45 protein-coding genes are annotated in these 49,407 nt (G+C 67.5%); 35 read left to right on the top strand and 10 right to left on the bottom strand.

Annotated features, from left to right (window positions below):
* Positions 1-82: 82 nt before the first annotated feature.
* The 5 genes from ACMUOY_RS08295 (at position 83) to ACMUOY_RS08315 (ending at position 5,638) form a co-directional block, all read left to right on the top strand.
* A complete protein-coding gene (locus tag ACMUOY_RS08295; protein ID WP_413892294.1) occupies positions 83-436 on the top strand; it encodes an AzlD domain-containing protein in 354 nt (117 codons plus the stop codon).
* Positions 437-532: 96 nt separating this feature from the next.
* Positions 533-1,810, top strand: a complete 1,278-nt coding sequence (locus tag ACMUOY_RS08300) for a phosphoglycerate kinase (RefSeq protein WP_413892235.1) — start codon at positions 533-535, stop codon at positions 1,808-1,810.
* Positions 1,811-2,007: 197 nt separating this feature from the next.
* Positions 2,008-3,450 (top strand): pyruvate kinase, encoded by a 1,443-nt coding sequence (gene pyk / locus ACMUOY_RS08305; protein ID WP_413892236.1) that lies wholly within the window; start codon positions 2,008-2,010, stop codon positions 3,448-3,450.
* A gap of 130 nt (positions 3,451-3,580) precedes the next feature.
* The gene (gene fba / locus ACMUOY_RS08310; RefSeq protein WP_413892237.1) at positions 3,581-4,645 is read left to right on the top strand and encodes a class II fructose-bisphosphate aldolase; all 1,065 of its coding nucleotides are present in this window, start codon (positions 3,581-3,583) and stop codon (positions 4,643-4,645) included.
* An 84-nt stretch (positions 4,646-4,729) separates the two neighbouring features.
* Positions 4,730-5,638, top strand: coding sequence for a phosphoribosylaminoimidazolesuccinocarboxamide synthase (locus ACMUOY_RS08315; RefSeq protein ID WP_413892238.1), 909 nt, complete (start codon positions 4,730-4,732; stop codon positions 5,636-5,638).
* A gap of 122 nt (positions 5,639-5,760) precedes the next feature.
* Here ACMUOY_RS08315 and trxA read toward each other — a convergent pair whose 3' ends face one another.
* Positions 5,761-6,717, bottom strand: a complete 957-nt coding sequence (gene trxA / locus ACMUOY_RS08320) for a thioredoxin (protein WP_413892239.1) — start codon at positions 6,715-6,717, stop codon at positions 5,761-5,763.
* A 58-nt stretch (positions 6,718-6,775) separates the two neighbouring features.
* On the opposite strand from trxA, the gene purE reads away from it, so the two are divergent.
* The 4 genes from purE to ACMUOY_RS08340 all read left to right on the top strand — a co-directional run bounded on the left by purE (position 6,776) and on the right by ACMUOY_RS08340 (position 10,616).
* Positions 6,776-7,264, top strand: coding sequence for a 5-(carboxyamino)imidazole ribonucleotide mutase (gene purE / locus ACMUOY_RS08325; protein WP_413892240.1), 489 nt, complete (start codon positions 6,776-6,778; stop codon positions 7,262-7,264).
* A gap of 61 nt (positions 7,265-7,325) precedes the next feature.
* Positions 7,326-8,669 carry a 5-(carboxyamino)imidazole ribonucleotide synthase gene (locus tag ACMUOY_RS08330; protein ID WP_413892241.1) on the top strand — a complete coding sequence of 448 codons (1,344 nt, stop codon included), beginning with the start codon at positions 7,326-7,328 and terminating at the stop codon, positions 8,667-8,669.
* Between the two features lie 19 nt (positions 8,670-8,688).
* A complete protein-coding gene (locus tag ACMUOY_RS08335; protein ID WP_413892242.1) occupies positions 8,689-9,678 on the top strand; it encodes an L-threonylcarbamoyladenylate synthase in 990 nt (329 codons plus the stop codon).
* Between the two features lie 53 nt (positions 9,679-9,731).
* On the top strand, positions 9,732-10,616 hold the full coding sequence (locus tag ACMUOY_RS08340) for an SGNH/GDSL hydrolase family protein (RefSeq protein WP_413892243.1): 885 nt from the start codon (positions 9,732-9,734) through the stop codon (positions 10,614-10,616).
* A 103-nt stretch (positions 10,617-10,719) separates the two neighbouring features.
* Here ACMUOY_RS08340 and ACMUOY_RS08345 read toward each other — a convergent pair whose 3' ends face one another.
* The 3 genes from ACMUOY_RS08345 to ACMUOY_RS08355 all read right to left on the bottom strand — a co-directional run bounded on the left by ACMUOY_RS08345 (position 10,720) and on the right by ACMUOY_RS08355 (position 12,893).
* Complete coding sequence (locus ACMUOY_RS08345; RefSeq protein ID WP_413892244.1) at positions 10,720-11,391, bottom strand: OmpW/AlkL family protein; 672 nt, start codon at positions 11,389-11,391, stop codon at positions 10,720-10,722.
* 21 nt (positions 11,392-11,412) lie between these two features.
* Positions 11,413-12,513, bottom strand: coding sequence for an SGNH/GDSL hydrolase family protein (locus ACMUOY_RS08350; RefSeq protein WP_413892245.1), 1,101 nt, complete (start codon positions 12,511-12,513; stop codon positions 11,413-11,415).
* Between the two features lie 125 nt (positions 12,514-12,638).
* A complete protein-coding gene (locus ACMUOY_RS08355; protein WP_413892246.1) occupies positions 12,639-12,893 on the bottom strand; it encodes a SemiSWEET transporter in 255 nt (84 codons plus the stop codon).
* 163 nt (positions 12,894-13,056) lie between these two features.
* On the opposite strand from ACMUOY_RS08355, the gene ACMUOY_RS08360 reads away from it, so the two are divergent.
* Positions 13,057-14,019, top strand: coding sequence for an IS1595 family transposase (locus tag ACMUOY_RS08360; protein ID WP_413892247.1), 963 nt, complete (start codon positions 13,057-13,059; stop codon positions 14,017-14,019).
* A 16-nt stretch (positions 14,020-14,035) separates the two neighbouring features.
* On the opposite strand, the gene dacB is transcribed toward ACMUOY_RS08360, so the two are convergent.
* Entirely contained in the window at positions 14,036-15,535 is a 1,500-nt protein-coding gene (gene dacB, locus ACMUOY_RS08365; RefSeq protein ID WP_413892248.1) for a D-alanyl-D-alanine carboxypeptidase/D-alanyl-D-alanine-endopeptidase, read from the bottom strand.
* A gap of 56 nt (positions 15,536-15,591) precedes the next feature.
* On the opposite strand from dacB, the gene ACMUOY_RS08370 reads away from it, so the two are divergent.
* The 6 genes from ACMUOY_RS08370 (at position 15,592) to glk (ending at position 20,563) form a co-directional block, all read left to right on the top strand.
* Positions 15,592-16,596 (top strand): DMT family transporter, encoded by a 1,005-nt coding sequence (locus tag ACMUOY_RS08370; RefSeq protein ID WP_413892249.1) that lies wholly within the window; start codon positions 15,592-15,594, stop codon positions 16,594-16,596.
* A 7-nt stretch (positions 16,597-16,603) separates the two neighbouring features.
* Entirely contained in the window at positions 16,604-17,362 is a 759-nt protein-coding gene (tsaB, locus tag ACMUOY_RS08375; RefSeq protein WP_413892250.1) for a tRNA (adenosine(37)-N6)-threonylcarbamoyltransferase complex dimerization subunit type 1 TsaB, read from the top strand.
* Positions 17,359-17,826 carry a ribosomal protein S18-alanine N-acetyltransferase gene (gene rimI / locus ACMUOY_RS08380; RefSeq protein WP_413892251.1) on the top strand — a complete coding sequence of 156 codons (468 nt, stop codon included), beginning with the start codon at positions 17,359-17,361 and terminating at the stop codon, positions 17,824-17,826. Before tsaB ends, rimI begins: the two co-directional genes overlap by 4 nt.
* A 25-nt stretch (positions 17,827-17,851) precedes the next feature.
* The gene (locus ACMUOY_RS08385) at positions 17,852-18,715 is read left to right on the top strand and encodes a uracil-DNA glycosylase (RefSeq protein ID WP_413892295.1); all 864 of its coding nucleotides are present in this window, start codon (positions 17,852-17,854) and stop codon (positions 18,713-18,715) included.
* 86 nt (positions 18,716-18,801) lie between these two features.
* Positions 18,802-19,569 carry an alpha/beta fold hydrolase gene (locus tag ACMUOY_RS08390; protein ID WP_413892252.1) on the top strand — a complete coding sequence of 256 codons (768 nt, stop codon included), beginning with the start codon at positions 18,802-18,804 and terminating at the stop codon, positions 19,567-19,569.
* Positions 19,570-19,597: 28 nt separating this feature from the next.
* Positions 19,598-20,563 carry a glucokinase gene (gene glk / locus ACMUOY_RS08395; RefSeq protein WP_413892253.1) on the top strand — a complete coding sequence of 322 codons (966 nt, stop codon included), beginning with the start codon at positions 19,598-19,600 and terminating at the stop codon, positions 20,561-20,563.
* 92 nt (positions 20,564-20,655) lie between these two features.
* Here the strand turns inward: glk and ACMUOY_RS08400 are convergent, their stop codons facing one another.
* Positions 20,656-21,558, bottom strand: coding sequence for a DMT family transporter (locus tag ACMUOY_RS08400; RefSeq protein WP_413892254.1), 903 nt, complete (start codon positions 21,556-21,558; stop codon positions 20,656-20,658).
* Between the two features lie 36 nt (positions 21,559-21,594).
* On the opposite strand from ACMUOY_RS08400, the gene pyrF reads away from it, so the two are divergent.
* The 4 genes from pyrF (at position 21,595) to ACMUOY_RS08420 (ending at position 26,658) form a co-directional block, all read left to right on the top strand.
* Positions 21,595-22,419: an orotidine-5'-phosphate decarboxylase gene (gene pyrF / locus ACMUOY_RS08405; protein WP_413892255.1), complete on the top strand. Its 825-nt coding sequence runs from the start codon at positions 21,595-21,597 to the stop codon at positions 22,417-22,419.
* 148 nt (positions 22,420-22,567) lie between these two features.
* Entirely contained in the window at positions 22,568-24,445 is a 1,878-nt protein-coding gene (locus tag ACMUOY_RS08410; RefSeq protein WP_413892256.1) for a DUF1800 domain-containing protein, read from the top strand.
* 10 nt (positions 24,446-24,455) lie between these two features.
* Positions 24,456-25,925, top strand: a complete 1,470-nt coding sequence (locus ACMUOY_RS08415; RefSeq protein WP_413892257.1) for a DUF1501 domain-containing protein — start codon at positions 24,456-24,458, stop codon at positions 25,923-25,925.
* A 112-nt stretch (positions 25,926-26,037) separates the two neighbouring features.
* Entirely contained in the window at positions 26,038-26,658 is a 621-nt protein-coding gene (locus ACMUOY_RS08420) for a glutathione S-transferase family protein (protein WP_413892258.1), read from the top strand.
* A 168-nt stretch (positions 26,659-26,826) separates the two neighbouring features.
* On the opposite strand, the gene ACMUOY_RS08425 is transcribed toward ACMUOY_RS08420, so the two are convergent.
* The 3 genes from ACMUOY_RS08425 to uvrA all read right to left on the bottom strand — a co-directional run bounded on the left by ACMUOY_RS08425 (position 26,827) and on the right by uvrA (position 32,657).
* Positions 26,827-27,708 (bottom strand): response regulator, encoded by an 882-nt coding sequence (locus tag ACMUOY_RS08425; protein ID WP_413892259.1) that lies wholly within the window; start codon positions 27,706-27,708, stop codon positions 26,827-26,829.
* Positions 27,709-28,013: 305 nt separating this feature from the next.
* Positions 28,014-29,504 (bottom strand): CHAD domain-containing protein, encoded by a 1,491-nt coding sequence (locus tag ACMUOY_RS08430; protein WP_413892260.1) that lies wholly within the window; start codon positions 29,502-29,504, stop codon positions 28,014-28,016.
* Positions 29,505-29,666: 162 nt separating this feature from the next.
* Positions 29,667-32,657: an excinuclease ABC subunit UvrA gene (gene uvrA / locus ACMUOY_RS08435; protein ID WP_413892296.1), complete on the bottom strand. Its 2,991-nt coding sequence runs from the start codon at positions 32,655-32,657 to the stop codon at positions 29,667-29,669.
* Positions 32,658-32,914: 257 nt separating this feature from the next.
* Between uvrA and ACMUOY_RS08440 the strand changes: the two genes are divergently transcribed.
* From ACMUOY_RS08440 to ACMUOY_RS08500, 13 genes are all read left to right on the top strand, one after another.
* Positions 32,915-34,111 (top strand): MFS transporter, encoded by a 1,197-nt coding sequence (locus ACMUOY_RS08440; RefSeq protein WP_413892297.1) that lies wholly within the window; start codon positions 32,915-32,917, stop codon positions 34,109-34,111.
* Positions 34,112-34,141: 30 nt separating this feature from the next.
* Positions 34,142-34,645, top strand: a complete 504-nt coding sequence (gene ssb, locus ACMUOY_RS08445) for a single-stranded DNA-binding protein (RefSeq protein WP_413892261.1) — start codon at positions 34,142-34,144, stop codon at positions 34,643-34,645.
* A 127-nt stretch (positions 34,646-34,772) separates the two neighbouring features.
* Complete coding sequence (locus ACMUOY_RS08450; RefSeq protein WP_413892262.1) at positions 34,773-35,885, top strand: efflux RND transporter periplasmic adaptor subunit; 1,113 nt, start codon at positions 34,773-34,775, stop codon at positions 35,883-35,885.
* A gap of 9 nt (positions 35,886-35,894) precedes the next feature.
* A complete protein-coding gene (locus ACMUOY_RS08455; protein WP_413892263.1) occupies positions 35,895-39,218 on the top strand; it encodes an efflux RND transporter permease subunit in 3,324 nt (1,107 codons plus the stop codon).
* Positions 39,219-39,250: 32 nt separating this feature from the next.
* Positions 39,251-40,537: an NAD(P)/FAD-dependent oxidoreductase gene (locus ACMUOY_RS08460; RefSeq protein ID WP_413892264.1), complete on the top strand. Its 1,287-nt coding sequence runs from the start codon at positions 39,251-39,253 to the stop codon at positions 40,535-40,537.
* A 45-nt stretch (positions 40,538-40,582) separates the two neighbouring features.
* Positions 40,583-40,807, top strand: a complete 225-nt coding sequence (locus ACMUOY_RS08465; RefSeq protein ID WP_413892265.1) for a DUF2892 domain-containing protein — start codon at positions 40,583-40,585, stop codon at positions 40,805-40,807.
* A gap of 39 nt (positions 40,808-40,846) precedes the next feature.
* Complete coding sequence (locus tag ACMUOY_RS08470) at positions 40,847-41,626, top strand: hypothetical protein (protein ID WP_413892266.1); 780 nt, start codon at positions 40,847-40,849, stop codon at positions 41,624-41,626.
* A gap of 39 nt (positions 41,627-41,665) precedes the next feature.
* Positions 41,666-42,112, top strand: coding sequence for an OsmC family protein (locus ACMUOY_RS08475; protein ID WP_413892267.1), 447 nt, complete (start codon positions 41,666-41,668; stop codon positions 42,110-42,112).
* 47 nt (positions 42,113-42,159) lie between these two features.
* A complete protein-coding gene (locus ACMUOY_RS08480; RefSeq protein ID WP_413892268.1) occupies positions 42,160-43,191 on the top strand; it encodes an SLAC1 anion channel family protein in 1,032 nt (343 codons plus the stop codon).
* On the top strand, positions 43,191-43,571 hold the full coding sequence (locus ACMUOY_RS08485) for a metal-sensing transcriptional repressor (RefSeq protein WP_413892269.1): 381 nt from the start codon (positions 43,191-43,193) through the stop codon (positions 43,569-43,571). The genes ACMUOY_RS08480 and ACMUOY_RS08485 overlap by 1 nt, the downstream gene beginning before the upstream one ends.
* A 142-nt stretch (positions 43,572-43,713) precedes the next feature.
* The gene (locus ACMUOY_RS08490; protein ID WP_413892270.1) at positions 43,714-45,069 is read left to right on the top strand and encodes a DUF3422 family protein; all 1,356 of its coding nucleotides are present in this window, start codon (positions 43,714-43,716) and stop codon (positions 45,067-45,069) included.
* The gene (locus ACMUOY_RS08495) at positions 45,066-45,689 is read left to right on the top strand and encodes a class I SAM-dependent methyltransferase (RefSeq protein WP_413892271.1); all 624 of its coding nucleotides are present in this window, start codon (positions 45,066-45,068) and stop codon (positions 45,687-45,689) included. The genes ACMUOY_RS08490 and ACMUOY_RS08495 overlap by 4 nt, the downstream gene beginning before the upstream one ends.
* 59 nt (positions 45,690-45,748) lie before the next feature.
* Complete coding sequence (locus ACMUOY_RS08500; protein WP_413892272.1) at positions 45,749-46,129, top strand: rhodanese-like domain-containing protein; 381 nt, start codon at positions 45,749-45,751, stop codon at positions 46,127-46,129.
* 186 nt (positions 46,130-46,315) lie between these two features.
* On the opposite strand, the gene ACMUOY_RS08505 is transcribed toward ACMUOY_RS08500, so the two are convergent.
* The gene (locus ACMUOY_RS08505) at positions 46,316-47,689 is read right to left on the bottom strand and encodes a sigma-54 interaction domain-containing protein (RefSeq protein ID WP_413892273.1); all 1,374 of its coding nucleotides are present in this window, start codon (positions 47,687-47,689) and stop codon (positions 46,316-46,318) included.
* Between the two features lie 298 nt (positions 47,690-47,987).
* Here ACMUOY_RS08505 and ACMUOY_RS08510 point away from each other — a divergent pair, with 298 nt between their 5' ends.
* On the top strand, positions 47,988-48,707 hold the full coding sequence (locus ACMUOY_RS08510) for a hypothetical protein (RefSeq protein WP_413892274.1): 720 nt from the start codon (positions 47,988-47,990) through the stop codon (positions 48,705-48,707).
* Positions 48,708-48,731: 24 nt separating this feature from the next.
* A partial coding sequence (locus tag ACMUOY_RS08515) for a 4Fe-4S binding protein (RefSeq protein WP_413892275.1) occupies positions 48,732-49,407 on the top strand: 676 nt, incomplete at its 3' end.

Below are 49,407 nucleotides of genomic sequence, written 5' to 3' on the forward strand. Positions count from 1 at the left end.
TGAGCGCCGCACGGCCGCCCGAAGGCGCGAGGGCCCCCTTGGGGGGCAGCGCAGTACGCGCAGCGACAAGCGTGGGGGCCAAATGAGCCAGCCCGGCACCGACCTGTGGACGCTGGGCGTCATCGTCGGCCTGACGGTGGTCACCGTGGTCACGCGCAGCTTTTTCTTTCTTTCGAGCCGTGAATGGCAACTGCCGCACTGGGCCCAGCGCGGCTTGCAGTACGCGCCCATCGCCGCGCTGTCGGCGGTGATCGTGCCCGAGGTGGTGATGACCCAGGGACAGTTCATCAGCACCTGGCAGGATGCGCGGCTGTTCGGTGCCGCCGCCGGCGCGGCGTTCTACTTCTGGCGCCGCGGCCAGGGGCAGGCGGTTCTGGGCACCATCGTCGTCGGCATGGCGGTCTACCTGCCCTTGCATCTCGGGCTGGGTTGGTAGCCGGGCGGCTGTCGGGGCGACACTGACCTGGGTCAAGGCCGGCCGCCGCGCGGCTTCTAGAATGACCGCCATTCCAACCACGCTCGATCCACCGCCATGAACGTCATCCGCTTCTCCGATCTGTGCGCCCAGGGCAAGGCCCGCGGCCAGCGCGTCTTCATCCGTGCCGACCTGAACGTGCCATTGCGCCCCCACGCTCCGCCGCTGCGCGGGTCGCTGCCCCCCGAGGGGGCGTCGGCCGGCTTGGGGCGGCCCGGCGCCGTCCTGGACGACAGCGGCTGGGAGATCACCGAAGACACCCGCATCCGCGCCAGCGTGCCCTGCATCCGCATGGCGCTGGAGGCCGGCGCCGCTGTCATGGTCACCAGCCACCTGGGTCGCCCCACGGAAGGCGACTTCAAACCCGAAGACAGCCTGGCCCCGGTGGCCGCGCGCCTGGGCGAGCTGCTGGGCCGCGACGTCCCGCTGGTGGCCAACTGGGTCGACGGCGTCAGCGTGCAGCCCGGCCAGGTCGTGCTGCTGGAGAACTGCCGCGTCAACAAAGGCGAGAAGAAAAACAACGAAGAGCTGGCGAAGAAGATGGCCGCCCTGTGCGACATCTACGTGAACGACGCCTTCGGCACCGCCCACCGCGCCGAAGGCACCACCTACGGCATCGCCCAGTTCGCGCCCATCGCCTGCGCCGGCCCGCTGCTGGCCGCCGAGATCGACGCGATCACCCAAGCCCTGGCCAACCCGAAACGCCCGCTGGTGGCCATCGTCGCCGGCTCCAAGGTCAGCACCAAGCTCACCATCCTCAAGAGCCTGTCGGCCAATGTGGATCAGCTCATCGTGGGCGGCGGCATCGCCAACACCTTCATGCTGGCCGCCGGGCTGAAGATCGGCAAGAGCTTGGCGGAGGCCGACCTGGTGGGTGAAGCCAAGGCCGTGATCGAGGCCATGAAGGCGCGCGGCGCCGACGTGCCGATCCCGAGCGACGTCGTGACCGCCAAGACCTTCGCCGCCGACGCGCCGGCGGAGATCAAGGCCGCCACCGACGTGGCCGACGACGACCTGATCCTGGACATCGGCCCGCACACGGCCGCCCGGCTCGCCGCCCGGCTCAAGGCGGCCGGCACCATCGTCTGGAACGGCCCGGTGGGGGTGTTCGAGTTCCCCGCGTTCGAACACGGCACCCAGGTCATCGCCAAGGCGATCGCCGAATCCGACGCCTTCAGCATCGCCGGTGGCGGCGACACGCTGGCCGCCATTGCCAAGTACGGCATCGAGAAGGACGTGGGCTACATCTCCACCGGCGGCGGCGCCTTCCTGGAGGTGCTGGAGGGCAAGACGCTGCCGGCACTGGAGATCCTCACGAAGCGCGCGGCCGCCTGAGGGTGGACGATCCGCTGCCGAACCTTGTCGCGGTCGCTATCATTAATATAGCTGCTCGTGACCAGCAGACGCAGGGAAAGGCCTGAAAAGGCACAGAAAACGGCCCGCAACAGGACATTCCGGGCGCTTGGGTGCGGTCTGGAACCGTTGCGCGCCTTCCATGGGAGAATCAGGCCCCCCGAAAAGGAGCCCTTCCCATGCCCCACCGCGCCACCAAGATCGTCGCCACCCTCGGACCCGCATCGAGTGATCCGGCCCTGCTGATGGCCATGATCACGGCGGGCGTCAACGTGGTGCGGCTGAATTTCAGCCATGGCAAGGCGCAGGATCACATCGACCGCGCCAGCCTGGTGCGTGACGCCGCCAAGCGCGCCGGCCGCGAGGTGGCCATCATGGCCGACCTGCAGGGGCCCAAGATCCGCGTCGGCAAGTTCGCCGAAGGCAAGGTGATGCTGGAGGCCGGCGCACCGTTCGTGCTCGACGCCTCGCGCGCCGAACCGGGCGACGTGCATGGCGTGGGCCTCGACTACAAGGAACTGCCGCGCGATGTGCAGGCCGGCGACCTGCTGCTGCTCAACGACGGCCTGATCGTGCTCAAGGTGCACTCAGTCCGCGGCGAGGCGGTGCACACGGTGGTCCAGCTCGGCGGCGAACTGTCCAACAACAAAGGCATCAACAAGCAGGGTGGCGGCCTGACCGCGCCGGCGCTGACCGCCAAGGACATGGACGACATCAAGACCGCGATGGCGTTCCAGGCCGACTACGTGGCGGTCAGCTTCCCGAAGAACGCCACCGACATGGAAATGGCGCGCCAGCTCTGCAATGTGGCCGCGGCCGAGTTCCGGCACAAGCCGGGCCTGATTGCCAAGATCGAGCGCGCCGAGGCGATCCCGCACCTGGAAGAAATCCTGCGCGCCAGCGACGGCATCATGGTGGCGCGCGGCGATCTGGCGGTCGAGGTGGGCAACGCCACTGTGCCGGCGCTGCAGAAGCGCATGATCAAGATGGCCCGTCTGCACGACAAGGTGGTGATCACCGCCACGCAGATGATGGAGAGCATGATCACCAACCCGGTGCCCACGCGCGCCGAGGTCAGCGATGTGGCCAATGCCGTGCTCGATGGCACGGACGCGGTGATGCTGTCGGCCGAAACGGCCGCCGGCAAATACCCGCTGGAAACCGTGCTGGAGATGGCCAAGATCTGCGAAGCCGCGGAAGAGGCCGAAGGCGCGGAGCACGCGGAGCTGGACGCCGACTTCAACGGGCAGACCTTCACGCGGATCGACCAGTCCATCGCCATGGGCGCGCTGTTCACCGCCCACCACCTGGGCGCCAAGGCCATCGTGGCGCTCACCGACTCGGGCTCCACGCCCTTGTGGATGAGCCGCCACCGCACCAACATCCCGATCTACGCCATCACCTCCAAGCTGGCCACGCAGCGCCGCATGGCGCTGTACCGCAACGTGCGCCCGCTGCTGGCCGTGACCAGCGGCGACCGCGACGTCGCGCTGATGCAGGCGGAAAGTCACCTCAAGGAACTGGGCATCGTCAAGACCGGCGACGTGTACGCGATCACCTACGGCGAGCCCATGGGTTCGGCGGGCGGGACCAACATGCTGCGCATCTCCAAGGTCGCCTGAGGGCAGCCCACAGGCACGCCGGGACCTGATCCGGCGCAAGGTCCGGCGCGGGATCGGACGATAAAATTGAACCTAATGCCCCGTACCGTTTGGGTTTCGGGTTCGGTTTTTTCAACTCTCGGAGCTTCATATGGCACTGGTTTCCATGCGCGAACTGCTTGATCACGCAGCCGCCAACGGCTACGGCATTCCGGCCTTCAACGTCAACAACCTCGAACAGGTGCAGGCCGTGATGGCGGCGGCCGACGAGGTCGGCGCTCCCGTGATCCTGCAGGCGAGCGCCGGTGCCCGCAAGTACGCGGGTGAGCCCTTTATCAAGCACCTGATCCAGGCCGCCGCCGAGATGTACCCGCACATCCCGCTGGTCATGCACCAGGACCACGGCACCAGCGTCAAGGTCTGCGAAGGCGCCATCGCCCTGGGCTTCGGCTCGGTCATGATGGACGGCTCGCTCATGGAAGACGGCAAGACACCGTCCAGCTTCGACTACAACGTGGACGTGACCCGCAAGGTGGTCGAGATGGCGCACAAAAGCGGTGTCACCGTGGAAGGCGAGCTCGGCTGCCTCGGCAACCTCGAAACCGGTGACGCTGGCGAGGAAGACGGCATCGGCGCCGAAGGCAAGCTGGACCACTCCCAGATGCTGACCGACCCCGAGGAGGCCGCCACCTTCGTCAAGGCCACCCAGCTCGACGCCCTGGCCATCGCCATCGGCACCAGCCACGGCGCCTACAAGTTCAGCCGCCCGCCCACCGGCGACATCCTGGCGATCAGCCGCGTGAAGGAAATCAACGCCCGCATTCCCAACACCCACCTGGTGATGCACGGCTCCAGCAGCGTGCCGCAGGACCTGCTGGCCATCATCAACCAGTACGGCGGCAAGATGAAGCAGACCTACGGCGTGCCGGTGAAAGAGATCCAGGAAGCCATCAAGCACGGTGTGCGCAAGATCAACATCGACACCGACATCCGCATGGCCATGACCGGCGCCGTGCGCAAGTTCCTGGCTGAAAACCCCGAGAAGTTCGATGCCCGCGAATGGCTCAAACCCGCCCGCGAGGCCGCCAAGGCCATCTGCAAGCAGCGTTACCTGGAGTTCGGCTGCGAAGGTCAGGGCGCCCGGATCAAGGGCACCACGCTGGTGGACATGGCCGCGCGCTACGCCCGGGGCGAACTGGCGCAGGTCGTGAACTGATCGCGCGATAATTCCGCCGAATGGCACGAGGCCCGTTGACTGTTCAACGGGCCTTTTTTCTGCATCCCCCGAACTCGAGCGATCATGACCCCAGCCCTCCACACCTCGGCCCTGACCTCCCTGCCGCTGCTGGCGCGCGGCAAGGTGCGCGACAACTACGCCGTGGGCGACGACCGCATCCTGATGGTGGCGTCGGACCGCATCAGCGCGTTCGACGTCATCATGGGTCAGCCCATTCCGGGCAAGGGTGAATTGCTCACGAAGATGGCCTTGTGGTGGTTCGACCAGCTCGGGCCCAATGGCCTGAACCTGTGCCCGATCCACCTGACCGGCGAGGCGCCCGAGAGCGTGGTGGCGCCCGCCGAGGTGCCGCAGGTCGCCGGGCGCTCGATGCTGGTGCGCCGGCTCAAGCCGATCCTGGTCGAGGCCGTGGTGCGCGGCTATCTGGCGGGCAGCGGATGGAAGGAATACCAGGAAAACCAGTCGGTCTGCGGTGTGGCGCTGCCGGCGGGCCTGAAGAACGCGAGCCGGCTGCCCGAGCCGATCTACACGCCGGCCGCCAAGGCCGCTGCGGGGGAGCACGACGAAAACATCACGTTCGAGCGCACGGTCGAACTGATCGGGCCCGACCTGGCGACCCGCATCCGCGACATCAGCCTGGCCATCTACAAGGCGGCCGCCGCGATCGCGTTGAAGAAGGGCATCATCATCGCCGACACCAAGTTCGAATTCGGACTGGATGCCGACGGCACCCTGACGCTGATGGACGAGGTGTTGACGCCCGATTCGTCACGCTACTGGCCGGCCGAGAGCTACGCCGAAGGCGGCAACCCGCCGAGTTTCGACAAACAGTTCTTGCGCGACTGGCTGGAGCAGGTGCGCATCAACGGCAAGCCGTGGGACAAGACACCCCCGGCGCCACACCTGCCGCGCGACGTGGTCGAAAAAACCGCCGCCAAATACGGCGAAGCGCTGCAGCGCCTGGTCGGCTGACAGGCGAGCGCGCGGTTGAGAGCGCTCCTGTTTCAGGAGTGGCTCATGGCCGTCCGACGCTGGGATCGGGCCGATACGATGCAGAATCTGGCGGAAAATGCGGACGTTCGGCGACCTGGGCCTCAGTTCAGCATCATGCTGAGTTTGCGCCGGTAGGCGGACACCAGCGCCGCCTGCGGGTCCTCCTGCACCGTGGCCTTGCCGGCCAGTTCGATGCCGCCCGCCGTCTTGCCGGGCGTCTGCTCGCCGGCCTTGGGGCGCGCCGGCGAGAGCAGTTCCAGGATGGCGACGAAGGTCTTGCGCGGCGCGGCGTCGTTCCAGAGCTTGTCGCGCATGATGATTTCCAGCAGCTCGTCCATCGCCGCAGTCCACTCGCCATGCGCCATCAGCACGCGGCTCTTGGCGAAGCGGGTTTCGAAATCGCGCTTGTTGTCGGCGATCTTCGCGTCGAACTGCGCCAGCGGCCAGGCGCCGCACGGGTCGGTGGCGGCGAACTGCAGCGCGTTCATCCAATGGGACAGAGCCTCGAATCGCAGCGGCACCGGGATCTGCGCCAGCGCGGGGGCCAGCGCGGCAGCAGCCTCACCAAACGCGCCGGTGCCGATCAGCAACTTCACGTAGTCAAAGCGGATGTCGTCGTTGCCGGGATCGGTGGCCAGCGCATCGCCCAGGCGGGCCAGCGCGGCGTTCACGTCACCGGATGCCAGGTGTTGCTGGGCTTCCTGCGCGTCGGCCTCGGCCGCCAGCTCATGCTCGCCGGGCAGGTGCTTGTCGAGAAACTCGCGCAGCTTGCCCTCGGGCAGCGCACCCATGAACCCGTCCACCGGCTGCCCGCCGATCATCAGGATGCAGGTGGGGATGCTCTTGATGCCGAACGCCGCGGCCAGTTGCTGCTCGTCGTCGGAGTTGATCTTGACCAGCTTGAAACGGCCCGCATACGCCACCTCCAGCTTTTCGAGGATCGGGCCGATCGACTTGCACGGGCCGCACCACGGGGCCCAGAAATCGATCAGCACGGGCACGTCCATGGAGGCGGCGATCACCTCGGTTTCAAAGTTCTGCAGGGTGATGTCCATCATGGGGAGGTCAATCCGGGTGAAACCTTAAAATTCAACAACTTCCTTCGAAAAGCTCCCGATGACTCAAGCGCTTATCGGCGTGGTCATGGGCTCCAGTTCCGACTGGGACACCATGCAGCACGCAGTCCAGATTCTCCAACAATTCGACATCCCCTTCGAGGCGCGGGTGGTGTCGGCCCACCGAATGCCCGACGACATGTTCGCCTACGCCGAGGCCGCCGTCGGGCGGGGTCTGAAGGCCATCATCGCCGGCGCCGGCGGTGCGGCCCACCTGCCGGGCATGATCGCGGCCAAGACGGTGGTGCCGGTGCTGGGCGTGCCGGTGCAGTCCAAGGCTTTGTCGGGCGTGGATTCGCTGCACAGCATCGTGCAGATGCCCAAGGGGGTGCCGGTGGCCACCTTTGCCATCGGCGTGGCCGGCGCGGCCAACGCGGCCCTGTTCGCGGTGGCCCTGCTGGCCAACGAAGACCCGGCGCTGCGCGGGCGGCTCGAAGCGTTTCGCGCCGAGCAGACCGAAGCGGCCCGCGCCATGACGCTGCCCGTATGAGCGCAGCGCCGGGCCGCCCCAAGCAAGCTCGCACCGCCGTGCGCGGCACGGAGGTTACCCAGTGAACACCACCATCCTTCCCGGTACCACGGCCTCGGGCCAGCAGACCACCCTCGGTGTGATGGGTGGCGGCCAGCTCGGGCGCATGTTCGTGCAGGCGGCCCAGGCGATGGGCTACTTCACCGCGGTGCTCGACCCGGACCCGGCCAGCCCCGCCGGCCTGGTGAGCCACTTCCACATCCAGACCGACTACCTGGACGAACAGGGCCTGGCGCAGCTGATGCAGCGCTGCGCCGCCATCACCACCGAGTTCGAGAACGTGCCGGCCCCCGCGCTGTTCACGCTGGGTGCGCACCGCCCGGTGGCGCCCGGCGCCGATGCGGTGGCCATCGCCCAGGACCGCAGCGCGGAGAAGGCCCATTTCCTGCGCTGTGGCGTGCCGGTGGCCCCCTACGCGGTGATCGAAACGTCCGAGCAACTTGCTGCACTCATCGAAGAGCCGAGCGCAGCGCCGGGCCGCCCCAAGCAAGCGAGCGCCCCCTCGGGGCTGAGTGCCGCGGCTACGGATGTGCCTGCGCACATCCGGACGGCACGAAGAGGCCCCGACTCTGGCGGAGACACGTCCAGCGCAGTACACGAATTGACCAGCGTGGGGGCCTATCTCTTCCCAGGCATCCTGAAGACCGCCCGCCTGGGCTACGACGGCAAGGGCCAGGTCCGGGTGGCCACACCAGCCGAGCTGGCCGCCGCCTGGGACGCGCTCAAGAACGTGCCCTGCGTGCTGGAGAAGATGCTGCCGCTCGCCGCCGAATGCTCGGTGATCGTGGCGCGCAGCGCCGACGGCACCATGGTGCATTTCCACCCGCAGCTGAACCTGCACCGCGACGGCATTCTCGCCGTCACCCAGGTTTTTGAAGGCAATCTGCCCCTTCCCAGCGTGGAACGGGCGGTGTCAGCTACCAAAGCAATAGCGAACGAGTTGCAGTACGTCGGCGTGCTGTGCGTCGAATTCTTCGTGCTGGACGACGGCAGCCTGGTCGTCAACGAAATGGCGCCGCGCCCGCACAACAGCGGCCACTACACACTGGACGCCTGCGACGTGTCGCAGTTCGAGCTGCAGGTGCGCGCGCTCACCGGCCTGCCGCTGGTGCCGCCGCGCCACCACAGCCCGGCCATCATGCTCAACCTGCTGGGCGACCTGTGGTTCGATGCCGCCGGCCGGCCGATCACACCCGCCTGGCGCGAGGTGCTGGCGCTGCCGGGCGCGCACCTGCACCTGTACGGCAAGCTCGATGCCCGCAAGGGCCGCAAGATGGGCCACCTCACCCTCACCGGCGACAGCGTCGAGGCGGTGCGTGCCACCGCCTTGCAAGCCGCCAGCCTGCTGGGCATCCCGGCCTTCTGAACCCGGGGCTTCTTCCGCCATGATTCTGGACGGTCGATCCGACGACGCCATCGCCGCCGCGGTGCGTGCGCTGAAGGCCGGGGAACTCGTGGGCCTGCCCACCGAGACGGTGTACGGCCTGGCCGGCGACGCGGACAACGACCGGGCGGTGGCCCGGATCTTCGAAGCCAAGGGCCGGCCTGCCAACCACCCCCTGATCGTGCATGTGGCCGACGCAGCGGGCGTGGACCACTTCGCCGCCGATGTGCCCGAATTCGCGCGCCGTCTGATCGACGCTTTCTGGCCGGGGCCGCTGACGCTGATCCTGCCGCGACGCCCCGGCGTGGGCGCCGCCGCGGCCGGCGGGCAGGACTCGATCGGCCTGCGTTGCCCCTCGCACCCGGTGGCGCAGGCGCTGCTGCGGGCCGGTGCGGCGCAGGGCGTGCGCGGGCTGGCCGCGCCCAGCGCCAATCCGTTCGGTCGGGTGAGCCCGACCACCGCCGCCCATGTGCGCTCCGGCCTGGGCGAATCGCTGCTGGTGCTCGACGGCGGCGCCTGCGACGTGGGCATCGAATCCACCATCGTCGACTGCACACGCGGCGCGCCCGTCCTGCTGCGACCGGGCGGCATCAGCCGGGCCCAGGTCGAGGCGGCCTGCGGGCAGCCCTTGCGCGAAGGGGCCGCGCTCGGCGCGCCCGATCCGAAAGCCTCCGGCACCTTGCTGGCGCACTATGCCCCGGCCGCGCCGGTGCGGCTGATGGACGCGAAGGCGCTGCAGACGGCGCTGGACCTGCTCGGCGCCGACGCGGCCCACATCGCCACCTGGTCCCGTGCCATCCTCAAGACGCCTTCATCCGGCGTGATCCGCCGGCGCATGCCCGAAGATGCCGCCGCCACCGCGCAGCAGCTGTTTGCCGTGCTGCGCGAGTTCGACGCGCAAGGTGCCCGCCTGATCTGGATCGAGACGCCCCCGGAGACCCCCGAATGGGAGGCGGTGCGTGACCGGCTCCAGCGGGCCGCAGCGGCGTGAGGCGGCGCACGCCCAGCCTCGTTAAACTAGCCCCCAATTCCTTGGAGATTTCAATGACAGGAAACCCGTTGCGCCGCATCCTGCTGGCGCTGACCTGCGCATCCGCCGCGCTGCTGGCCGCCTGCGGCTCCGGCACCATCGTCGATCCCTTCCAGCCCACGCGTGTACTGTCGGTGGGCGACAGCTTCAGCGACCTGGGGCAGGACGGCAAGCGCTATACCGTCAACGACGGCACGATCAACATCTGGAGCCAGCAGCTGGCCGCCAGCTTCGGGTTGCCCCTGGTGGCGTCGAACAAGGGCGGTCTTTCCTATGCCCGCGGTGACGCGCTGGTGCAGGGCCCGACCGGCAACAGCATCGAGGCGCAGGTCACCGAGCTGCTGTCCAAGAACACGCTGCAGCCGGGCGACCTGGTGCTGATCAACGGTGGCATCGCCGATATCGTGACCAATGTGGCGGCCTATGGCTTCTCGTCCCAATCCATCGCCAACGTGAAGGCCGCCGGTACGGCACTGGGTGCCCAGGTGCAGCGACTGGTGAATGCCGGAGCCAAGCACGTGCTGCTGGCGGGGGTGTATCCGCTGGGCCTGTCGCCCTATGGGGCCGCCTCGGGGCAGGTCACCAACCTCACCAACATCACGCTGGACTTCAACAATGCCCTGAAGCTGTCGGTGGTCGACCTGGGCTACAACGTGCTGTACCTGGATTCGTCCAATTACTACAGCAATGTCTATTACACGCCGACCAACTACGCGCCGCTCAACAATTCAACCACGATCGCCTGCACCACCGTGCTGGTCACCGAGTGCACGCCTGCCACCATCACGCCGGGCTATGACTACAACACCTTGCTGTATGCCAGTGGCTTCTACTTCACGCCAACGGCGCACCGACTGCTGGGCACCTATGGCTACGACCAGTTGAGGAATCGCTGGTAATTGGAGCAAAGAGGCGAACCCGTCCCAAGCTTGCACGCACGAAAAAGCCGACCCGAGGGTCGGCTCTTTTTCACGGGTCCGACGAGCGCCGGACAACCGAAGGTCAGAACCGGTAACCGACGGCGATGGCCACAGACACCGGGTTCAGCGTCATCGGTTGGGTTTGTCCGGTGGACAGCGTGGTGGTGTTTTTCAGCCAGGTGTAGCCCACGACGCCGTCAAGGAACCAGCGCTCGTTGAAGGAGTAGGTGGCGCCGGCCTGCACGCTCAGGGCGAATTTGGATTCGATCGAGAACGTGGTGGGATTGGACGGCGTGCCGCCGGACAGCGCATTCAGGGTATTGGTGGCGTTTTCGTCATAGAAGTAGGCATAGGTCAGGCCGGCACCCAGGTAGGGGCGGAAGGCCGCCTTGGCATCACCAAACCGGTATTGGGCGAACAAAGTGGCGGGAAGCGCCTTCGTCGTGCCGATCGTGCCCACGCCGGCAATGGCGCCTGCGCCCGTCAAGGTGTGCGTGAACGGCAGCGCCAGCGGCAGATCCACCGACCAGTTGTCGGTGATCATGTAGGTGATGCCGCCACCCAGGCTCCAGTCGCTGCTGACATCGGTCTGGGTGTTGGGCCAGGCGGGCGGCGACAGGTCGCCGCTGGACACCTGCGGGTAGATGCCGGTGGCGCCCACGCGGGCCATCCAGGTGCCTGCGGACTGGGCCTGCGCGGCCGATCCCGCGACCAGCGCCAGAGCCACCAGGGAGAGCTTGAGGGTCTGTTTCATGTGTGTGTCTCCTTGAAGGGGTTACAGCCAGCCGGCCTGGGCCATCAGTCTGGAAGCAAACTGCGACAGCAATTGGTGCCCGTAGGGGGTGGGATGCACGTCGTCGGCGAAAGCGTAGTGGGAAATGTCCCCCTTGATCACGTTGCTGGCATTGCAAACCAGTGATGAGCCGGGGGCATCGGCCGGGTTGCTCAGCGCGTTCGGGCCGCAGACCGGGGTGGTGACGTTGGTCAGGGCGTACTGGGCCGGATCACTCACCATGGCTTTGAACTCGGAATAGAAGTCACCCAAAATGACACCGGAAACACCCGCCAGTTGGGCTGCCAGTTGGGCATTGAAGGCGGTGGTCATGGCATCGACCAGGCCGCGCGTCTGGGCATCCAGGTGCTGGCCGAATGGCGTTCCGGCCACATAGGGCATGTTGACGACGAGCACCTGTTTGGCGCCTTTGGCGACCACCATCGACTTGATATAGGCGCCCAGTTCGGCACCGGCAGTGGCCACGTTGGTCACGGCCGCCTGCGGCGTTTGTGCTCCGGCGGCGACGGACCCCAGTTCCACGAAGACGTCGTTGGCGCCCGCCAGCACCGTGACGAGTTCCTTGCCGGTGTAGCTGCCGCCCGATGCCGTCAGGTGCGCGCTCATCTGGTCCTTCACCGGCTTGGTGGTGAAGCCCAGGTTGTACTGGTTGAACGGCGCGCCTTGCCACAAAAAGGACTGGATGCCCAATGGGCTGGTGACCCGTGAGCCGCCTTGGGCATAGTTGAAGCAATTCGCCTTCGCCGTCGCAGGCGCACCGACGAGACCTGGGATGTTGGGATACATGCCGGTTTGCGCCGAGCAGGTCGTGGGCACCGGCAGCAAGGCAGCGATACGTTCGGTCCAGATCTGGCCGCCCGTGGTGGCGTTCACGGTGAACCGCCCGGCGCCGCCCGTGGCCTGGCCCAGGCCGGCGATGCTGCCCACGTTGTAGCTGCCGATGTCGCTCAGGCTGTCGCCAAAGGTCACCATGGCATTGATGCCGACCTTGTTGGACGGGCCGTCGGCGGTCTCACCGCCGCCGCAAGCGGCCACGATTGCGGCCGCGGCCAGTGCGGCCAGTTTCCATCTGATGTCTTTCATTCGCGTGCTCCTGATAAAAAAGAACGATCGTTCGTTTACGCAATGACCATGATAGGCTGCACCGGCCGGCCGATGAACCGGGTAAACACCGAGGGTGGCCCTCGCATGGATGTGCCTGTGCTGCTTCAGCGAAAACGCAGCTTCATGACCAGGATGAACGAGGCCAGCGCCAGCGTGATGGCGTTGGCGAAGACCACCGGCCAGGCGGCGGTCAGCCAGCCATAGACCAGCCACAGCGCCACGCCGAGGGTGAACACGCTGTACATGCCCAGCGAGATGCCGCTGACGTCGCGGGTGCGAAGGGTCAGCCAGGCCTGCGGCACGAAACTGCAGGTGGTGAGGAGAGCGGCGAGGTAACCGATGGCGTCGGGCAGCTGCATGCGGCGGATCCTGCGGTGGGATGAAGACTATCGAAATCGTAGCTGCCAATGACCCATTGACGCTGGGAAAGTGCCATTTTGGGGCTATGTCTGCATTAGGTGTTGAAAAGAGTGGTGCCAGAGCCTAAAGTCAGTCTGACTTCAGCAGAAGTGGAGGCGCGACATGAACCGAAGCGACTTTGCCAGACTTCTCGACCAGCTGGGATCCTTGAGCCCAAAGCAGCGGGCACAGGTGCAGGGCATTCTGACTGCGCTGCCCGATACAGCCCCCAGCGCCGTTGCCCGCATCATCCCCGGCCCCGAGGCCTGCCCCCACTGCCAGGCCCCTGCCGAGCAACTTCGCCCTTGGGGCCACAGCCATGGGCTGGCGCGCATGCGTTGCCACTCTTGCGGCAGAACCAGCAATGCGTTGACCGGCACACCCCTGGCGCACCTGCGTCGGCGTGAACAATGGATGCACCATGCGCAGGCGCTGATCGAGGGGGCGAGCGTGCGCAAGGCGGCCCAATGCTGCGGTGTCGACAAGAACACCGCGTTTCGCTGGCGCCATCGCTTTCTTCAGGCGGCCGCCATGCACCGACCCGCGCACGAGGGCGGGATTGTCGAGGCCGATGAGACCTTCTTTCTGGAGTCCTTCAAGGGACAACGCAAGTTGCCCAGGCCAGCGCGCAAACGCGGCGGGGCGGGAGCCTATTTCGAACGTGTTGCAGTGCTGGTGGCGCGCGACCGTAGCGGACAAACCGCAGACTTCCGGCTTGAGAACGTTGACGCAGCCCACATCACTGCGGTGTTGAATCCCTTGATCGACAAGGATGCCATTTTGTGCACCGACGGTGCAGTGATCTATCAAAAAGTGGCCCGAACCATGGGAGTGACCCATCGGGCCGTCAACGTTCAAAAGGGCATCCGGGTACTTGACGGGGCCTTTCATATCCAGAACGTCAACGCTTATGACAGTCGCCTCAAGCAGTGGATGAGCCGCTTCCACGGGGTGGCCACCAAGTACTTGGAAAACTATCTCGGTTGGCGCCGCATGATCGAGCGGTACCGGCAGAACATCTCACCCAATGTTTGCTTGTACGAAGCGCTTGGCAGGTGGCAGCCGCAACAGCTAATGCAGACATAGCCCATTTTGGTCGGAATCATCGGTCCAGCGCGACCCATTCGACGAGCTGGTCCAGCGCCGGTCGCGCGGCGTTGGCATTGTCGTGGTTGATCAGGGCCACCAGGCTGTAGCGCTGGCCGCTGCGCCCGTTCACGTAGCCGGCCACGGCCGCCACGTCGCGCAGCGAGCCGGTCTTGAGCCAGGCATTGCCCAGGGCCTGCGAGGCGGCGTTGCGCTCGCGCATGCGCGCCACCGTGCCGTCCACGCCGGCAATGCCGAGCGACTGGGTGAAAGGCCCGGACAGGGGCCCGCTGGCGGCGCGGCGCAACAGCGCGGTCAGCGCGGCGGCGCTGCTGCGCTCTTCACGCGACAGGCCCGAGCCGTTGTCCAGCACCGGCGCTGCCTGCTCGCCGAAGCGCTCGCGCCACCAGCGCTGCAGGCGCTGGCGCGAGCCCTCAAAGGTGCCACGCCCCTGCTCCTGGCTGGAAAACGTCAGAAACAGCTGCTGCGCCATCACGTTGTTCGAGAACTTGTTGATGTCGGCGACGATGTCGCCCATCGGCAGCGAGTCGGCGCTGACCCACAGGCGGGCGGCGGCGGGCGTGGTGCCTTCGCGCACCCGCCCCTGGAGGCGGCCCCCCGCGGCGTCCCACATCGCCTGCACCACGCGGGCCGCGTAGGCCCGTGGCTCGACATAGGCCACCGGCCACAGCCTTTCTCCGCAGGCCGCAGGGTAGCGCCCGGCAAAGCGCACCCGGTCGGGGCTGGAGAAATCGGCGCGAAGGCCAGCCCGCCAGTCGCCGCAGGGGCCGGATGCCAGCGCCAGGCTGGCGGGGATCTCCACGCCGGCGATCGGCGGTTCGCTGCGGATCAGCGCCTGGGCGCGGGAGGGATCCGGGGTGAAGGTGAACACCAGCGACTTGAAGTTCACCAGCAGGCCGTCGGGGGAGGCGTTGTAGGGCCGAAGCGGCTCGTCATCGAACGCGCCGGGGTGGCGCTCGGGCACCTGGAAGATGCTGCGGTCGAGCACGATGTCGCCGCGCACCTCGCGCACGCCCTGCGCCATCACCTGCCGCAACAGCGCATCCACGCGCTCCAGCACGAGTTTCGGATCGCCGCTGCCGCGGATGATCAGGTTGCCGTCGAGCACGCCGTCGGTGACCGGGCCGTCGACGTACACGCGGTTGGTCCAGGTGAAATCCGTGCCCAGCAGGTCAAGCCCTGCGTAGGTGGTGATCAGTTTCATCACCGAGGCCGGGTTCATCGAGGCGTCGGCGCGGTGGCTCAGCCGCACGGGGGGTGGCGTTCCCACCGCGCCGGCGCGACCGGCTGAGACCGGGGTCATCGAGGCGCTGGCAGCCCCCGGCACCGGCGTGACCATCACGCTCACCGCATCCGCCGGCACCCCGGCGCGCGCCAGCGCCTGGGCGAACTCGGGCGGCAGCGCGGCCGGGCTCGCGGCGGGCAGCAGGGCTAAAGCGCTTCCAAGGGTCAGATGCAGCGCGGTGCAGCGAAAGAGAACCACGGGTCGAAACATGTTTTCAGTCTACAGGGCCCGAGCGGGGTGCCGTTCGGCCACGGATAATCCCTCCCATGCGCTTTTCCCCCAAGACCATCGGCGCGGCGTCGGCCGTGATCACCGTGGTCATCTGGACCTCCTTCATCGTCATCGCCCGGGCCACGGCCGACCCGAGCCGCGGCGTCACGCTCACGCCCTTCGACATCGCCCTGTTGCGCATCCTGGGCGCGGGCAGCGTGCTGCTGCCCTGGGGGGTGTGGCTGGTGCGCTCGGGCACGGCGCGCGGCTGGCTGGGGGTGTCGCCCCTGCCCTGGCGCACCACGGTGCTGACCGGCTTCTTTGGCGGGCTGCTCTACGCGCTGCTGGCCTACGCCGGCTTTGTCTATGCGCCCGCGGCGCACGCCTCGGTGCTGATGCCGGGCAGCCTGCCCCTGTGGACGGCGCTGCTGGCGGCGCTGATCCTGCATGACCGCATCACGCCGGCGCGCGCGCTGGGCCTGGCGTTCATCGTGGCCGGCGACCTGCTGGTGGGCGGCGCCAGCCTGCTCAAGGCGTTCGAAGGTGGGGTGGTCTGGAAGGGCGACCTGCTGTTCATGAGCGCCGCGTTCTGCTGGTCGGTCTACAGCGTGCTGGCGCGCAAGTTCGCGCTGGATGCGGTGCGCGCCACCATTGCCATCACCACCTTTGCCTTCATCACCTACGTGCCGGCATACGCCCTGCTGGTGGCCAGCGGCGCGGTGCAGAGCCGACTGGGGGTGGTGCCGGTGGGGGACGTTGTATTTCAGCTGCTGTTCCAGGGCGTGGGCTCGGTGGTGATCTCGGGCATCACCTTCACCCAGATGATCCGCAGCTTCGGCCCGGTGCGCTCCACCATGATCACGGCGTTGGTGCCGGGTCTGTCGGCACTGGGCGCGGTGGTGTTTCTGGGCGAGCCGCTGTCGGTCGCGCTGTTCGGCGGGCTGGCCCTGGTCACCGTGGGCATATTGTTCGGGGTGCGCGCAGCGGCCGCGGGCGCTCCGGTAAAGATAGCGTCCGGTGGCCATTCTGCGCTGGGAACAGCCGGAAAACGTTCAAATTAGTCGTCCCATGAAGCTTCTGGCCTTCGATACCAGCACCGAACACCTCTCGATCGCCGTCAGCTGGCTGCTGGACGGTCGCGTCCAGGTCCGGACCCATGAAGGCCCTGGCGGCGCGATGGCCTCCAGCACGTTGATCCCGGCGGCGCTGGCGCTGCTGGCGCAGGCGGGGCTGACGCTGCGCGAACTGGATGCGATCGTCTTCGGCGCCGGGCCGGGGTCGTTCACCGGCCTGCGCACCGCCTGCGCGGTGGCCCAGGGCCTTGGGTACGGCGCCGGCGTGCCGCTGCTGCCCGTCGACACCCTGCTGGCCGTGGCCGAAGAAGCGCGCCATGCGCTGGCCCCGGCGGGTGGAGCCTTTCAGGTGGTGGCCGTGCTCGACGCCCGCATGGACGAGGTCTATGCCGCGCGCTATGTATGGGACGGGGCCCTCTGGAGGCCGAGCGGCGATGGGACGGTGGGCAAGCCCGAGGCGCTGTCGGGTGGAGAGCCTGTGGACGGTGCCGGCTGGGTGGTCGCGGGCAATGCCTTCGAGGCCTATGGCGAGCGCCTGCTGAACGGCTGGCGCCGGTTTCCCGCGCTGCCGACCGCCACCGCCCTGCTGCGCCTGGCACCGGCGCTGCTGGCCGCAGGCCACGGTGTTGCGGCCCAGCACGCGCTGCCGCGCTACATTCGCGATAAAGTGGCCAAGACAACCGAGGAACGCGCGAGCGAAAAAGCCGCCGCTCTGGATACGCCCATCCCACCAGCACCCCCACCTTGCGCATGAACGCCGTTCTCCAGCCCGTCGAAGCGCGTTTCGAGCCGCTCACCCGCGAGCGGCTGGACGCCGTGCTGGCCGTCGAGCAGTCGGCCTACGCCCATCCATGGGTGCGCGCCAACTTCATCGACGCGCTGGATGCGGGATACCAGGCCCAGGTGCTGCTGGCCGGCGACCTGCCGCTGGGGTATTTCGTGGCGATGAAGGGCGTGGATGAGGTGCACCTGCTCAACATCACCGTGGCGCCCGCATACCAGCGCCGGGGCTGGGCGATGGTGATGCTCGATGCCCTGGCCATCTGGGCGCGCGGCCAGGGCGCCGGCTGGCTCTGGCTGGAGGTGCGCGTGGGCAACCTGCGCGCGATCCAGATCTACGAAGCGCATGGCTTTCAGCGGGTCGGCTTGCGCAAGGCCTATTACCCGGCCGGTCGCGGTGCACGCGAGGACGCCATTGTCATGAGCCGCAAGCTATGAGTGCCGCCGGGGAGAAGCCATGAGCATGAATCTGGATGCGCGCCAGCGCGCGATGCTGGCCGAGATGGGCGTTCGGGTCTGGCTGCCCGAGCCGGTGCCAGCGACGCCGGAGAGGTCGGCGGCAGTTCCTGAAACCATAGCGGACAAGCACGATTTGACGATGGGAAATGGCGTAAAAGGACAAGAATCGACGCCGCGCGACCGCCAGCCGGGCGCTGGCGAGGCCGTCGTCACGCGAGCGCCCGTAGCGCCGGGAACTGCGCGTGCGCCGCAGCCGGCCGGCATCGATGGCATGGATTGGACCGCCCTGCGAGACACGGTCGCTGGTTGCCAGGCCTGCGGCCTGTGCCAGGGCCGCACGCAGACGGTGTTCGGCGTGGGCGACACCGCGGCCGAGTGGATGGTGGTGGGCGAGGCGCCGGGTGAGCAGGAGGACCTTCAGGGCGAGCCGTTCGTCGGCCCGTCCGGGCAATTGCTGGACAACATGCTCAAGGCCATCGGCCTGAACCGGCATGCGCACGCCAGTGGCGAGGGTGCGAACGGCGGATCCGCACTGCGCGGCGTCTACATCGCCAACGTCGTCAAGTGCCGCCCGCCCGGCAACCGCAACCCGCACCCGGACGAAGTTGCGAAATGCGACCCCTACCTGGCGCGCCAGGTGGCGCTGGTTCGGCCGAAGATCATCCTGGCCATGGGCCGCTTCGCGGTGCAGTCGCTGCTGCAGACCACCGAGCCCATCGGCAAGCTGCGGGGGCAGGTGCATCGCTACCACGGCGTGCCGGTCATCGTCACCTACCACCCGGCCTACCTGCTGCGCAACCTGCCGGAAAAAGCCAAGGCCTGGGCCGACCTGTGCCTGGCGATGGACGTGGCCGAACGCGGCGGCTGACCGGCGCCCTCCTCTGGATGGGGCGGCGCAGGGCCGGCGTATGATTTCTTTCATCGCTCTGTCGCAATCGCCCTGAAGGAGACACCATGCCCAACACCGCCCAGATCGTGGGTTCCGGCCCCAACAAAGTCATCTGCCTCAACGGCTGGTTCGGCCATGCGCGCGGCTGGGGGCCGCTGATGCACAGCCTGGACACCCAGCACTTCAATTACGCCTTCATGGACTACCGGGGCTACGGGGCGCGCAAAGGCAGCGGCGGCCCGTACACCATCGCCCAGATCGGCCATGATGTGCTGGCGCTGGCCGACCACCTGGGCTGGCAGCGGTTCAGCCTGGTGGGGCACTCGATGGGCGGCCTGGGCATCCAGCAGGCGCTGGCCGATGCGCCGGCGCGGGTGCAGGCGCTGGTGGGTGTCACGCCGGTGCCCGCTGACGGCTTTGCCTTTGATGACGCGGGCTGGGCCTTCTTCTCCAGCGCCGCTCGCGACGCGGCGGTGCGCCGGGCCATCCTGGATCTCACCACCGGCAACCGTCTGACCGGCGTGTGGCTGGATGCGATGGTCAAGTCCTCGCTCACACACTCCGATGTCGAGGCCTTCGATGCCTATCTCACGGCCTGGGCCAAAACCAGCATAGTCGAACGCATCCAGGGCCAGACCCTGCCGGTGCTGGTGGTAGCCGGCGAACACGACGGTGCCGTCAGCGTCGAGACCTGCAAGACGACCTGGCTGCAGCACTACCCCAACGCCCGGCTCGAAGTCATGGCCAACGCCGGCCATTACCCGATGGACGAGACCCCCGTTGCGCTGGCCACGGTGATCGAGAAGTTCCTGCGCGAGGCCGTGGCCGCGTGAGCACGGTGGTCGCGTTGCCGGGCACATGATGTCGCCTGCGTTTCCACGCCTGCTTGGCGACATCGGCGGCACGAATGCCCGCTTCGGCTGGCAGACGCAGGCCGGCGCACCGGTCACGGACGTGGCGGTCCTGCCAACGGACCAGCACCCCACGCTTGTCCAGGCCATCCGGCATTACCTGAGCCTGAGCGGCAAGCCCGCTCCGCGCGCAGGTGGCCTCGCCATCGCCACCACGATCACCGGCGACCAGGTGAAGATGACCAACCATCCGTGGCATTTCTCCATCGCCGCCCTGCAGGTCGAGCTTGGCCTTGAGCGCCTCGTGGTAGTCAACGATTTCACCGCGCTGGCGCTGGGACTGCCGTTCCTGGGCGCGCACGAACTACATCAGGTGGGTGGCGGCGAGCCGTTGGCTGGCGCGCCGCTGGCGGTGTTGGGGCCGGGAACCGGACTCGGCGTGTCGGGGCTGCTCGCCACGGCGGGGGACGGGTGGGTGCCGATCACCGGCGAAGGCGGCCACGTCAGCCTCGCTGCGATCAATGCGCGCGAGCAGGCGGTGCTGCAGCAGTTGATTGCGCGATTCGGCCATGCCTCCGCCGAGCGGGCGCTGTCCGGGCCAGGGCTGGTGAACCTCTACCAGGCGGCCTGCAGCCTGTCGGGGCAGGCGCCGCAGCCGCTGTCAGCGGCCGACGTGATTGCGGGCGCCCGCGGCGGCAATGACCCGGCCTGCACGGAGGCGTTGGACCTGTTCTTCGGCTTTCTCGGCAGCGTGGCCGGTAACCTGGCGCTGACGCTGGGCGCGCGGGGCGGCTTCTTCATCGGCGGCGGCATCGCGCCGCGCCTTCTACCGGAACTGGAGCGCTCGACGTTTCGCGAGCGTTTCGAGGCCAAGGGGCGTTTTCGCGACTACCTGGCCGCGATTCCCACCTGGGTGATCCACGCCACCGTGTCGCCCGCCTTTGCCGGCGTGGCGCGTGCGCTGGACGCTGCCTGAGGTTTCAAGCGGTCGATAGCGGCCAGTTTGAACCTGATTTAAGCTCAAGAAGGTCACTTCCCAGCGTCAGAAGGTCACAGTCAGCTGTTGATTCAGGAGCGTTTGGTCGACGCCGAGGCGCCCGCACCTGGAAGCAGCACGGTGGCAATGGCCAGCACCATCAGCGCCACGGCCGCCCAGTCCTGCCAGTGCAGCACCTCGCCCAGCCACAGCGCGCCGCTGAACACGCCCAGCACCGGGATGAACATCACGCTCAGAGTGGAAGCCACCGGCGGCAGGCTGCGCGCCAGGTAGAACCAGGCGGCCTGGGCGAAGGCGAACACGCCGATGGCGTTGAACACGATCGCGCCCCAGCCTTCGGGCGAGGGCATGCGCCACTGCCCGCGCTCGAAGACCGTGGCCAGCACGGTCATCACCCCGGTGGTCAGGGCCGTCATCCAGAACGAGATCGCCAGCGTGGGCACCGGCAGCGTGGTGCGGCGCAGCATGCGGGTGCCCACCGCCCAGGTGGCCGCAGCCGTCAGCATCATCAGCACGCCCAGCGGTTTGCCGGCCAGCTGGCTCATTTCGTGCCACAGCAGAAGCGCCACCCCCAGCGCGGCCGCGGCCACGCCGGTCCAGGCGCGGGCGGCGAGCCGGTCGCCGAACCACAGCGCGCCGATCACGGCCGAGAAGATCGGCATGGTGTAGCCGAGGATCGCCGCGCGCCCGCTGGACAGCGACTGGATCGCCACGATCGCCAGCGCATGCCAGAAGAACATGTTGAACACCGCCAGCCTGAGCAGCTCGGGCCAGTGGCGTCGTTCGATGTGAAACGGCACCTTCAGCACCACCAGCACGCTGGCGAGCACCGGCAGGCCGAGCCACATGCACAGGGTGCGGAAGGTCAGGGGTGGGTAGCCGGTGACGCCCAGCTTCATGATCGGCCAGTTGATGCCCCAGACGAGTGTGAGCACGACGAGGACGAGCAGTTGCCGGGAGGTGAGGGCTTGCATCGGTCCGATGGTAGGGGCAACCGTAAAATCCTGCGCATGACCTTTCTCGACATGCTGGGCGACGCGGCGCGCCAAAACAGTTCCATGCTCTGCGTCGGGCTGGACCCGGAGCCCGCGAAGTTTCCGGCCCGCTACAAGGGCGACGCCAACAAGATCTACGACTTCTGCGCCGCCATCGTCGATGCCACGGCCGACCTGGTGATCGCGTTCAAGCCGCAGATCGCCTACTTTGCCGCGCACCGCGCCGAAGGGCAACTGGAGCGCCTGATGGAGCACATGCGCCGGGTGGCGCCGCGGGTGCCCATCATCCTGGATGCCAAGCGCGGCGACATCGGCTCCACCGCCGAGCAGTACGCCATCGAGGCCTTCGAGCGCTACGGCGCCGATGCCGTGACGCTGTCGCCGTTCATGGGCTTCGATTCGGTGGCGCCTTACCTCAAATACGAGGGCAAGGGGGCCTTCCTGCTGTGCCGTACCTCCAACCCAGGCGGCGACGACCTGCAGGCCCAGCGCCTGTCATCGGTCGAGGGCCAGCCGCTGCTGTACGAACACGTGGCGCGGCTCGCGCAAGGCCCCTGGAACCTGAACGGTCAGCTCGGCCTGGTGGTGGGCGCCACCTACCCGGCCGAGATCGAACGCGTGCGCGCGCTGGCGCCCACGCTGCCGCTGCTGATCCCGGGCGTCGGCGCCCAGGGCGGCGACGCCGCTGCCACGGTGAAGGCCGGCCTGCGCGACAACGGGCCGATCATCGTGAACTCATCGCGGGCCATCCTGTACGCCTCGTCCGGCGTTGACTTTGCCGACGCGGCGCGGCGCGAGGCCTTGCGAACTCGCGACACGCTGCAGGCCGCCCGCGCCTGAGCCCCTCTTTGCCGGCGGGTGTGCGGCGTGTCGTGACAGTTGCTTACACATCGCTTGTTTCCAGTTGAAAAAAGTGCGGCCTTGGGGCCGCTTTTTTTTGCCATTCCCTTTACGCTAGTGCCATCCCCATTCTTTTCCGGACAGCCCCATGAACGATTTGACGGTGGACAGGCCCGAGGCGGCCAAGGCGGAACACGCCCAAAGGGGCTCGACGACAAGCGAACCCGAAAGCGCGCGTGACGAGCGGCAGCCTGACCGGCGGACCCTGCCGATGGCGGCACTGGCGGCCGCCGCGCTGGCCGCCTGCGGCGACGGCTCCGACGGCGCGGCCGACAGCGACGACGGCGCCACGCTGCAGGGACTCCAGCGCCGCATCCGAGGCGGCTATCACAGCGCCCGCAGTGACGCCGAGGCCGCGCGCTTTCTGCTGCAAGCCCAGGCCTACGCCACCACGGCCGACATCGCCGCCGTGCGTGCCAACACCTTCGCGAACTGGTTGGGTATGCAGTACGCCAAGCCGGTCGGCCCCACTGGCTGGGACTGGCTGAACGCCCGCGGCTACGCCACTATCGACAGCACCACACGCTATTTCGATAACACCTACCCCGGCGACTACATGATCTGGAACCAGCTCATGACCGCGCCGGATGCGCTGCGCAAGCGCTGCGCGCTGGCCTTGTCGGAGTTCTTCGTGGTGGGGCTGTCGGGCCTTGATTTCGCCTGGCGCAGCCACGGGATTGCCGCCTGGTGGGACCTGCTGGTGGCCCACGCCTTCGGCAACTTCCGCCAGTTGCTGGAGGCTGTCACGCTGAACCCGGCGATGGGCTATTACCTCAACACCAAGGGCAATCTCAAGGAAAACACCGCCACCGGCCGCCAGCCGGACGAGAACTATGCCCGCGAGGTGATGCAGCTCTTCACCATCGGCCTGTACCAGCTGAACCTGGACGGCACCGAGAAGAGGGATGCCCAGGGCAACCGCATGGAGACCTACACGCAGGCCGATGTCACCAACCTGGCGCGCGTGTTCACCGGCTACGACGTCGACCTGAGCCAGAACGTCAACACCTATGACGCGGTGCTCAACCGCAACATCCCCAACACCACGGCCGCCCGCCTGCCCATGGCACTGAACGCCAGCCGCCATTCGACGCTGGCGGCCTCCTTCCTGGGCGCGAACGTGCCGGCCAACACGCCAGGCGCCGCAGCCCTGAAAACGGCGCTGGACACGCTGTTCAACCACCCGAACGTCGGGCCATTCTTCGGCCGCCAGATGATCCAGCGCTTGGTCACCAGCAACCCGAGCCCGGCCTACGTCGGCCGTGTGGCGGCGGCGTTCAACAACAACGGCTCAGGCGTGCGCGGCGACCTCAAGGCCGTCTGGTCCGCCATCCTGCTCGATGACGAGGCGCGCAGCCCGGCCGGGCTGACCCAGGCCAGCTTCGGACGCCTGCGCGAGCCCATGCTGCGGCTGGTGCAGTGGGGCCGTACCTTCGACATCAGCTCGGCGCTGGGCAGCTGGAAGATCGGCGACCTCAGCAACGCGGCCAGCCAGCTCGGCCAGAGCCCGCTGCGTTCGCCCTCGGTGTTCAACTTTTTCCGCCCGGGCTACGTGCCGCCCTCGACCGCGCTAGCCACCAGAAAGGCCGTGGCGCCGGAGTTCCAGATCGTCAATGAAAGCACCGTCGGCGGCTACCTGAACTACCTGCAGGGCGTGGTCCGCAACGGCCTCTACGTCAATGCGCCCGATCAGCCCAACGCTGGCAGCAATGCCAGCAACGGCTACGACCTCACCGCCGCCTACACCGGCGAACTCGCGCTGGTGGCCGACGCCGCAGCGCTGGTCAAGCGCCTGTCCCTGCTGTTGTGCGGCGACCAGCTCTCGGCCAGCACGCAGACACTGATCGTGAATGCGCTCAATGCCACGCCGGTGACGGCAGCCAGCACCGACGCCGTCAAACGCAACCGGGTCGCTGCCGCCGTGCTGATGGTGATGGCCTCGGCCGAATACCTTGTGCAGAAATAAGGAACGCGCCATGCACCTGATCCAGCCTGCCCTGCACAGCCGTCGCGCCTTCCTGCGCCGCTCCGGCCAGCTTGCCCTCAGCGGCACCGCGCTGCCGTTCGCCCTGAACCTGGCCGCCATCGGCGAGGCTGCGGCCTTCAATGCCACCGACTACAAGGCGCTGGTCTGCGTCTTCCTGTACGGCGGCAACGACTATGCCAATACCGTCGTCACCTATGACGACCCCAGCTACAACCTCTACAGCACCATCCGCGGCGGTGGCGCCGGCCAGACCGCTGGGGGCATTGCCCTCGCCAAGTCGGCGCTGACGCCCACGTTGCTGAACCCCACCACGGCGCTGCCGGGCGCTCGCCAGTACGCGCTGCACCCGTCGATGACGGGGCTGGCCAGCCTGTTCAATCTGGGCCACGCCGCGGTGCAGCTGAATGTCGGCCCGCTGGTGGTGCCGCTGACGCGTACGCAGTACAACAGCGCCGACCGCAGCACCTGGCCGCTGCCGCCCAAGCTGTTCTCCCACAACGACCAGCAATCGATCTGGCAGTCGTCCTCGCCCGAGGGCTCCACCATCGGCTGGGGCGGCAACCTGGGCGATCTGGCGCTGGGCGGCAACAGCAATTCGCTGTTCACCTGCATCTCCGTCACCGGCAACGCGGTGTTCCTGTCGGGCGACTCGGCGCTGCAATACCAGGTGAGCACAGGCGGCGCGGTGGCGATCAACAGCGTCAAGAGCAACGTCTACGGCTCGGCGGCCGTCAAGGCCGCGATGGCCACGCTGGTGCAGCAAAGCCGCACCAACCTGCTGGAGAACGAATACAACCGCGTCACCACCCGCGCCGTGACGGCCGAGTCGCAAGTGACGTCCGCCCTGGCGTCCTACCCTGCGGCCAATGCACCGTTCAGCACCTTCCCCGCCAGCAATCCGCTGGCCGACCAGCTCAAGATGGTGGCACGGCTGATTGCGGCGCGCAGCGCGTTGGGCGCCACGCGCCAGGTGTTCATGGTCTCGATCGGCGGCTTCGACCTGCACGACAACCTGATCTCGCAGCACCCCACGCTGCTCGGGCGCGTGAGCGATGCGATGACCGCGTTCTACAACGCCACGGCGGCGCTGGGCGTGGCGGACAAGGTCACCGCCTTCACCGCCTCCGACTTCGGCCGCACGCTGGCCTCCAACGGCGACGGCGCCGACCACGGCTGGGGCAGCCACCACCTGATGGTGGGCGGCGCGGTCAAAGGGGCGTCCTTCTACGGCACGCCGCCGCCGGTCAGCGTGGGCAACACCGCCGCGCCTGAAGACCAGTGGCACGTCGGCCAGGGACGCCTGTTGCCCAGCACCTCGGTGGACCAGTACGCCGCCACGCTGGCGCGCTGGTTCGGCGTGGCCGACAGCGAGCTGGCCGGCATCCTGCCCAACCTGGGCCACTTTGGCGCCGCCGCGGGCCGGCCCGACTACCCCAGCGATCTCGGATTCATGCGCTGACCGGGTTCCCCGCGTGACAGCGCGGGGATGTCGCGCACGGCTACCATGGCGCGTGCCCGGGTCTGCCCGGCCGACGCGACGCCACTTCCCGAACATCGAGCGAGACCTGCCCATGAAACTTTACGTATCCCCCCGCGCGCCCAGCCCGCGCCGCGTGCTGATGTTCCTGGTCGAGAAGGGCATCACCGGCATCGATCTGGTCCACATCGACCTGAACGCCCACGAGCACAAGCGCGAGGCTTACCTGGCCAAGAGCCCGCTGGCCAAGGTGCCGGCACTGGAGCTGGACGACGGCCGCGTGCTCACCGAGACCCGCGCCATCTGCACCTACCTGGAAGGCCTCTATCCCGAGCCCAACCTGATGGGCGTGGACTTTGACGAACGCGCCTTCATCGAGATGGCCGACCGTCGCGTGGAGCACTACCTGCTGGCCAGCATCGCCAACGCCATCCGCCACACCCACCCCGGTCTGGCGCCGCTGGAGCAGCCGCAGTTCCCTGACTTCGGCCACTCCCAGGCGACCAAGGTGCGCGAAATCGCCGGCTGGTTCGACTCCGTGCTGGCGCGCCAGCCCTGGATGGCCGGCGAGCGCTTCACCATTGCCGACATCACCGCCTTCTGCGCCATCGAGTTCGCACGCGGCCTGATGAAGTTCAAGCCGGGCGACGAAGGTTTGAGCGCACTACAGGCCTGGCGCGACCGCGTGGCCGAGCGGCCGAGCGCGCGCGTGTAGCGCGCAAGAACGGCCGGAGCACTTCGCCGGTCCTGTCGACCCCGAGCGGTTTCGTTGGCCCAAGAAAAAAGCGCCCCGTCGGTGACTGGGGCGCTATGAAGGATCAGGTTCTGATCCGAGTGCTCGGTGTGTGACGTTTGATGGGGCTGCTTTTTTCTTCTTGGTTTATCAAGCAACTTCAGCGCGGGTCATGAGGGCCTTGCCACCGACCCAGAACAACATGGCGGTTCCGACCAGGGGCAGCATCACGGCGAAGGCCAGACCGATGAACGGCGCGGCGATCAGTTTGGCGGCATAACCCATGAACCGGGTCATCGTCGGTGCATACCTGGAAGTGGCCAGCGCCTTGGCAGCGGTGACGACCAGGAAGCCCATGCCGACGAAGGGCAGCGCCATCGCATACAGCAGACCGATGAAGGGCGCAGCGGCCAGCAAGGCCACGTTCTTCAGGAACATCGGTGCATGTTTGGCCGCTTGTGTTTGCAGCAGGGCCTTCCCGCCGATCCACAGCAGCGCGGCCAGTCCCACCAGGGGCATTGCCACCGCATAGGCCAGACCGATGAACGGGGCGGCCAGGAACAGTGCGATCTGGCGCACGGGGTGCGCGACAGCCGGCGCTTCGATGGCGACATGAACTTCAGAAGGCTGCACCAGTTCAAGCCGGGCGGCCATCGGGACCACGGGCGAGCGCATCGCATGGGCGGCGCTTTCCTCGATCATTTCGGGCGACAGGGGCTTGCGCATGAAGTCCGTCACGCCAGCGGCCTTGGCCCGGGTTTCGTTTTCGGTGGTTCCGAAGCCGGTGATGATGACCACGGGCGTCCAGGGTTGGCGGGCCTTGAGCTGTTCGGCCAGTTCCACGCCATCCATGCCGGGCATCTTGATGTCGGTGAACACGACATCAAAGGACTGCTCACGAACCTGCTTCAGCGCTTCATGGGCATTTTGTGCGGTGGTGACCACATAGCCTTTTTGGGAGAGAACACGGTTGAAACTCTTGCCAACAACGGCGTCGTCATCCACAACCAATACTTTACGCAGTGCACTCATGATTTTCTCCGGTAGTTTCAATATCTCTTCTCAGATGGATGACTCCTACGCATAGCGCGTGCCAGGCGGCCAGAAATTGAAAAACCTGTTTGTTTTCAAGTACTTGCTGGAGAGTCGGTCCGCTGCGGGGTGCCGGCGGGCCTGCCGGGCGGGGGCGCAAGTACATTTTTTCTGGACACCCGCTCGGCCGGATGCTCAGGGTGCCCTGGAAAACCTCAATGAAATCAACATCTTTTGCCGCAGAAGGGCGTATGGCTTTGTTGTACAGCGGCCATCCGGCTTCGGGCGCTGTGGTCAGCCTGTGCTTACTTCCACGGCACCGGCGCCTGCGTCAGCGCCTTCAGCACCGACGGCAGGTGCGCGGCGAACTCGACCAGCTGCGCGCCCAGCACCATCTGCAGCCGGTCGGATCCGGCCTTCGGGGCGCTGGCCAGCAGGCGCTGGGCGCTGACGCGGTCATTCATCTGCCCCAGCAGATCCTGCGCCTGGACCAGCGCCTCGGTCAGCTCGCTCAGGCGCTCGGGCGGCCACAGGCTGGCGAGGAAGTCCAGCGCATAACGCAGCTTCTTCGCCTCGATGCGCACCTGATGGCGCTCGACGGCATCGAACAGGTCGGCGGTGCGGATGTGCCGCAACAGGCCGCGATGCCGCTGGCGCAGGCGCTTGCGCGCCCAGGGTTCGAGCGAGGCGACTGACGCTGCGCCATCGTCCACCTTCAGCCGTAGCAGGGCCCGGGTGAAGGCCAGCAGGTGCTCGCTGGTGTCGCGGCTGGCCAGCCTGTGGCGGGCGGCATCGCGCGCGGCGTCCCCCTGCACGCGGGCCCAGGTCTGCAGCCGGGCGGCGTCGCGCGGGCCCAGCAGGGGGATCAGGCCCGGCAGCAGGCTGGTGCGGAATACGTCGTGGTCGCGCGCATCGCCCAGGCTCAGCGCCAGCGCCTTCCAGGCCGCACCCCAGCGCGCCACGAACTTGTGCGGCAGCGCTGGCGCAAACACGCGCAGCGCGGCGCGCAGGCGGCGCAGGGCCACCCGGGCCTGGTGCAGGTACTCGATGTCGTCGCTGTGCAGCACGCCGGCCTCGTTGGCCTGCAGCTGCGCCAGGCAGGCCAGCGCCACGCGGCGAAACGCGTCCATCGGGTGCTCCAAGGGTGGCAGGGTGACGGCTTCGGCCTTCACCGCCTTGGCGCGCCGACCCTGGTGCAGCACGTAGCCACGATCGGACTTGCTGGCCGCCACGGGGCGCAGGTGCGCGTTGTGGCCCAGTTGGCGGGCCAGGCTGAACAGCGCGTCGGGTGGGCCTTGCTTCAGTTCCAGTTCCAGCTCAAGCAGCGGCAGACTGCGCGGGCCGTCGCGGGTGGTGGCGTGGATGTGGCCGCGGTCCAGGGCCACCTCGATCTGTGCCTTGCGATGGGTGACCAGCCACTGCCGGCGCGTGAAATCGGTGGTGAAAACGGGAACCAGCATGCCAGCCAGAGCCTGCAGTTCGTCGGCCAGCGTCGTGTCATCGACCAGCGCGACGAAGTCGAAGGCACCGGGCGTCGTCTGCGCTTCCCATTCGCCGCGCCGGGCCAGGCCGCCGATCACCGAGCCCGCCGTCTTCACCGTCAGCAGGGTCTGGCGCCCCACACGGCGCTCACGCACCGCGACCCGCCGCGCCAGCAAGGTGCGCTTGGGGGTGTCGAAGTAGGTGCTGACCAGCCGCTGCCGCTGCGAGGGTTCGGCCGCCAGCAGCGGATGCGCGAGCAGCGCCGGCACGTCCTGTGCGGCAATCGCCAGTTTCAGTTCGGTTTCAAAGGCCATGGCCGGTGGGGGGGTGCGAGGGAGGTACCCAGTCTGCCAGCAAGCCGCGTCAGGCGCCAGCGCAAGGCCCGGCGGGCACCCAACCACCAAATATGAATGAAATTGGCAAATTCCCAGCGTCAATCAGTCACTTGTAGCTATCAATAAAATAGCGATTGGCGCTCAGCCGGCCGGCAGCAAGCGCGCCAGATAGCGGCCGGTGAAGCTCGCCGGGTTCGCCGCCAGCGCTTCCGGCGTGCCCACGCCCACCACGGTGCCGCCGCCGGCGCCGCCCTCGGGCCCCATGTCGATCAGCCAGTCGGCGGTCTTGATGACGTCCAGGTTGTGCTCGATGATGACGATGGTGTTGCCCGCGTCGCGCAGCTGGTGCAGCACCTTGAGCAGCAGGTCGATGTCGGCGAAGTGCAGGCCGGTGGTGGGTTCGTCGAGGATGTAGAGCGTGCGGCCGGTGTCGCGCTTGCTCAGTTCCAGCGCCAGCTTCACGCGCTGCGCCTCGCCGCCCGACAGTGTGGTGGCGGCCTGGCCCAGGCGGATGTAGCTCAGGCCCACGTCCAGCAAGGTGTGCAGCTTGCGCTCCAGCGTGGGCACGTCGCGGAAGAAGGCATGCGCGGCCTCCACCGTCATGTCCAGGATCTGGGCAATGTTCTTGCCCTTCCACAGCACTTCGAGCGTTTCGCGGTTGTAGCGCAGGCCGCGGCAGGTGTCGCAGGGCACGTAGACATCGGGCAGGAAGTGCATCTCTACCTTCACCATGCCGTCGCCCTGGCAGGCCTCGCAGCGCCCACCGGCCACGTTGAAGCTGAAGCGGCCCGGGCCGTAGCCGCGCTCGCGTGCCGTGGGCACCTCGGCCATCAGCTCGCGGATGGGTGTGAACAGCCCGGTGTAGGTGGCAGGGTTGGAGCGCGGTGTGCGGCCAATGGGTGACTGGTCGACGTTGATGACCTTGTCGAAGTGCTCCAGACCCTGGATCTCCTCGTGCGCGGCGGGCTCGGTATGGGCGCGGTGGATCTTCTGCGCGGCCGCGGCGTACAGCGTGTCGTTGACCAGGGTGGACTTGCCCGATCCGGAGACGCCGGTCACGCAGGTCAGCAGGCCCACGGGTACGTCGACGCTCACGCCCTTGAGGTTGTTGCCGGTGGCGTTCACCACGCGCAGCACCTGGGGCTCCGTCTGGTCCGCCAGCGCGTGGCGCCGCTGTGGCATGGCGATGCTCCGGGTGCCACTGAGGTACTGCCCGGTCACCGAAGCGGGCGTGGCCTCCACCTCGGCCGCCGTGCCCTGCGCCATCACGCGCCCGCCATGCACGCCGGCGCCCGGGCCCATGTCGATCACGTGGTCAGCGGCGCGGATCATGTCTTCGTCGTGCTCGACCACCAGCACGCTGTTGCCGATGTCACGCAGGTGCTTTAGCGTGCCGATCAGGCGGTCGTTGTCGCGCTGGTGCAGGCCGATGCTGGGTTCGTCCAGCACGTACATCACGCCGGTGAGGCCCGAGCCGATCTGGCTGGCCAGGCGGATGCGCTGCGCCTCGCCGCCGCTCAGGGATTCGGCGCTGCGGTCCAGGCTCAGGTAGTTCAGGCCGACATCGTTGAGGAACTTCAGGCGCGAGCCGATCTCGCGCACCACTTTGTCGGCGATCTCTGCCTTGGCCCCGGACATCTTCAGGGTGCTGAAGTAGTCAAATGCCTCGCGCAGCGTGGCATGGCTGACCTCGTAGATGGCGCGGGCCTGCGCGCCGTCACCCACCTTCACATGGCGCGCCTCGCGGCACAGCCGGGTGCCGCCGCAGTCGGTGCAGGGCTGGCTGCTGCGGTAGCGCGCCAGCTCCTCGCGCACCACCACGGAATCGGTCTCGCGGTAACGCCGCGCCATGTTGGGAATGATGCCCTCGAAGGGGTGCTTCTTGGTGACCTTCTTGCGCTGGGACGCGCCCGAGTCCATCACGTAGCTGAACCGGATGTCTTCCTCGCCCGAGCCGTGCAGGATGGCGTGCTGCACCGGGCCCGGCAGCGACTCGAAGGGCGATTCGATGTCGAAGCCGTAGTGTTTCGCCAGGCTCTCGAGCAGCGCGAAGTAATAGCCATTGCGCCGGTCCCAGCCCTTGATCGCGCCGCTGGCCAGGCTCAGCGTGGGGAAAGCCACCACGCGCGCCGGGTCGAAGAAATCCATGGTGCCCAGCCCGTCGCAGGTGGGGCAGGCACCTACGGGCGAGTTGAACGAAAACAGGCGCGGCTCCAGCTCGCTGATCGAGTGGTTGCAGACCGGGCAAGCGAACTTGGCGTTGAACAGGTGCTCACGCGCCGCGGACCCGGCGCCTGCCGGTTCTGTGCTGTCCATCTCCAGCGCAATGGCGCGGCCCTCGGCAAGGCGCAGCGCCGCCTCGAAGCTCTCGGCCAGGCGCTGGCGCAGCTGGTCGAAGGCGGTGCGGGCTTCAGCGGTGGCTTCGGCATCCGCGGGGGTGGCATCGGCAGGGCGGGCGCGGACCTTCACGCGGTCGATCACCACGTCGATATCGTGCTTTTCCGACTTTTTCAGCTTCGGCAGGTTGTCGACTTCATAGGCCACGCCACCGATGCGAAAGCGCACATACCCCTGGGCCTGCATGTCGGCGAACAGCTCCAGGAATTCGCCCTTCTTCTCGCGCGCCACGGGCGCCAGGATCATCAGCCGTGTGCCCTCTGGCAGTGCCAGCGCGGCGTCCACCATCTGGCTCACGGTCTGGGCCTGCAGTGGCATGCCGTGGTCAGGGCAGTAGGGCGTGCCGGCGCGGGCGAACAGCAGGCGCAGGTAATCGTGGATCTCGGTCACCGTGCCCACGGTGGAGCGCGGGTTGTGGCTGGTGGCCTTCTGTTCGATGGAGATCGCCGGGGAGAGTCCCTCGATCAGGTCCACGTCGGGCTTGTCCATCAGCTGCAGGAACTGCCGTGCGTAGGCGGAAAGGCTCTCCACATAGCGGCGCTGGCCCTCGGCGTAGAGCGTGTCGAACGCCAGGCTGGACTTGCCCGATCCCGACAGCCCGGTGATCACCACCAGCTGGTTGCGCGGGATGTCAAGGTCGATGTTCTTCAGGTTGTGGGTGCGCGCCCCCCGCACACTGATGCGCTGCTGGCGCAGCACGGCGGCCAGGTAGCGGTCGTCCGGGCCTGGCACCATCGGCAGGGTGTCGTGGTCAAGGGGATGCGGGCGGTCGGTGGAGGGGTTCAAGGTGGGCGGGTCCGGGAAAACCCTCCATTATCCGGGCTGGCGGGTTTTCCGGCTGGCACACGTTACACGGGCGCCACGGGCAAGCCGCCCGAGTCTCGCTGCGTGATCGGGGACAATCGCAGGTTTTCCACCTGCCCTGCGGATCGGTCCCCTGCGTGTCTGAATCTTCTGCTTCCCCGTCTGCCACCGGCCCGGCGTCCCCCACGATGACGCCCGTGGAGCGTCGCGCCAGCCTGTCGCTGGCCGGCATTTTTGCCCTGCGCATGCTGGGCCTGTTCCTTGTGCTGCCGGTGTTCGTGCTGGAGGCGGCGCGGTATCCTGGTGGCGACGATCCGGCCCGCATCGGCCTGGCCATGGGCATCTACGGACTGACGCAGGCGCTGTTGCAGTTCCCCTTCGGCCTGGCGTCCGACCGGCTCGGGCGCAAGCGGGTCATCGTATTCGGCCTGCTGCTGTTTGCGGCCGGCAGTCTGCTGGCTGCGGCGGCCACCAGCGTGGACGGTCTGCTCGCGGGCCGGGCGTTGCAAGGTGCAGGGGCCGTGTCGGCCGGCGTGACGGCCCTGCTGGCCGACCAGACGCGTGACGCTGTGCGCACCAAGGCCATGGCGCTGGTGGGCGCCAGCATCGGGTTGATGTTTGCGCTGTCGCTGGTGCTGGCGCCGCTGCTGGTGGCCGCGGTCGGTCTGCCTGGCTTGTTCGTCCTGACCGCCGCGTTGGCGTTCGGCGGTGTGGTCACGGTGATCTGGGCGGTGCCGCCGGAACCGCGTGAGCACCGCAACCAGCCGCGTGGCAAGCTGTCCGATGTGCTGGCCCATCCGGGCCTGCTGCGCCTGAATTTCGGCGTGTTCGTGCTGCACGCGGTGCAGCTCGCCATGTGGATGGCGGTTCCCGCCCTGCTGGAGCGGGCCGGGCTGTCCAAGGACCACCATTGGTGGATTTACCTGCCGGCCGTGCTGGCCTCGTTCTTCGTCATGGGCGGCACCTTGTTCCCGATGGAGCGCCGGGGCTACCTTCGCGCGGTATTCCTTTGCGCCATTGGCCTGGTTGCCCTGGTTCAGCTCGGGCTGCTGGCGGCGGCCACGGGCTCGCCGGGGCTGATGGCGCTGGGGCTGCTGATGTTCGTCTTCTTCTGCGGCTTCAACATCCTGGAAGCCAGCCAGCCGAGCATGGTCTCGCGCATCGCGCCGCCACAGGCCCGCGGTGCCGCGCTGGGCGTCTACAACACCTTGCAGTCGCTCGGCCTGTTTGCCGGCGGCGTGGCGGGCGGGGCGCTGGTGAAGGCGTATGGCCCGCAAGGCTTGTTTGGCGTCTGCGCCGGGGCCATCGTGCTGTGGCTGCTGGTGGCCTGGCCGATGGTTGCGCCGGCCCGGGACGGCTTGCCGAGCGCACCCAAAGCCGCATAATCCACGGTTCCACGGAAGGAAGAAAGTCTCATGGCATCAGTCAACAAAGTCATCATCGTCGGCAACCTGGGCCGCGACCCTGAAGTGCGCTCGTTCCCCAGCGGCGACCGAGTGGCCAATGTCACCGTTGCCACCACCGACAAGTGGAAGGACAAGCAGACCGGCGAAATGCGCGAGGCGACCGAGTGGCACCGTGTGGTGTTCAACGGCCGCCTGGCCGAAATCGCGGAGCAATACCTGCGCAAGGGCTCCCAGGTGTATGTGGAAGGCAGCTTGCGTACCCGCAAATGGACCGACCAGAGCGGTGTCGAGAAGTACAGCACCGAGATTCGCGCCGACCAGATGCAGATGCTGGGCAGCCGCCAGGGGATGGGGCAACCTTCCAGCGATGACGGTGGCTACGACAACGCACCGCGCCGCCCGGCCCCGGCCGCCCGCCAGGCCCCGGCTGCGGCATCCGCGCCAAGGTCTTCCGCCCCGCCGCCCAAGGCGTCGAGCGGTTTCGACGACATGGATGACGACATCCCGTTCTGACCCGTGCCCGGCCTCGCAGCCGAGTACCCGAGCACCTCCACCGCCCCGGCGTTGGAGGTTTTTTTTGGTCTTGACAAATACACTAGGGGGTATATATACTGCCTGAAGTATCCAAGGAATTTCCATCATGCGTGTTTCCGCCGTGTCTGTCCGTCTTTCGTTGCTGGTCGTCGCCCTGGGGCTTGGGCTGGGCTTTGGCCTCGCCCAGGCTGCCGCGCCAGTTGAGGTGGCTGTGGTGCAGGCGCGCCCGCAGGCGGTGTCGACCGGGTTCGAATACGACGGCGTGGTTGAGCCGGTAAAGCAGAGCACCATCTCGTCTCAAGCCTCCGGCCGCGTGGCCACGATCTCGGTCAAGGCCGGCGATCAGGTGCGCGCCGGCCAACTGCTGGCCACCATCGACGACCGGGAGACCCAGACCGGCGTGCAACGCAGCCAGGCTCAGGTTTCGCAGGCTGACGCTGAACTGCGCAACGCCCAGGCCAACGCCGAGCGGACGCGGGAGTTGCAGGCCAAGGGTTTTGTCAGCAAGGCGGCCCTGGACACGGCCGAGCTTCAGTTGAAGGCCGCGAAGGCAGGGCAGGACGTCGCAACGGCCGGTGCCCGCCAGTCAGCCCTCTCGCAAGGGTTCACCCGGGTTACCGCGCCCTACGACGGCTGGGTGCTACAGACCTTGAGCGAAGCCGGTGACTTGGCCGTGCCCGGCAAGCCGCTGATGACCTTGTATGCGCCCTTGCCGCTGCGCGCCGTCGTGCAAGTGCCGGCCTCGCGCGGAGAAACGGCCCGCGCAGCAAGCCGAATCGAAGTGCAACTGCCGGGTCCGGACGGCACCGCCCAGTGGGTGGCCCCGAGCAGTCGCTCCGTGATGCCCGCCGCGGATCCGGTGTCCCAGACGATCGAGTGGCGGCTGGAGCTGCCCACGGCCGCCGTGCGCGGCGTGGTGCCGGGCCAGCAGGTCCGCGTGCGCTTCGTGGGCGGCCAGGCGCAGAGGGTGGTGGTCCCGGCTGCCGCCGTGTTGCGCCGCGGCGAACTGACGGCCGTCTATGTGGCGACTCCCACCGGCTTTGCGCTGAAGGCGGTGCGCCTGGGCCCCGACCACGGCGCCGCAGGCGTCGAAGTACTCGCGGGCCTGGGTTCGGACGATCGAGTGGCGCTCGACCCGGTGCGTGCGGGGCTGGCGGGCGCCCGGGCTTCGGGCGCTGCTGCTCCCGCCGCCGTCAAACCGGCGAGCGCGGCACGCTGAAGGCACGCCATGCAAGAACAGAAAAATTCCCCCACACCGCGTCTCGGCGCCTCAGGCCGCATCGCGGCAGCGTTTCAATCCAACGCCATCACGCCTTTGCTGGCCCTGGTGGCCCTGCTGCTCGGCCTGTTTGCCGTGCTGGTCACGCCGCGCGAGGAAGAGCCGCAGATCAACGTGACCATGGCCAATGTGCTGATCCCGTTTCCGGGGGCCAGCAGCGAAGACGTGCAGAACATGGTGGCCCGCCCAGCCGAGCAGGTGCTGTCCCAGATCGCAGGCATCGAACACACCTATTCCGTGGCGCGTCCTGGCCTGGCCGTGCTGACGGTGCAGTTCAAGGTGGGCGTTCCGCGCACCGACGCGCTGGTGCGGCTGTACGATGTGCTCAACGCGAATCAGGACTGGGTGCCGCGGGACCTCGGAACCCTGACGCCGATCGTCAAGCCCAAGGGCATCGACGATGTGCCGGTGCTGGCTGTCACGCTGTGGAGCCATGAAGGACTTGCGGGCAATGACCTGGAGCGCGTGGCGCGGACCGTCGAACTGGAGCTCAAGGCGGTGCCCGGCACCCGCGAGATCCAGACCATCGGCGGTCCGGGCCGTGCCGTTCATGTGTGGCTCGATCCGGTGCGCCTGCGTGAACGCGGCATCGATGTCCTGGGCCTGAAGGCAACGCTGGCGGCGGCCAACTTCGGCATGCCATCGGGCGCTGTGCTCGACCCGGCGGGCAAGGTGCCGCAGATGCTGAGTGTGGAAACCGGTGAATTCCTGACCAGCGCGGAAGACATCGGCTCGCTGGTGGTTGGCGTGAGCAAGGGCAAGCCAGTCTATTTGCGCGAGGTCGCGAAAATAGAAGCCGGCGCGCAATTGCCGCAGCGCTATGTCTGGTTCACGCCCGGCGCCGCCAGTGTCGCTGCCGGGACGGCAACGGCGTCTCCCGTGGCTGCGGGCCAGGTCTATCCGGCAGTGACCCTGACGGTGAGCAAGAAGCCGGGCGAAAACGCGGTCGACGTGTCGCGCGCCGCGCGGGACCGCGTGGACGCGCTGCGCAACACGGTGATCCCGTCCAACATTGAAGTCACCGTGAGCCGAGACTACGGGGAGACAGCGGCCGAGAAGGCCAACAAGCTGATCCAGAAGCTGGCCTTCGCCACGGGGTCGGTCATTCTGCTGGTGGGTTTCGCGCTGGGACGCCGCGAGGCGGTGATCGTCGGCTCCGCGGTCATCCTGACGCTCATGGCCACGCTGTTTGCCAGCTGGGCCTGGGGCTTCACGCTGAACCGCGTATCGCTGTTTGCGCTGATCTTCTCGATCGGTATCCTGGTCGATGACGCGATCGTGGTGGTGGAGAACATCCACCGCCACCAGAACCTGTATCCGGGCAAGACGCTGCGCGAGATCATCCCGGCGGCGGTCGATGAAGTTGGCGGGCCGACGATTCTCGCCACCCTGACGGTGATCGCGGCTTTGCTGCCCATGGCCTTTGTGAGCGGCCTGATGGGGCCCTACATGAGCCCGATTCCGATCAACGCCAGCCTGGGCATGGCCATTTCGCTGGCGATCGCCTTCACCGTCACGCCCTGGCTGGCGCTCAAGCTGATGAAGTCGCACGGTCATGGGCATGCGGCGCCAGGTGAGGCGGTCGCCGCTGCCGCTCCCAAAGGTCTGGGCCCCAAACTGCAGCGGTTGTTCACCCGCGTCCTGACCCCGTTTCTCAACAGCGGGCGCAAACGCTGGCTGCTGCTTGCCGGCATCCTCGCTGCGCTGGCGCTGTCGGTCGGCCTGACCCTGGTGCAGTGGGTGGTGCTGAAGATGCTGCCCTTCGACAACAAGAGCGAGTTCCAGGTGGTGATCGAGATGCCCGCCGGCACGCCGCTGGAAAACACCGCGGCCGCGCTGCATGAAATGGGCGGCTTCCTGGCGCAGCAGCCCGAGGTGCTGGACCTCCAGGGCTACGCCGGAACCGCCAGCCCGATCACCTTCAACGGACTGGTCCGGCAGTATTACCTGCGCGCCGATGTGGAACAGGGAGACCTGCAAGTCAACCTGGTGGACAAGCACCGCCGCAGCGACCAGAGCCACGTGATCGCGCAGCGCCTGCGCCCCGAACTGGAGAAAATCGGCGCGCGGCACAACGCCCGCGTCAAGGTCGTCGAAGTGCCGCCCGGTCCGCCCGTGATGAGTCCGCTGGTGGCGGAAATCTACGGCCCTGACGAAGCCGGGCGCCAGCAGTTGGCCCAGCGTGTGGCCAAGGCCTTTGGCCAGACGGCCGATATCGTCGGCATCGACACCTCGCTCAGGGAGGACGCGCCGCGCGCGCACCTGACGGTGCGCCGGCAAAGGGCGGAGTCCCTTGGCATCCCGGTGGCCGCGATCGCTCAGACCGTGCATGCCGCGCTCTCCGGCGGGGACGCCGCGTTCCTGCATGACGGCCAGAGCAAATACCCGGTGCCGGTGCGTCTGCAGTTGCCGCGCGACGCCCAGGTCGGACTGGATGCGCTGCTGGCCCTGCCGATGAAGGCAGCCAACGGCCAGATGGTGCCGCTGTCCGAACTGGTTCAGGTGGACCGTGGCGTGATTGACAAGCCCCTGTTCACGAAGGACATGCGGCCCCTGAGCTACGTGTTCGGCGACATGGCCGGCAAGCTCGACTCCCCGTTGTACGGTCTGTTCGCGATTCGCCCGCACCTGGACGAGGCGGCCTTGACCAACACCGGCGAGCTCGGCGAATACTGGATCCGCCAGCCCTCCGACGCCTGGCGCCAGTACGCGCTGAAGTGGGACGGCGAGTGGCAGATCACCTACGAGACCTTCCGCGACATGGGCGCCGCCTACGGCGTGGGCCTGATCCTGATCTATCTGCTGGTGGTCGTGCAATTCAAGAGCTACATGACCCCGCTGGTGATCATGGCGCCGATTCCGCTGACCATCATCGGCGTGATGCCGGGCCATGCATTGCTTGGGGCTCAGTTCACCGCCACATCCATGATCGGCATGATCGCGCTGGCCGGCATCATCGTGCGCAACTCCATCCTGCTGGTGGACTTCATCGAGCTGCAGGTAAGCCAGGGCATGGCCTTCAAGGAGGCCGTGATCAGCTCGGCCGCCGTGCGCGCCCAGCCGATCGCGCTGACCGGACTGGCCGCCATGATCGGCGCCTTCTTCATCCTGGACGACCCGATCTTCAACGGTCTGGCCATCTCGCTGATCTTCGGCATTCTGGTCTCCACCCTGCTGACGCTGGTGGTGATCCCGGTTCTGTATTTCGCGCTGTACCGCAAGCGCATGGCGTCACGTGAACCGCTCGCAGAGGCGGCCGCGACATCCCCCTGATTCCTAACCACCCCAGTCTGAGGAGACACACCATGGCCAATATCGTCATCATGGGCGCCGGCATCGGCGGCATGCCCGCCGCGTACGAAATGCGCGAACTGCTGCCCAAGGAGCACACCGTCACGGTGGTCAGCGCGATGGACTTCTTCCAGTTCGTGCCGTCCAACCCCTGGTTGGCGGTGGGCTGGCGAAAGCGCGAGGAGATCGTGCTGAAGATCGCCCCCTTGCTGGAGCGCAAGGGCATCCAGTTCATCGCCAAACCGGTCACCACGCTGGACGCGGCCGGCAACAAGCTGGTGCTGTCGGGTGGCACGGCTGACGAGCAGGTGCTGCCGTACGACTACCTCGTCATTACCACCGGCCCGAAGCTGAGCTTCGACGAGGTGCCGGGTGCGGGGCCGCATGGCGGCCACACCCATTCGGTCTGCTCGGTGGACCATGCCGAATCCTTCTGGAAGGACTACCAGGAGTTCCTGAAGAACCCCGGCCCGGTGGTCATCGGCGCGATGCCCATGGCCAGCTGCTTCGGCCCGGCCTACGAATTCGCTTTCATCCTCGACACCGACCTGCGCAAACGCAAACTGCGCAACAAGGTGCCGATCACCTTCGTCAGCAGCGAGCCCTACATCGGCCACCTGGGCCTGGGCGGCGTGGGCGACAGCAAGTCGATGCTCGAATCCGAAATGCGAAACCGCGACATGAAGTGGATCACCAACGCCAAGACCACCAAGGTCGAGGCCGGCAAGATGTTCGTGACCCAGCTCGACGACCTGGGCAACGTCTACAAGGAGCACGAAGTGCCCTTCAAGATGTCGATGATGCTGCCCGCCTTCAAGGGTGTGGACGCGGTGGCGGCCGTGCCGGAGCTGTGCAATCCGCGCGGCTTCGTGCTGATCGACGAATTCCAGCGCAGCAAGAAATACCGCAACATCTTTTCGGCCGGCGTCTGCGTGGCGATTCCGCCCGTGGAAGTCACGCCGGTGCCCACCGGCGCGCCCAAGACGGGCTACATGATCGAGACCATGGTCACGGCGATCTGCCACAACATCGCCGATGAACTGGCGGGCAAGCCCGTCACCGCCAAGGGCACCTGGAACGCCATCTGCCTGGCCGACATGGGCGACACCGGCGCGGCCTTCGTCGCGTTGCCGCAGATCCCGCCGCGCAACGTGAACTGGTTCAAGAAGGGCAAGTGGGTGCATCTGGCCAAGATTGCCTACGAAAAATATTTCCTCAGCAAGATGAAATCCGGCAACTCCGAACCCATCTATGAGAAGTACATCCTCAAACTGGTCGGCCTTGTTCGCGTGACCAAGTAAGCCAACCCTTTCACCCCTTTCATTTTTCAATTCCAGGAGGTTTTTATGACCGTTGAACGCTACATCCGCATCATGGCTGGTTTTTTTGTCATGCTGTCGCTGGCTCTTGGCATCGAAGGCAGTCCCATTTTCGTCAGCCCGTGGTTCCTCGCCTTCACCGCCTTTGTCGGCTTCAACCTGTTCCAGTCCGGCTTCACCGGCTTCTGCCCGCCCGGCATCCTGCTGCGCAAGCTCGGCGTGCCGGATTCCGGGCCGTCGTGCAGCCGTTGAGCTATTGCTGACAACGACCCCGCTCGTGAAAGGCTTCGCATGAGTCGCGCTTTTGGTCCCCGCTTTCGTCGCGGATATGCCGCGATCGGTCTCGCACTGGCCTTGTTTGGGAGTGCGCAGGCCGCCATCCTGGACAACAGCATCGCGCTGGACGCGGTCTACATCCCGGCCTTGTCGCTGACCAACGCCAAACCGGGCGACACCGCCGCGGCCGCCAAGGCGCGCGCGGCGATGCAGCGCCTGGACGCTGAATGGCCCGCCCTGCGTGCTGCGCTGCTGAAAGATCTTTCCGGCAAGGCGCCCGCCCAGGCGGCCGCCGCACGCAAGACCCTGGCCCAGGTGGACCATGCACTGGCGGAGGCCCGAAAGGCGATGGCCGCTGGCAACAACGCAGCGGCGCACACGGCCCTGGAGGACGTGCGCATCGACCTGATGAAACTGCGCAGCGCACAGGGCGTGGACTATTTCATGGACCGCCTGACCGCTTTTCATGAGCCCATGGAAGTGCTGGCCCTGGCGGGGAACACCCTCAAGCCGCAGGACCTGACGCCGGCCAAGCGGGCGGAGACGGAAAAGACCTACGCCGAGGCCCACGCCCTGTGGCGCAGCGTGGAACAGAACCTGCCCGATCCGAAGGTCTACCAGCTGAGTGAGGCGCAGCAGGCGCAGTTCAACAAGGGCATGGCCGATGTGACGCAAGCCCTGTCCCGTCTGTCTGACGCGCTGCGCGGCACCGACAACGCGGCCTTGCTGAAGGCGGCCGCCGCCATCAAGCCGCCTTTTGCCCGGACCTTCACCGCGTTCGGCCGCTACAACTGACGCGCCAGCGCCCCTGGCACCCCCCACGACGGAGACACCATGAGCGACACCACCATTCAGGTCACCCTGGTCCAGCAGCACGACTACCGTTTCGACATCCACTTCGGTGGTGATGTGCCGGTCTTGACCGGCGACGAGCCTGCGCCGCTGGGCGCAGGCCTTGGGCCCTCTCCGGTGCAGCTGCTGAGCGCGGCCGTGGGCAACTGCCTGTCGGACTCGTTGCTGTTTGCGTTGCGCAAGTTCAAGCAGGCGCCGGAGCCGATCCGCTGCACCGTGACGGCCGAGGTGGGCCGCAACGCCGAAAGCCGCATGCGCGTGCTGTCGATGAAGGCCGTGCTCACGCTGGGCGTGCCGGCGGCGTCACTGGAACATCTGGAGCGCGTGCTGGGTCAGTTCGAGGCCTTCTGCACCGTCACACAAAGCGTGGGGCAGGGCATTCCGATCACCGTTGAAGTGCTCGACAGCACCGGCGCCCGCCTCAAATAAGCGCGCGGGCCGCCTGTCCCCTTGCATCCTCCACCCGAACCGCAACCATGTCTCATCACGCCACCCCGCTCAAGTTCCTCATGCCCGGCTGGTTTGCCATCGTCATGGGCCTGTGCGGCCTGTCCCTGGCCTGGCACCGGGCTGTACCCTTGATGGGCGAGATGGCCGGCGCCGGCGCGCTGGTCGTGGGTGCGCTGGCCGCGCTGGTGGCGTTGGTGCTGGCCGTCCTGTCGCTGGTGCGCTGGCAGCGTTATCCAAAAGCGCTGGAGGAGGACCTGAACCATCCGGTGCGCCATGTCTTCGTGGCTGCCATGCCGATTTCGCTGCTGCTGCTTGCCACGGTGGCCACGCAGTTGACGGGCCCGTCGCTGGCGGCCAAGGTGCTGTGGGTGGTGGGCGCGGTCTGGCAGTTTGGCGTCACCGTCTGGGCGCTGTCGCGCTGGCTTCGTCCGAACATCGGGGGCAAGGACGGCACCCCGTTCTGGCCGTCCATCACCCCGGCGCTGTTCATTCCCGTGGTGGGCAACGTGGTGCCGCCGCTGGCGGGGGTCACGCTGGGCTTTCCCGAATGGTCGGCGGCGCAGTTCGGCATCGGCCTGTTCCTGTGGCCGGTGGCGCTGACGCTGCTGGCCGTGCGGGTGGGCGTCAGCGGGTTGTGGCCCGAGCGCCTGCTGCCCACGACTTTCATCACCATCGCACCACCGGCCGTGATCGGGCTGGGCGCGTTGCAACTCGGCGCCCCGACGGTGCTGGCCTGGGTCGCCTGGGGCATCGGCTTGTTCTTCCTGGCCTGGTCGGCCAGCGTCTTCAAGCGGGCCGTTTCGCAGCCGTTCACGGTGCCGTTCTGGGCCCTGTCGTTCCCGCTGGCGGCCTTCAGCGCGCTGACGCTGCGCCTGGCCGAAGGCGCCTCGGGCGCCTTCCAGGCGCTGGCCATGCTGCTTCTGGCGCTGAGCTCGCTGGTGATCGCGGCGCTGGCGCTGGCCACGGTGAAAGGCCTGCGCGATGGCAGTTTGCTGGCCCCCGAGCCGATGGCCATGATGAACGTCGCCGGCGCCGCGCCGGACAAGGGAGCCCCGTGATGGCCAACGCGCAACCCCGAAAAAGCGACGCCGACCGCGAGGCAGCGGCTTTGCCCGAGAGCCCCGCTGCCGCGCCAGTCGATTGCGCCACCGGCGGCCTGATGGAGCCTGGCGCCCGCACCGATGTGCTGAACCGCCTGCGGCGCGCGGAAGGCCAGCTGCGAGGCATCCAGCGCATGGTCGAGCGTGGTGAAGACTGCCTGAAGGTGGCCCAGCAGTTCTCTGCCGTGCGCCGCGCGCTGGACAGCACCTATGTGCGCATGACGGTTTGCCTGCTGGAGCAGGAGATCGGCGCACGGGTGGCCCCGGATTCAGCGCTGGCTTCCGGGCTGCCAGCCATTCTGGGCGAACTGGAGACCATGCTGGGGCGGCGTGGTTGACTCGGGGGCCTGTTTTCAGCTGAAAAACAGCCTCATCCCAGCGTCGAATGGCCATGAGCAGCTATCAATACGGGACTGAACAGGCGGGTGTGCCTGCCTGGACGCCCGAATTCCACCCGGCGGGCCGCTGCAAAATGGCCTTATGAGCCCCGATTTCTCCCTGGACCCCGCAGCCCCCGCGCCCCGGCACGCGCCGCACGGCCTGTTGCCGCCCGACGACCCGCAGCGCGCCAGCCTGCACAACGAAGTGCATTCGCGCCCTTCGGCACGGATCCGCGTGCCGGCGCTGATCGTCCAGGTGGCCGTGCTCAATGAGGGCGTCACGCGCGAGATGGAATGCGCGCACCTGCGCCGCCTGCCGGGGCAGCAGGGCCTGGCGCCGGAGCAATTGAACGGCAACTTTCTGCGCCTTCGCTATGCCGATCACACCGTCAAATGGGAGCGCCACACGGAGTTCACGGGCTACGTCATCGTGCAGCCCTTGCCGGATGCCGCCCTGCTCGGCGCACAGGCGCCGGACTTGCTGTCGGCCCCCGCCGTGGCGCCCGAATGGCTGCGCGGCATTCCCGGGCGCACCGTGGCGGCGATCCAGCTGGCCCTGGTCACCGGCGACCTGTCGGACGAGCGCGCGCTCATGAACCTGGGGCAGACCTGGTTTGGCGGGCACACCCTGGTCGCCTCCCAGCTAGGCAACGGGCATTCCTGGGCGCTGACCGAGTTCCGCATCGGAGCGGACGGCTTCGAGCGCATGCTGGTCATCGCGCCACCCGGCACCACTGACACCCGCGCCGGCCGCATCACCCAGCGCCTGCTGGAGCTGGAGACCTACCGCCTGATGGCCTTGCGCGGCGTGCCCGTGGCCAAGGCGCTCGGTCCCATGCTGTCGCAGGCCGAATCGGCACTGTCGGACATCACCGCGCGGCTGGAAAGCAAGTCGGCCTCCGACCAGGACCTGCTGGACACGCTGGTGTCGCTGGCGGCCCAGGTGGAGCGCGCCACGGCCGAGCACAGCTACCGCTTCGCCGCGACGCGCGCCTACGACACGCTGGTGGGCCAGCGCATCACCGAGCTCCGTGAGAAAGCCATCCCCGGCACCCAGATGCTGGGCGAGTTCATGCAGCGCCGGCTTTCACCGGCCATGGCCACGGTGGCAGCGACGGGCCAGCGGCTGGTCTCGCTGTCGGAGCGCATTTCCCGCGCCAGCGCCTTGCTGCGCACCCGCGTGGATATCGCCACCGAAGTGCAGAACCAGCAATTGCTGGAAAAGCTCACCCGCGGCCAGGAGTTGCAGCTGCGCCTGCAATCCACGGTGGAAGGCCTGTCGATCGCCGCCATCTCGTACTACGTGGTCAGCCTGCTGCTGTATGGCGGCAAGGCGCTCAAGGCGTCCGGCGTTCCGCTGAACCCCGAGATCGCCGCTGGCGCCCTCATTCCGTTGGTGCTTTGGGCCGTGTGGCGCACCACGCGCCGCATTCACGAAAGAATTCACGCACCATGAACTTCTGGGACCAGCGTTTTGCCGAGCCGGGCTACAAATACGGCACCGAACCCAACGCCTTCCTGCGCGAGCAGGCCGCGCGCCTGAGCGCGCCCGCCGATGTGCTGGTGCCCGGCGATGGTGAGGGCCGCAACGGCGTCTGGCTGGCGCAGCAGGGGCACCGGGTCACGTCGGTGGACTCGTCCGCGGTGGGCCTCGAAAAAGCCCGGGCGCTGGCCCGGCGCGAGGGCGTGGCGCTGGTGACCGAGCTGGCCGACCTGAGCGACTGGTCGCCAGCGCCCGCCAGCGTGAACGCCGTGGCGCTGATCTACACCCACCTGCCGTCCGGCATTCCCGCTGGCGCGCACCGGCGCCTGGCCACCGGGCTCAAACCCGGCGGCTGGCTGCTGCTGGAAGCCTTTCACCCCGCGCAACTGGCGCACGGCAGCGGCGGACCGAAGGACGCCGACATGCTCTACACGCCCGAGCAGCTCGATGCCGATTTCGCCGGACTGCTCACGCCCGTGTTGTCCTGGCACGGCGAGACCATTCTTGCCGAGGGGCCTGGCCACCAGGGGCTGGCGCATGTCACGCGATGGGTCGGGCGGCGCAATCCACCCGCCATCGCAGCCGCCCACTGAACCCGGCGTACGCCCTTATTCGTCGATCATTCATTCACTTTGCATCAGGAGCGCCCACCATGAAAACCGCCCATGACCTCGTCGTTGCCGCCAAGAGCCGCGTACAGGAGATTCCCGTGCAGGATGCCGAACAGGCGATCCGCGAAGCCGACGTGCTGGTCGACGTGCGCGAGGTCGACGAGTACGCCGCCGGCCACCTGCCGGGCGCGGTCCACATCTCGCGCGGCCTGCTGGAATTCAAGTTCAGCGGCGCCCCCGCGCTGCAGGCGCGCGACCTCAAGGTGGTGCTGTACTGCAAGACCAGCGGCCGCGCCGCCCTGTGCGCCGGCGCCCTGCATGACATGGGCTATTTGAATGTGCAGTCGATCGCTGGCGGCTTCGACGCCTGGGCCGCTGCAGGCAAGCCGGTGGCCAAGCCTGAGGCACCGTCGTTCGACTGAGCACGGCCTGCCCGTGGCGCACCCGGGTGGACCGTCCCGGCGGGAGTGCGGGCGAGTGGCGCAGGCGCCGCGGGGAGCATCAACGCCGGCATTTTGTGAACAAATGGCGCCAGCCCAGCGTGAAATGGTCATTGTCAGCTATTGTTTCAGGACTTTCCACGGTCGGCAGCCTGCCACTTATAGGGCTCAGGCGGCTCCAGCCGCCTTGAGCTTGCGGTAGAGCGAGCGTTCGCTGATGCCCAGCTCAGCCGCCAGCGCGGCGCGGCTGCCCCGGTGCAACGCGGCCCGCTCGCGTAGCGCGGCGTATTCGATGTCCCGCAGGCCGCGCGGCGGATGGGGGACCTTGCGCGCATCCATGTCCTGTCCCGGGCCGGCACACGCCGCTGAATCAGGCGGTGCCGGCGACTGGCCCATGGGGTGAGCCGCCGGGCGACGCCCCGACATCAGCGCCTGTTCCAGATGCCCGGCTTCCAGCGTGTCGCCGTCGCACAGCAGCGCGGCGCGCTCCATCAGGTTGCGCAGTTCGCGCACATTGCCGGGAAAGCCCTGCGCCTGCAGCAACTGCAGCGCGCCCGGGCTGATCATCAGCCGCTTCTGCGGCGCGACCCGCGACAGCAGCGCCTCGGCCAGCAGCGGGATGTCGTCTCGGCGTTCGCGCAGGGCCGGCAAATGGATGGGGAACGTGCTCAGCCGGTAGTACAGGTCTTCACGGAAGCGCCCGTCGTGAATCATCCGGTCCAGGTCGCGGTGCGTGGCCGACACCACGCGGATGTCGGCGTGCCGCGGCTCGGTGCTGCCGACGCGCCGGTAGGTGCCGGTTTCCAGCAGCCGCAGCAGTTTGACCTGCATCGGCAGCGGAATGTCGCCCACCTCGTCCAGAAACAGCGTGCCGCCGCTGGCGGCCTCGACCAGGCCGGCGCGCGCGGTGGTGGCCCCGGTGAAGGCGCCGCGCTCATGGCCGAACAGCTCGGACTCGAACAGGTTTTCCGGCAGGCTGGAGCAGTCCACCGCCACCAGCGCGCGGGTGGCGCGCGGACTGGCCTCGTGCACCGCGCGAGCCACCAGTTCCTTGCCGGTGCCGGATTCGCCCTGCAGCAGTACGGTGGCCATCGATGGCGCGACCCGTGCCACCAGGGCCAGCATGTCCTGAAACACGGGCGCACGGCCAATCAGCCCCTGCGCTGCCGGCTGGCCTTGGGCGATACGCAAGGGCTCCATCTTCTCGATGAAATAGGCCTGCTCGCCGTTTGCGTCAAGTAGCGGGGCCAGTTCGATGGCCACGTATTCCTCGCCTTTGGGGGTGTGGTGCAGGTGCAGCATCCGCTCGCGCTGGCCCGACTCGCGGGACCGCGCCAGCGGACAGGATTCACCCGCCCGGTCGCAGGGCACGTTGAAATGGTGCGAGACCTCGTAGCAGGTGCGCCCCACGACGCTGCGCCCGGGGCTGAACTGCTCCCGGTAGGCGGCGTTGGCCGCCAGGATGCGGTACTGCGAGTCGAACAGGATGTGCGGCTCGGGCAGTCCCTCCAGGTAGGAGGTGAGTTCGGGAAGCAGCTTCATGGCCGCTGGCTTGGGCTGGTGCCGGGAGGGGTGTCAAGAATGGCGGTCATTCTGCCAATTATGGCAAATTTTCTGGCAAAACGTTGGCAGTTTGTCCGGCTGTTTCCTGCAAGCGATTGATTTGAAAAGAACTTTTTATTCCGCGCGCGGTGGCATGGAACTTGTAACGCTCAGTCATGCCAAGGCTTCGGTCTTGGAGATTTTCCTTTTGGTAACGCGAACCCTGCCATGACCCTTCGATCCTTCTCGCTGCAGCAACCGTTGCCGGTGGGTGCGATCGCGTCCGGCTCTCCCTGACATGTACTTTCGTATCCTGCATGACCCCGCCAGCGGCGAGCTGAGCTATCTGCTGGCCGATCTGGATGCCCGCGAGGCGGTGCTGGTCGACCCGCGGGGCGCTGACCTGCCGGTGCTGCTGGCGCTGCTGGCCGAACGGGAGTTGCGTCTGCGTTGGGTGCTGCGGACCCATCACCACGATCACCTGCATCCGCAGGAACCGGTGTGGCTGGCCCGCCTGGGTGCGCCGCTGGTGCAGGGTCAGGCCGGGGCCGGCGCGCGCCTGGGCGTGGACGGCGACGCGCTGCCCTTTGGCAGCGAACTGGTGCGCGTGCTGGCCACGCCGGGGCACACCGGGTTCTGCCTGAGTTATGCCTGGCGCGACCGGCTGTTCTGCGGCGGCTTGCTGGCGGTGGAGGCCTGTCCCCACCAACCGCGCCCCGCGGCGGCGCCGGCGCTGTGGGACAGCGTGACCGCGCGTGTCTTCACCCTGCCGGACGAGACGCTGCTGTTTGCAGGACAGATGGACGGCGGGCGCTGCGTCAGCACGGTGCTGGAGCAGCGGCGCTGGCACCGGCATTTCGCCGACCGCTCGCGCGATGAGTTTCTCGCCCGGATGGCGGGCCTGCCGCTGGCGCCGCGTGCGCTGGCCGAGCTGCCGGCATCGGGCGTCCCTGAATCTGCGGCCCAGGCGCCAATGCCTGGCCGGACCCCGGCCGCGCCGTTTGCGCTGCCGTCCTGAGATCGAACTTCCGGAGTCCATCCCATGAAAACCGAAACCGGCAATGCCGTACACGACAACCCTGCCCCGGCACCAGACGCCGACGGCGAGGTGATCTCCCTGTACCAGGCTCACAAGAAGATCTATCCCCGCAGCGTGTCGGGCGTGTTCGCCAACTGGCGATGGGGCATGGTATTCCTGACCCAGATCGTGTTCTACGGCCTGCCGTGGCTGGAATGGGGCCAGCGCCAGATGGTGCTGTTCGACCTGGGGGCCCGGCGCTTCTACATCTTCGGGCTGGTGCTGTATCCGCAGGACTTCATCTATCTCACCGGCATGCTCGTCGTCTCCGCGCTATCGCTGTTCCTGTTCACGGCGGTGGCGGGGCGCCTGTGGTGCGGCTATGCCTGCCCGCAGACGGTGTACACCGAAATTTTCCTGTGGATCGAGCGCAAGTTCGAAGGTGACCGCTCGGCCCAGATGCGCCGCGACGCCCAGCCCCTGTCGCTGGACAAGGCTTGGCGAAAGGCCGGCAAGCAGCTGGCCTGGGTGGCGGTGGCGCTGTGGACCGGCTTCACCTTCGTCGGCTACTTCACGCCGATCCGATCGCTGGGCCTGGACTTTGCGCAAGGCAACGTGGGGCCTTGGGGCATCTTCTGGACCGGCTTCTACGCCTTTGCCACCTACGGCAATGCCGGCTTCATGCGCGAGCAGGTCTGCA

The organism is Candidatus Skiveiella danica, assembly GCF_022705245.1.
Lineage (GTDB): Bacteria > Pseudomonadota > Gammaproteobacteria > Burkholderiales > Burkholderiaceae_C > Skiveiella > Skiveiella danica.

Coding starts and splice junctions, on each gene's coding strand:
- ACMUOY_RS08295 (WP_413892294.1), top strand. CDS start 83: ATGAGCCAGCCCGGCACCGACCTGTGGACGCTGGGCGTCATCGTCGGC.
- ACMUOY_RS08300 (WP_413892235.1), top strand. CDS start 533: ATGAACGTCATCCGCTTCTCCGATCTGTGCGCCCAGGGCAAGGCCCGC.
- pyk (WP_413892236.1), top strand. CDS start 2,008: ATGCCCCACCGCGCCACCAAGATCGTCGCCACCCTCGGACCCGCATCG.
- fba (WP_413892237.1), top strand. CDS start 3,581: ATGGCACTGGTTTCCATGCGCGAACTGCTTGATCACGCAGCCGCCAAC.
- ACMUOY_RS08315 (WP_413892238.1), top strand. CDS start 4,730: ATGACCCCAGCCCTCCACACCTCGGCCCTGACCTCCCTGCCGCTGCTG.
- trxA (WP_413892239.1), bottom strand. CDS start 6,717: ATGATGGACATCACCCTGCAGAACTTTGAAACCGAGGTGATCGCCGCC.
- purE (WP_413892240.1), top strand. CDS start 6,776: ATGACTCAAGCGCTTATCGGCGTGGTCATGGGCTCCAGTTCCGACTGG.
- ACMUOY_RS08335 (WP_413892242.1), top strand. CDS start 8,689: ATGATTCTGGACGGTCGATCCGACGACGCCATCGCCGCCGCGGTGCGT.
- ACMUOY_RS08340 (WP_413892243.1), top strand. CDS start 9,732: ATGACAGGAAACCCGTTGCGCCGCATCCTGCTGGCGCTGACCTGCGCA.
- ACMUOY_RS08345 (WP_413892244.1), bottom strand. CDS start 11,391: ATGAAACAGACCCTCAAGCTCTCCCTGGTGGCTCTGGCGCTGGTCGCG.
- ACMUOY_RS08350 (WP_413892245.1), bottom strand. CDS start 12,513: ATGAAAGACATCAGATGGAAACTGGCCGCACTGGCCGCGGCCGCAATC.
- ACMUOY_RS08355 (WP_413892246.1), bottom strand. CDS start 12,893: ATGCAGCTGCCCGACGCCATCGGTTACCTCGCCGCTCTCCTCACCACC.
- ACMUOY_RS08360 (WP_413892247.1), top strand. CDS start 13,057: ATGAACCGAAGCGACTTTGCCAGACTTCTCGACCAGCTGGGATCCTTG.
- dacB (WP_413892248.1), bottom strand. CDS start 15,535: ATGTTTCGACCCGTGGTTCTCTTTCGCTGCACCGCGCTGCATCTGACC.
- ACMUOY_RS08370 (WP_413892249.1), top strand. CDS start 15,592: ATGCGCTTTTCCCCCAAGACCATCGGCGCGGCGTCGGCCGTGATCACC.
- tsaB (WP_413892250.1), top strand. CDS start 16,604: ATGAAGCTTCTGGCCTTCGATACCAGCACCGAACACCTCTCGATCGCC.
- rimI (WP_413892251.1), top strand. CDS start 17,359: ATGAACGCCGTTCTCCAGCCCGTCGAAGCGCGTTTCGAGCCGCTCACC.
- ACMUOY_RS08385 (WP_413892295.1), top strand. CDS start 17,852: ATGAATCTGGATGCGCGCCAGCGCGCGATGCTGGCCGAGATGGGCGTT.
- ACMUOY_RS08390 (WP_413892252.1), top strand. CDS start 18,802: ATGCCCAACACCGCCCAGATCGTGGGTTCCGGCCCCAACAAAGTCATC.
- glk (WP_413892253.1), top strand. CDS start 19,598: ATGTCGCCTGCGTTTCCACGCCTGCTTGGCGACATCGGCGGCACGAAT.
- ACMUOY_RS08400 (WP_413892254.1), bottom strand. CDS start 21,558: ATGCAAGCCCTCACCTCCCGGCAACTGCTCGTCCTCGTCGTGCTCACA.
- pyrF (WP_413892255.1), top strand. CDS start 21,595: ATGACCTTTCTCGACATGCTGGGCGACGCGGCGCGCCAAAACAGTTCC.
- ACMUOY_RS08410 (WP_413892256.1), top strand. CDS start 22,568: ATGAACGATTTGACGGTGGACAGGCCCGAGGCGGCCAAGGCGGAACAC.
- ACMUOY_RS08415 (WP_413892257.1), top strand. CDS start 24,456: ATGCACCTGATCCAGCCTGCCCTGCACAGCCGTCGCGCCTTCCTGCGC.
- ACMUOY_RS08420 (WP_413892258.1), top strand. CDS start 26,038: ATGAAACTTTACGTATCCCCCCGCGCGCCCAGCCCGCGCCGCGTGCTG.
- ACMUOY_RS08425 (WP_413892259.1), bottom strand. CDS start 27,708: ATGAGTGCACTGCGTAAAGTATTGGTTGTGGATGACGACGCCGTTGTT.
- ACMUOY_RS08430 (WP_413892260.1), bottom strand. CDS start 29,504: ATGGCCTTTGAAACCGAACTGAAACTGGCGATTGCCGCACAGGACGTG.
- uvrA (WP_413892296.1), bottom strand. CDS start 32,657: ATGGTGCCAGGCCCGGACGACCGCTACCTGGCCGCCGTGCTGCGCCAG.
- ACMUOY_RS08440 (WP_413892297.1), top strand. CDS start 32,915: ATGACGCCCGTGGAGCGTCGCGCCAGCCTGTCGCTGGCCGGCATTTTT.
- ssb (WP_413892261.1), top strand. CDS start 34,142: ATGGCATCAGTCAACAAAGTCATCATCGTCGGCAACCTGGGCCGCGAC.
- ACMUOY_RS08450 (WP_413892262.1), top strand. CDS start 34,773: ATGCGTGTTTCCGCCGTGTCTGTCCGTCTTTCGTTGCTGGTCGTCGCC.
- ACMUOY_RS08455 (WP_413892263.1), top strand. CDS start 35,895: ATGCAAGAACAGAAAAATTCCCCCACACCGCGTCTCGGCGCCTCAGGC.
- ACMUOY_RS08460 (WP_413892264.1), top strand. CDS start 39,251: ATGGCCAATATCGTCATCATGGGCGCCGGCATCGGCGGCATGCCCGCC.
- ACMUOY_RS08465 (WP_413892265.1), top strand. CDS start 40,583: ATGACCGTTGAACGCTACATCCGCATCATGGCTGGTTTTTTTGTCATG.
- ACMUOY_RS08470 (WP_413892266.1), top strand. CDS start 40,847: ATGAGTCGCGCTTTTGGTCCCCGCTTTCGTCGCGGATATGCCGCGATC.
- ACMUOY_RS08475 (WP_413892267.1), top strand. CDS start 41,666: ATGAGCGACACCACCATTCAGGTCACCCTGGTCCAGCAGCACGACTAC.
- ACMUOY_RS08480 (WP_413892268.1), top strand. CDS start 42,160: ATGTCTCATCACGCCACCCCGCTCAAGTTCCTCATGCCCGGCTGGTTT.
- ACMUOY_RS08485 (WP_413892269.1), top strand. CDS start 43,191: ATGGCCAACGCGCAACCCCGAAAAAGCGACGCCGACCGCGAGGCAGCG.
- ACMUOY_RS08490 (WP_413892270.1), top strand. CDS start 43,714: ATGAGCCCCGATTTCTCCCTGGACCCCGCAGCCCCCGCGCCCCGGCAC.
- ACMUOY_RS08495 (WP_413892271.1), top strand. CDS start 45,066: ATGAACTTCTGGGACCAGCGTTTTGCCGAGCCGGGCTACAAATACGGC.
- ACMUOY_RS08500 (WP_413892272.1), top strand. CDS start 45,749: ATGAAAACCGCCCATGACCTCGTCGTTGCCGCCAAGAGCCGCGTACAG.
- ACMUOY_RS08505 (WP_413892273.1), bottom strand. CDS start 47,689: ATGAAGCTGCTTCCCGAACTCACCTCCTACCTGGAGGGACTGCCCGAG.
- ACMUOY_RS08510 (WP_413892274.1), top strand. CDS start 47,988: ATGTACTTTCGTATCCTGCATGACCCCGCCAGCGGCGAGCTGAGCTAT.